Below are 57,671 nucleotides of genomic sequence, written 5' to 3'. Positions count from 1 at the left end.
GTGCCCTTTGATCGATTTCAAGACGTCGTCGTCGTCGTAGACGAATTCGTTGGCCTTGATCTCCGCAAACAGTTCGTGCGCCTTGCCGAGTTTCGCGAGGATGATTTCCTTCACTGAGCCGGATACGATGTAGAGGGAGGTCCCTTGCCTGTGCAGTTCCGTAAGCGCGTCGTGGAGGCCGTCGATTGGCTCGATGTTGTCAATGATCTCCTTCATGTGCTGCCGAGAAAACTGGCGATCGCGCAATTTCTGAGCTGTGATGTCGCACCAGTCCTGATGTTGGAGCTTCTTTGCGAGAAATTGCCGATGGTAGTCGCCGGCTTCGATCGTGCTGTAGCCGACTGAAGTCCACATCTTCTCCCACGTGCTCAGTATCGATGAAGTCTTCGTTAGCGTGCCTCCGAAATCGAAGACGACGGCCTTTGTGTCCGGAGCGAAGTCCAAGGTCTTCGTCGAATTCCTGCTGTTAGGATTAGCGCGATAGTTCACGTCGTAGAACATCATGTAGGCCGCGATGAAGTCGTTCTTGCCGTACTCCAAGTCGCCAATGCAGCCCAAGCTGTGCTCGATCTTCGCGAGGTGTTCGCGCGGGGCCTTCTGGAAACAGCCGGGGCCGGTCGCGTCGCGGGTCCGGACCCTTTCGAGCTTCTTCAGCGCTGACTGCGGGATACCGGTTTTCGCGCTGAGCTTGCTGATCGTCTCCTGCTTCATCGTCCGGTGAAAGAACAGCTTGTAGCCGTTTACGACGGAAAGCTCGTGGCGATCGTCCGCCTTGTCTCCCGCCGGATCTCTGGAGCGTTTCCTTTTGATACGGATCTTCACAGGTTTCGTTTGTTCTTTCAATTGTTGGAACGCCGCCGCCCAATCGCCGTCCGCCTCGATCGGAATGACGTCAATCTGATTGCGCTTATCGAATAGGCGCACCTGCTCTGGAGTCGGCCGCCACATCCAGGCGAAATGGCGCTTGCCCCGCCCTTTGGTCACCTTCTCGATCCACGGGAGAAGTCCCATCTTGAGATGCGGATCGGAAAAGGAATATCCGGCGAACAAGACGGTTTTGTTGAGCAATACCTGCTCCAGGAATTGGTAGGCCCTAGGATTTTTCTCGTCCCAGTCGTTGTAGTCGAGACCGGACAAGGTGTGCAGGTTCGTCAAGGTGCCATGGATGTTGACGAGCTTCGGAATCCTATCTGCTTCGCGAGATAACCATTCGTACTTCTGTTCGCTATCGATGGGGTGATCTTCGTGCAGCGCTCGTGCGAGAAGATTGTCGTAGTTCGTAGTCGCGACCATGTGCCAAGGGAGTACGGCGAGTTCGTAGTGGGCCCTCGAAGGCTGGAAGTCCGATTCCGGTATCGCCTTACGAACAGCCTCTTCCAAGGCGGGTCGACCTTGGTTCGTCTGGATTGCGTCGAATAGATCCAGAATCAGGTCGTTGTAGTTCTTCAGGTCCTCTCCACAGGTTTGCGCGACCGCCTTGGCGAGGTCATACCAAAGGGGCATTCGATCGTCGCCGCCGTCGTTTGGCGCTGCCTGTCTTGAGATCCCGGCGCCGATGAACAAAACCAATTGTCCATTAGCGAGCAGATTGGCTAGTTGCTCCACATGCTGTGGAGGAAGGGGCAAACTCATATATTAAAACCCATACGCAAACCCGCCGAGGGACGCCGGCTTAGTAGCTTCGCTATCGCAATCTTATCGAGTGTAGGCGAAAGACTGCAATTTTTGCTACCGTTTTCTTGTGCGTCGTCGCGGGAAAAGGTGGGGTACGTGCATCCGCGACCTGGCGGATGACATTGTCCGTATCACCGGACGGCCCGTGGAGCGGCGGTCTACTTCCTCGTGACTTTGATCGGCTGCGTGGCAAATGCCCGGCGCAGTGCCGCGCGGGAGCGAAACGTCGGTGGGCTCGCGAGTTCGAGCCTGTCGACGCGTCGCGCCAGCGCTCGCAGGATCGCTTCCGCTTCGAGACGCACGACCATCATCCCGGCGCCGACGTGGATTCCGCTTCCGAAGCCCATGTGGCCGACGGCGACGCGTCGGATGTCGTAGCGGTCGGGATCCGTCCATTGATCCGGATCCCGGTTCGCGGAGCCGGTGAGCACGAAGACCTTCTCGTGCTTCGGGATGGTGGCACCGGCGAATCCGACGTCCTCGGCCGCCGTGCGGAAGACCCGATCGACGGATGGTCCAAACGCATCGGCTTCGAGGAGCAGGCTCGGGACCCGGCGAGGCGGCCCCTTGATGTTATTGTGCAGACCGGTTCCGCCGGCGCTGATGAACGAGGCATGGCTTTCAATGACGGCTTTTACGTCGGCGTAGCGCGGTATCGCCCATACGTTGGATTTCTCGAGGTAGACGACGCGGCCGAGCTTTCTCAGCGCCGCGACGTGCGGGTGGGGATCGCCGTGACGGCTCCTTCCGTCGATGCGGTCACCGATCGCCGTGCTCGCTTCGCAGTCATCCAGAGTGGGCGATCCGAAGCCGCCTAACCCTGAGGGCGGTCTCCGGCCGGAAAGCCCACGACAACCCCCTCCGGACGCGGTTTGCCGGCCGCGATGAAGTCGGGGTCCTCAAGGAGCGTAGCACCGCTACCCAACTCGTCCGACCGTCGTCGCTTGAATTTGAAGACGTGATCGTGCGCGTAGATCTGGTTTTCGGCATTGCTGATGATGAGGCTGTTCACCTCCGCGACCAACGACGCGTCGGCATCGATCACGTTCTCTTCGCCCTCGAACGTTCCCCTGAGCGCGATGTTCGTCGAAATCGGAAAGATCACCTCGGTACCGAGAACCGCGAACCCGGGCGACATGCCGCCATGGGGTAGGCCGTCGCTCCAGCGGAGACAGACCGGATCGTCGATCGTCACGAACCCTCCGCTGTCGTCGGACGCGACGAGCATCTGCCATTTCCGATGCCAGAGCTTTTCCGCGAGCGGATCGTGTTGGTCGATTTCCACCATCATGATCTCTTCCTTGGTCGCCGCGAAATCTTCGTCCTTCGCCTCGTCGATCATGCGGCCCAGCGATGCGGCGGTCTCGTCTCGCTCGAGTCCTGAAGCCTTCGCGAAGTCGGCGATGACTTCTTCTCTCTCCTTGCCCTGTAGTCCCTTTACGAAATTACGCTTCTGAAAGCTGATGATCTTGCCCAGATCTTCCCGTCTGCGCGGATTGCGGAGCGCTAGGGCGGCCATGAAATTCACGAGCAGAGACCTGTCGGCTTCGACCGAAAGCGATTTCGCCGCCTTGATGCGTTCGAGGGCGGGAGCGACTTCGCCCTCGAATTCGGAAAACGCCTTCTCGATCGCGTTGGGATCCATCTCCGGCACGTCGATGCGGTTGAAATTCTTCTTCTTGGCGACGTTGTCGGGCGATGTGCGGAACCATTTGTTCTGCGGTCGGTCGATTGCCAGCAGTTGTCCCTTTGCGCCGGTAAAGCCCCGCAAATACATCGTCGGAACGTATTGGTGACCCTTGGGTCCGGAAGACCTCGCGACATCGGACATGGGTACCCCTGTGCCATTGCCGCCTGGTCATCGCAGCAAGCGTCAATCGTACAATTGCTAACTCTTCGAGCCGACCCGATGCAGGCGAAAAAGCTTCTCGAAGAAGTCGGTGATTTTCTCTTCCGCCCCGATGCCCAGCAATTCGTTCGCGCCGAAGCGGTAGACCTCGTAGCCCGCCAAACGCAGTTCGCGGTCGGCGGACACCATATCGGCATACACCCTCAAGGACGGGGTGTCGTCGTGCGAGAAGTGGTGCTTGCCATCGACCTCCAGGACGATGCGCTGACGCTTCGGGAGTAGCAGGAGAAAGTCCATGCGTTGGCGCGGAAGCAGCAATCGATGGCGCAGGCTTTTCGACGTGGCTGGATCGTAGTGCAAATAGACTTGCGGCAGGAGGGCCGGAAGATTGTCCCCCAATGCGTTCCGATAGGTTCTGAAGTAGGTCTTGAACAGCGCCTCCTCGGCCTTCGAAGCGAGAGATTCCTGAAGGCGGGCTCCGAGCTCGGCCGCAGTACTTCCGGGCACGAGATCGGACCACCAGGCGACGAGTTCGGACCAGAGCAGGCCGGTCGTTCCGATCGGGCGGTCGTATACGAGGCAGTTTTCTTCGCCGGAAAGGATGACGATTTCATTGTTGATGGCGTCCGCGAATCCGATCTCGGGCTTCGGCCCTCGCGAAGCGAAAATGAGATTCTTCGGACGACCAGCGACTCCCCGGACAACCTGCTGGAATCCGAAGATCGGATGGCCGGATTCCTCTCGTTCCTGCACAAGATGATATCCGTCTTGCGTCAGGACCTTGTTGAGCTCGGCCACGATTTTCTGCTGATCTTCGCCGGACCGTGCCGGTGGGTGCACGGCATCGACGATGAGAGCGGAAAATCGGGCGCGCGAGCAATCGAACGCGCCGATCTGCTCGAACAGGTACTCGACCGACCAGTCGCCGGGATTGCGGACCATGTGTCGCTCGATCTGGTCGCGAAGGCTTCGACCCGAGCTCGGAATGAACATTTCCAAGGGGGAGGACAGAACGAAGTATTTGCCCACGAGACCGAGAAGATCCAGCTCGCCCGCAAGATCGTCCCCGAAAACGCGCGCGACGTCCCTTCGGGTTATGCGTGTGAGGGGGGGATCGCTGGCTTCCAGTACCCTGCGTGCGGCCTCGTCGAGCTCGACGTCCTCGTTCTGCGACGCGAGCTTTAAGGCCAATTCGGCGAGCCGTGTTTCGTCCAGACCTTCTAGCGCGAGGTCCACCCGCTGGCGCTTGGAGAGACCTTCGCCGCCGGGCACAACGAACCCATCCAACCATGACGCAACGCCGTCCAACTGCATATGCGTCATGGATTGCAGTCTGCCGGCGAACAAACCACTAAGATTGATCGGCATGCGACTTGGAAGAGCTCCGCACGAATCCGGCGATGTCGTTCATCCCGAGTACTTTAGCCGTTTTTTGCATCTGCGCGAGATGATACCGGTAGTCGCCTTCAGCCAATTTTCTTTGTGCTTCGTCGGCATTGGCGACGAGCCAACTCTCCCGGACGACCGGGCCACCGAATTCGACTCTCTTGCGTCCCTTGGGGGCTTCTCCCCAATGTAGAACCTCGCGTTCGACCAAGGCGTAAGCCGTGAGTTCACCCGCGTCGGCCGTCGTATAGTATAACACTTTCTCGAAGTCGTAGGGGTGGTCCGGAAAAGGTTCGAACTCCAGCGACATCTCGCTCGGACATGTGAACTGGTGCATCCGATAAAGCTGAGGGACCGCACGACCGATGTCTGCCACGCTGACCGTCAATGTCGAATCGGAATTCGGCTGAAGGCCGCGAAGCGTTGCGACGACCTCCCGGACCTTGTCCCAATCCGCGCCTCTGCGGACATCGTCGGCTTCCAGCACGCCGCCCAGGAAGCGGCGGTTTCGTACCCATACCTGGACGTCGATGGCGCCCGTACCGAGCCAGGCCATCATGGTCGAGAAATTGAGAACGTCATCGAGGGGGACGCGGGTTTCGGAATCGAGCCTCGCCGTGAATTTGCTTTGTCCTTCGATCGACCAGACTATTTCGAACCCCGGGGCTGACACGCGGACCCGCTGCTGTTCCTTCGGAAGCCAACGCATACACAAGCCGAATACCTTGCCCGATACGCTTATCGGCCGGGTCGACTTCGGACCGCGGATTCTGAGTTCGCACTCGCCTGCCGCATGCGGAGTTATCAGCACGGTGCCTGCACTGAGATCGACCAGGGGCGCCTTATCGGAGATGCCGAAGCGCGATGGCGTGAACGTAAACTTGTTTACCGGAAGGCCGGTGCCGAGCCCGAGCAATTCGTCGAACAACTGCTCGGCATCGTCGGCGCTGAACGACATTTCTCCGCCACCGTAACCGTCTTCGTAGCCGACCGTCTCGTAGATCGCCTTTTTGGCGAGCGCATAATCCGGTGCGGCTGCGGCGATCGTCTTTTGCATCCATTCGACGAGGTCGCCGGAATGAAGGTCGGCTTCGCTGAACCGAAGGGTAACGCGGCGCCTGTGAACGGGGACATCATCGACCGAGGCTTGACGTCCGGCTCTGAGCCACTCGTCCATCTGCCTGGCCCATATATGGATGGCATAGGTCTTGGGCCTTGGAGCGCCGTCGACCATCAGAATCACGAACCAGGGATCCGGAGACCTCGCGGCCTTCAAGGCGTTGGAAAGCTTGATCGAACATGACAGTCGGGGATTTCGGGTCGATTTTACCTGGACGAACGCCTGTTTCCCCGGCGGGGCCGTGTCGGCGGGTCCGGAACGCTCGACTTCCGGCAACTCGACGAGATAGTCCCAACCGTTTTCGTCCTCCTGCGACTCGTGGCACAATGCGCCCCCGAGAGCGCATAGGCTCGCGAAGCTTGTTTCCGCGTAGCGCGCGAGGCGCTTTACTTTTCGCTTCGTTTTCAAGTGGCCCAGCCGTGCCTCTGCCGCGATGGCGACTTCGGCGATTTCGGGACGAGCGCTCAAAATACGTGATTCGGGACCCGGATAGGGAGAGGCACGGGAGTAGTCGGGAATGGATATCGATCGTCGAATCCGCGTGCTCGACGACGGGGAACGGGACGATGGAAGCGTCACGCACGTCAGCGATCTGCGCGACCGCCCGTTCGTGGTTCTGCTGGGAGAACCGGGCATGGGAAAATCCACCGTGCTGGCGGCGGAAGCGACGCGCGAGAACCTCGCTGTAGTGACGGTGCGCGAACTGATGACCGGCGCGGAGATCCAGCAGGGTACGCCGCTGTATCTCGATGCCTTGGACGAATACCGCACGGACGGCGGCGCGGAAGACAAGGCACATGCGTTCGCACACGCGATCCTGAAGCATCGCCCGCCGCGTTGGCGTCTTACCTGCCGTTCCGAGGACTGGAGGAAATCGGCCGATGTCGCTCCGATCCGCAAGACGACTTCTGGACAGCCGATCACGGTGGCTCAATTGCTGCCGCTCGACACCGGCGAGGCCGTCGCGATACTTCGGTCGTGGGGCGAGACGGACCCGGAAGAGTTCGTGAGAAGCGCCGAATCCTTCGGCGCCACGGCTTTTCTGGAGAACCCGCTCGGATTGAAGCTGTTGCGCAAGGCCGTGGCGGACGGGGGCGCATGGCCGGCGAACAGGTTCGAGCTGTTCGCTTCCGCCGTCCGCAAGTTGTCGTACGAGCATAGCGACGTCCGCGTCGTCACCGAAAGGCACGACCCGGATACCATCCTGGAGGCTGCGGCCGAAACATGCCTCGTGCTGCTCGTTGCCGGCGCCCGCGCGGTATGGCGGTCCAATCGCGAACCCCCCGCGCTGGGTGATGCCCGGGCCTTCTTGACTTGGCACGAACTCGGTATGGACAGAGGTCTCGTCGACGATGTCCTGGATACGGCGCTTTTCCGCGGCGAGGGCGAATCGTTCGAACCCATGCACAAAACGGTCGCCGAGTTTCTGGCCGCGAAGGCGTTGTCCGCAGCCGTTCGCGGTACGCGTACGCGTGCGGCTCGACCGCTCTCGCGCGCCCTCGCGTTGATCACCGCCGAAGACGGCACTGCACCCACCGAGCTGCGGGGGGTGTACGCGTGGTTCGCCGCCCATCTGGCTCGCGACGGCGTGCACGCCGACGCCGTCCGGTTGATACGGAAGGACGCGGTATCGGTCTTGAACTACGGCGATGCCGCTATTTTCGACACGGCGGGCCGACGCGCCATCCTGGAGAAGCTCGGCACGTCGGATCCCTATTTCCGCGGTTCCGACATCGGGGTGACCGCGGTGGGCGGACTAGCCGGAGAAGACTTGGCGGCAGACTTCGCTGCGGTCCTGAAGGACGCATCGGACGATACGCACCGACGCTATAGGGTCTTCGAAGCTTTGACGGTCGGGCCGCCCGTACGCTCGCTCGCGCCGCTCCTGCGATCCATCGTTCTCGATCCGGAAAGCCAGGAGACGTACCGGCTCAGAGCTCTGGAGGCTCTGTCGAACGGATGCGAAGATCCAGGCAGACTCTGCCGAGAGCTTTTCGACGCGCTCGCGGATGAACCGGCATCGTCCGCCCGGGAGGCCGTACGGTCTCAGCTCGCGGGTGGATTCGCGAAGGGCGGATTGACCGTTGTGGACGTGCGCTCGGTGCTGGCCGACTACTGCACCTGCCCACCGGACAACATGCTTGGGCGCTTGCGGGCCCTGCAGGATCGGATCGAGACCGATCCGATGCCCGAGCTTTTCGAGATCCCGCTGGCGGAGTGGATGCCGGAACGGCCGGACCACGACAATCAACGCGATCACCGCACCGAGGTAGGCCATACGTTGGACTATGCACTTGCGGCAGCGATCGGAACGGTTCCGGCGCCGACTTCATCATCCGTATGGCGGTGGATTGCGAACACGCGAAGGGGTGGGTTGTCGCGTCTCAAGACGCAGGCGGCGAAGGCATTCAAAAGATGGCTGGAGGAATGCGCTGCGCGCGAGGTGGAGATTTTCAACGAAATCCTCGCTCGCGCGGAGGAGTCCGACGGACCCTGGGTTCCTACCAACAAGTTCAGGACGGTCGCGGATCGGATGCCGTCGTGCGCGGTCGTCGATGATCTGCTGCGACGGATCGACGAGACCACGACCGCCGAAAAGGCCCCGCTTCTTGCCGTCGTCGTGGAGATCGTCAACAACGGGGCGTATCCGGACGCTTACTGGCAGGCCTACGATCGGGTCATGCGTTCCGAAGACGAGCCGCTCCTTGAAAGACTTACCTGCCGCAAGATCGAAACGTGGCAACTGGAAGATGCCGCTAGAGCGGCGCGCGGGCGGCAGGAGGAGGAGCGTCGAAGACTGGATGACGTCGCCTATCTGGCGCCTTTGATCGCCGATTTGGAGGTCGGCCGGGAAACGGCTGCGCTCGGATGGGGCGCGGAGCACTACTTCGTCCGCGAAGCGCCTGCGGATGTCGGGCACGTGGCCGCGAAATCCGATGCCGCGATAGCCGATGCTATCGTACGAGGTTGGGATGCCGTCGCGCTGAACGGACTCGGAGATATCGACGCCAAGCGGCTCGGCGACTTGGAAGCACGGAGCAAGACGAATCGTATCGAAAATGCTGCGGTCGCCGGCATCTATCGGCGTCTGATCGACGCCGATTCATCTTCTGCGCCGCGGGACTTTCCGCTCGATGTCGCCTTGGCCGTTCTGAAGTCGAGTTGGACGGCAAACGACAACCGTAGAAGCGACATGCTCGACCGCTGGGCTATCGAAAGGCTAGACGCCGATCCGAAAGTGGGAGCGGAGCGGCTTCTCCTTTACTGGAACGCCGCCTTGGATGCGGGATCCACGACGCTGCCTTCGCTGTGGAAATTCGATTCCGAGCGTAGGTCGCCCGCCTTCGAACTTGCCTTGTACGAAATCCTGCGAATAAGACCCGACATGAACGTCGAAGCTCTCCGGTCGGCCCTCAAAGTGACCCCGAGGGCCCTCGACAAGAGGAGATTGGCCGATCTTGCGAGCGTCGCGTTGAACGACCCGAAAGTCGATGGGGCCTGTCGCGAACTCTGGCTACTCGTTGTTTACGTGCTCGATCCCGCCACGCACTCGGCGGGCGCGGCTGCGGACACGATCGACGTGTCTTCGATCGTCGCCGATCAGGCGAAGAACGATTTCATCGGATCGATCGCCGCCTTGCCTGGCGTCGATCGCCTGCCTACGCGTGCCCTTATGGTAAGCCTTCTCGGGCGCCGCGCTCGTCCGGAGCGCGATCGGGTCCGGAGGCGAGTGATGGATGTCCGTCGGAAGAGCGAAACCGTCAGGAACTCCATCAAGCTCATCGCCGCCGATCCTCGCTCCGAGGCCGCCGCCGCGTTGGCGCGTCTCCTGGCCGACCCCGCCCTCGAAGCCTGGGAGAGCGAATTGAGACACGCACAGGTGCAGCAGCTCAGGATCATGAGGGATGGCAATTTCAAGCATCCGTCTGCGTCCGCTGTGCGCGCGGCCATCGACGGTGGCCCTCCGGTGAACGCAAGCGACCTCCGCGCGATCGTCGCGTCCGAACTTCATCGGTTGCGTTCCGAGCTGCGAAGCACGGATACGACGCCTTGGAAACGTTACTGGAACAGTGCGAACGGCAAGGTTACGACGCCGTTGATCGAGAACGAATGTCGCGACAACCTTCTCGACCGCCTTCGGGACAGGTTGGACAAGTACCGGATCGCCGGCGTCGCCCCGGAAGCCCGCCGGGGCGAGGGGACCCGGACCGACGTGCTCGTTTTTTCCGGAGCCGGCCGCAATCTCCCGATCGAGGTGAAGCGCCATTTCCATCCGGACGTTTGGACTGCCCCCGAAACCCAGTTGCAGGGTTACGCATCCGATCCCGGGGCTGACGGCTTGGGGATCTATCTCGTGTTCTGGTTCGGTAACGACGTCGAACCGACGCCTGCTCGACCGAATGGTCAACGTAAGCCGGGTTCTGCCGCGGAGATGGAAGCCATGCTGACCGCGGGCCTAACTTCCGACCTAGCCGCCCGCACCAATGTCATCGTATTCGACGTATCGGATCCGAATGCCAAGAAGACGACGAAGAGACGCAAGCGAAGCGACCGTTAGGCGATCATCCTGGTGCGTGCCGACGGCAAAGCTGGTAAATCTGAGTTCACCAGCGTTATCGATGCTGAGATTTCGCGCGAACGCGCCTGCTACGGAGCAGTTTCGGCATTGAGGATCATGGAAATTTCACCCAATGCTCCGGCAAAAGCTTCACGAGATCACGGAAAACGGCGACCCATCCAGCCACCGAAAGCTGATCGGCGACCTCCGCGAACATCATTCCCACAACATAACGGCTTTGGATCTGGATGCGACATACGGCTTCAACTGCGTCATGCACGCCCTCGACATCATCGATCACCCTGAATATGTGCGTTTGGCGTTCGCGTGTCCGGACGATGTCTACGCCGGCGCGGAGTTCGTGAACTTCTTGCTCGACCGCTATTACCTGTCCGAGAAGGCCACGCGGGCCCCAGGCCTGCTCGCGTTCTATTTCGACGGCGGCAAGTTCAAGCACGTCGGCCTGCTGCTGTCGGAAACCCGCCTTGAATCGAAGTGGGGTATCGGGCATCTGTACCAGCATGAGCTGTTCGAAGTGCCGATCAGCTACGGCAACGACGTTCGATATTTCTCGCCGTTGTCGTCGGAGGAAACCGTCACGGCCTTTAACGACTTCGCGGAATCAAAGGGCGTGGAGCTTTAAGTGTCACTGCCGGAAATCATCACCAACGGCGGGAATGCGGAGTTCGTGCAACGGCTCGACGCCAAAAGCGTTGCATTCCTGATCGTAGGAGGGGCGGCGGTCGCGGCGCACGGCTGCCGGGACATAAGTGCGGTCGATGATCTGGATATCGTGATCGACCCCACAACGGACAACGTGAAGAAATTCATCGCCGTACTTGCGGCCAGCCATATCGACTTAGCGCGTTTTCGTCCGTTCGATCGTCGACATGCCATTTCTCCCCACGGGACAAATCCTTGTCGCCGGGTTGCGTTCCAAGCCTCCGTCGCAGACTAGGGATTCCGTCATGAGACCTTCCCGGGTATCAAGAACTGAACGACGCGGCTGCGATCTTGTGGCAGACTGACGCCCAAGCAGATCATCCAGAGCGCAGCATGCCGCGGAAGCATCCTCAGAACGGCCCCTCTCTCAGCAAAGCTCCTCGCAAGAAGCAGAAGCCGCTGGATGACGAAGCGCTCGCCGCCCTGCAGGGCGTCAGAAAGCGGCGGAAGAAGGGGCACGACTAAAGGCTGCGAGTGGCAGGCGCTTCGGAACAGCCGTGAGGGAGAACGGCGGCACCATACCTATAAGGGGCGACAACGCGGAAGCGTTCTGGTCGAAGATCCGTCGCGACGACGAAGAGGCCGCTTCCGCCGCGGGAAAGAAAGGCGTCGCGCCGCGTGCGGAAACCGCAATCCCCCGCGAAGATGGCGAAACGGACGACGAATACCATGCTCGATCATCGGCTCTTAGGCGACTCTTGTCGGAGAAGCGCCCAGCGGGACGTAGGGGCTGAAGCGTCCGGCGTCGGAGCGCTCGACATCCTGAACGGAGCTTTATATCGGCAGGTCGAGTTGCGAGACTTCATGTTCCGCCCCGTCGAGCGACGAGAGCGAGACGCCGAGTAGCCGGACCGGCTTCCGCATCGGGATCTCGTTCTGCAACAGCGCGACCGCTAGGCGCTCGAGATCTTCGCGGGTCGAAACCGCCGTCGGGATCGACCTGCTTCGGGTGATGATCTCGAAGTCGTTGAACTTCACCTTCAGCGTGACGGTCCGCCCGCGCGAGCCCTTCTCCGCGCAATGCCGCCAGACCTTGTCGATGAGCGGCTCCAGTTCGGCGACCATCGCATCGAAATCCGTGAGGTCCGCGGAGAACGTGTTCTCGGCGCCGACGGATTTTCGGATGCGGTTCGCACGGACCTCGCGGTTGTCGACGCCACGCGAGATCCAATAGTAGTAGGCGCCGGCCTTACCGAAGTTGGCCTGCATGAATTCGAGCGTCTGCTTGCGCATATCGAGACCGGTGTGGAGACCGAGCGCGTTCATCTTGGCGCTCGTCGCCGGGCCGATGCCGTGGAATTTTTCGACCGGCAGCGCCTCCACGAATCCAGGTCCCATCTCAGGCGTGATGACGTAATGTCCGTTCGGCTTGCGGTGGTCCGAGGCGAGTTTCGCCAGAAACTTGTTGTAGGAGATGCCGGCCGACGCGTTGAGGCCCGTGACCTCCTTGATCTTTGCCCGGATCGCGAGCGCCACGTCGCGCGCCAGCGGGATGTTCTGCAGGTTTTCGGTCACGTCGAGGTAGGCTTCGTCGAGCGACAGCGGCTCTATGATCGCCGTGTGCCCTTCGAAGATTTCGCGGATCTGCTGCGAGACCGCTTTGTAGACCTCGAACCGCGGCTTCACGAAGATGAGGTCCGGGCACTGGCGCCTGGCGGTGACGGACGGCATCGCCGAACGGACGCCGAATTTGCGGGCCTCGTAGCTCGCGGCCGCGACGACCCCACGCTCTCGGGATCCGCCGACGGCGACCGGCTTGCCGCGAAGCTCGGCATTATCTCGCTGCTCGACCGACGCGTAGAACGCGTCCATGTCGACGTGGATGATCTTCCGCTGGGGCGGCGTATGTTCTGGCTGCAACGTGTCGTTTGCCGATATCATTTCTTGCCGGAGCCGTCGCGACGCTTCTCAGGTCTCGGCTGGGACTGACGCTTGTCCGTTTCGGCAGAGTCTGCTGCTCGAGGTATCAGGAGCGGAATCCAGAATTGGGGCGGGACCGGCAGCCGATAGTGTCGGCAGGCCGTTAGAACCAACGGGAAGAATCCGAATTTGACGGCTGAGAGATCGCCGAAGCCAGGCGAATGTTCGCCTATTTCGGCGAGAACCTTGATCATATTCATACCCGACCGGGTCGTGGGTAGGTCGCTCAATCCGGCGCCGTGGCCATCGTCATTGAGATATAGATGTTTTTCGCTTTTTTTGTCGGCCGTCCACAGTTGCAGAGTGCAATGAGCGAGAGGGCCCGCGATCAGCTCTTCTATGGTCGTCACGGTGCGTGCGTCGCCGTAGCCGGCGGCGAATGCAAACAGCAACGGTATCAGTACACTTCCGGCAGTGACTTGCCGCTGATATTCGTCGGTGCGCGCCTTCGGATGAGCAAGTATGTCCGGATAATCGGTCAGGGCGGCGGGGTACCTTCCGTGACCCTCGACGGTCGTCTTCAGGCGGCGCACCATCTCGGCCAGCCATCCTCTTATGTCGGCGTCCATATGGCCCATCTGGCCGGCAAGCGTCAGGAATAAGGCCAGGTCGATCGCCTGCTGATCGATCAGCGGCAACAACAACGACGGATTGTTGATGATCAACTTGAACCCGTCGGCGACGTGCTTTCGCAGTCCGTCGATCTGTTGCGCGTTCAGCTCCTTCAGTTCCCCCGGTACCGTACCGCGCAAGCCAGATCATCCAATGACCGGCCAAGGCCAACCTGCCCAACACGTCGAACATCTTCAGGTTGACGTCTCGTTGGAATCGACGGAGAACGAAAGCGCGTGCTGCCGACCGACGTAGGGCAGTATCTTATTTTCCAAGAACAGGCTTGCGACGATGAGGTGCAATCTGATGACCTGATGGACGGCGGCCGTCATGGCCTTTGCTTGAGCTCCACTCTTTCCGAGGAACGGTTTGACGAGTTCCCAGACGTGGAGCAGCGCGAGTTGCCATACCGATAGCGGTTGAGAAGCGATGGGTCACGAGGTCCGGATTAGGTCTTGTGTCACGAGCATCGCCGGTCAACACGGCGAGTCGTAACTGTACTGGAGATGAAGGAGGGCCCTTGTTCGGCGATCAGGTCGCTGATCCCAACCGCGAGCGGCTGTGGTCAAAAGCCACGGTCGTTAGCGTCGCGGAAACGTCGGGGCGATGATCCCGGCAGCCAGGATCGAGAGAGGCGAGCGCAAGCGAACTGCTTCTGAAGCGTCGAAATCGGATTAGGCGATGTCAAAACCGCGGGGTGACCCTTCCTGCGGGACAAGCTCGGAGGATGACCGAGCGGCATCCGGCGTATAGGCAGCGCGAAGCTCGATCAGGCTCCGGTACGGAACGTGAGAACCTTGCCGACGATCCCAAGGGAAAAGGTGCAAGCGGCTCCCGCCGCGAGGCCGAAAGTACCGATGCGTCGGAGAGGGGCGGACTGCCTCGTAGTAGCGACGAAGGTCCTGTAATGGGGCTGGAACGAAGGAGGTGGGTCATCGCCGCTCAAACGGGCGTTGACCTGGGCGAGTGCGTCCCGCTTGGCGTCGAGGTCCCGATGCGAAGTATTGTCCCGGGGGCCCGTATGTCGGCCGATGTATGGCTGGACGGCCCGAAGCTTACTTTCGGCGGGCGCAATGAGCGGGAGCGCGACGTTCTTATCGACGCAATCCAAACCGGCCCTGCCCGGTCCGTTTACATCCCGATCATCGAGGCAATCGACCAGCGCCTGATGTCTCGCTTCCTAGCGAAGGTCGCTCTTGAGGTTCTTGTCGAGCGCATTATCCGCGTCGAAGGTTGGAACGAAGAAATTGTGGACAAGGAAGCTCTCGATCCGATCCGGCATCTCGCGCGGATCGGCGATCGCCCGGAGAAATGGCCGTTCTCGCTCCGCCGGATTTATGGCGAGGAGGATGTGCACGGGGACGGCGACGGTTACCAGGTTCTCCATGAATTCACGATCTTGTGCGAGCCGCTGCCTGAGCCCGGCCACCTCGACCTCTACGCGGTCGTGTGCATCGTTGGAGAGGAGTTCGCCATCAATCTGGGAGAGCCTGAAATCGCCAGCTATGAACGATGGCTGAAGGCCCACGACGGAACGAGCCCGCTTTACACTTCCGACAAGCTGCCTGTTCCGCCTGTGTTTGGATGACGCGTGAGCCGGTAGAGTTACGCAAGGTTCGAACAAGGGGCATTCGGAATGGACAACGGCGATCAAGGCGACTTCCTGTCCGGTATCGACGATGTTTCCCTCATGAGGTTCCTGCTCGAGGATCTTCATGACGACCTCTTGGGGAAAGTTCAGCGCTTCCGTTACTTGCATGATCTCGGTGAGCAGAATGGCCGCCGGACGATGTTGTTCGGCGGTCACGTCACGCATAACGCCTGGATCGAGGCGCGCTCATCTTTCGTCCACGGAAACTATGTGGCGACCGTTTTGCTGTGCCAGAGTCTCATTGAAAATCTTCTGGCCGCGTTCCTGCACGGTGGATTGTTGGATGAGTTGCCTTCGCGCATTCAGTTTGATGAAACGCTGAGGCGTTGCAGGGCCGCGGGTATTTTGAACGATGAGGATGTGACCGAGTTGAAGAACCTCGTCGCGCTTCGGAATCCACTGACGCATTTCAGGAATGTGGATGACGAGGAAGCCTTCAGCGGCGCTCGATGGCAACCGGGCGGTACACCAGCGACATATTAAGCAAGGTTGCTTGGTTCGCCATTTCGCTCGCATCGCGCATGATGGGAAAACCTCAGTTCCGGCTCGATGATAGCCGGACTCATTGCGACGGGGAAATTCTAGCTAACTTCAAATTCAATGATCTATAAATAGATCACAAAGGGTTAAATGATCTATTTATAGATCAATCTCTTGACATCAGTTCTCCTTGACCTATAAATAGATCATAAAGTCGCTTATGACCTATTTATGGATCAGACGTGTCCAAGACCAACCGCCCTGTCTCGCCCTATGCTGCGGATGCCGCGACCCGGCTGGGGCAGCTCATTCGCCGGGGACGCATTGACCGCCATATGACGGTCGCTGCCTTGGCGGAACGGGCAGGGGTCTCGCGCGGCCTCATGCAACGCATCGAGGCGGGCGATACCGGCTGCACCATTGGTGCCGTGTTCGAGGCCGCCGCGATTGTCGGCGTGCGCCTGTTCGATGCGGGCCAGGTAACGATGTCGCGCGACGTCGAATCCACCCGCGAAGTGATGGCCTTACTTCCCAAAGCAATCCGCAGCCACCGAACCGAGCCCGACGATGACTTCTGAGCAAAAACATACCCAAGCCTATGTATGGGTCTGGCTGCCGGAAAGCACGCAGCCTGTCGTCGCGGGTCTCCTGTCCGCAAGTGGCAAGCAACTCGTCTACAATTATGGGCAGAGCTATCTCCGCCGCAACAATGCCATCCCGCTTTATGAGCCGGAATTGCCGCTCAAGAGCGGCGTCCTTCCGCTCCTAAATGGGCTCAACATGCCGAACTGCATTCGCGACGCGGCACCCGACGCGTGGGGCCGCCGCATCATCATCAACCGCAAATTCGGCTCAGGCGGCAAAGATGTCGATCCCGGCAACCTTGACGAACTGACCTATCTCCTGGAGTCCGGATCGGACCGTATCGGCGCGCTCGATTTTCAGGCGTCGGCCTCGAACTATGTACCGCGCGAGAGCGCGGAAGTGTCGCTCGATGAACTCCTGAACGCCGCCACGCTGGTTGAAAAAGGCGTGCCGCTGACGGCCGAACTCGACCGTGCCCTTCTCCACGGGAGCTCCATCGGCGGCGCGCGGCCAAAAGCCATAATCACGTCCGGTAACAAGAAATTCGTGGCGAAGTTCTCGTCCCAGAACGACCTCTTCGGCGTGGTGAAAGCCGAATTCGTCGCCATGCGCCTCGCGTCCCTCGTCGGTCTCACCGCCGCACCCGTTGCCCTCAAGCGTGCTGCCGGAAAGGACGTGCTGCTCATCGAGCGCTTCGACCGTGAAAAAGCCCCGGAAGGTTGGCGCCGCAAAGCCATGGTGTCGGCGCTCACGCTGCTGGAGCTCGACGAAATGATGGCCCGCTACGCAAGCTACGAGCAGCTTGCCACCGCGATCCGTCATCGTTTCACGTCACCGAAGGAGACGTTGAAGGAGCTTTTCGGCAGGCTCGTGTTCAATATCCTATCCGGCAACACCGATGATCACGCGCGAAACCATGCTGCGTTCTGGAACGGGGTGGAGCTTACGCTCACGCCTGCCTATGACATCTGTCCGCAGAACCGTACGGGCGGGGAGGCGTCGCAGGCCATGCTCATCATGGGGCAGGAGCGCGCCAGCCAGATCGCACCTTGCCTGAAAGCCGCGCCCTTGTTCCTGCTCCACGAAGGAGAGGCGACCCTCATCGTCACCGCGCAAATCAAGACTATCAAGGAACGCTGGGCGCAAGTGTGCGACGAGGCCGGGCTCAGTGAAGTTGATCGGAATTTCCTGTGGCGACGCCAGTTCTTCAATCCCTATGCGTTCATCGACGCGCCGGAAGCTATTACGCGCCTCGTCGGTTAGCGGGGCGGCCCGCGCATCGTTGCGACTTGAAAGTTCCCGGTCGATCCGAGCCATGCCTTACCGCAATCGTTTAATCGTAGGCCATGCGATAGTCCCGGAGGACGGGATTTGCCCCAACGCGCGAAAGACCCTGTTCAGGGATCGGTAGCTCAAGGGCGGTCAAGAGATAGCAAAGGGATTCCATCGCCCGCGTCGATTTCGAGAAGGCGCGGAATTGCGCGTCGCTCTCCGGATTGAAGTGACCATGCGCACTCTTGCCGCGGAAATTGATCGCGCGCTTGAGATGCTCGACGGCTTCCTTCGGCATGACGCCTTTGCCGAAGCGGGCTTCGACGGTGCCGACAAGACGCTTGAATTGCTGCTCGGCGGTTTCCGCCCTGATCCACCGGATCGCGCCCGCGACGCGCTCGCCGATTGCAGGGTCGTGACCGAGCTTCTGGGCCTTCGCCGCAGCAACGGCGGCGATCGCATCGACATCCGAAGCTGAGAGCACCGGCTGCGCCTTCCCAATCGGGATATCTTCAAACCATCGGCACGCGTTCAACAGCCGCTCCGAGGAAACCACGTTCTTCAAGCCGAAAGCGGTCGACATCAGCGCGTTGGGCCGCCGCCACGCCGATGCCCGGTTCATCCACGCCACAAGGCACGCGCGGAAGGCGCCAAGTTCCTGATCGTCCCAACAGCGTACCGGCGATCCCCCGACCCACAGATCGCGATTGTCGACCTCGGCTTCCGGCCAGATGTAATGGACCTTGTGGTCGCCGGGATAGTCGTGCTTTTCGATGGCTTCCATCATCTCTGCGAAGGAAAGCCGGTCGAACCGGATCGACGACGGCGTGAGCGGCACGCCGAAGCAGAACGATAGGAAGTTCACGTAGTCCGACACATAGTCGATATAATCCCGGATGTTCTGCGGCTTGTCGAATTCAATCCCGAACGTCGGCCAGATTTCCTTCGGCCCCTCCAGCTCCATGCCGTAGGTCGCGCCGTACCACGCCCGCACCGTCATGCCTTCTGCGGTATCGTTGAAGATCGTCAGCTCATCTTCCTCCGGAAACCGCGTGCGGCCGATCGTCTTGACCTTGCCGTCATGCAGCATCAACTGGTTCGTGTGCTTTACGTTGAAGGAGACTTGCTTGACGCCGTCTTCGGCCGCCCAGGCATCGTGGCCTACGACCGCGACGTTCGAGAGGATCTCCTGATGGCGCGTCGTACGCTGCGGGGGCAAATTGCGCGACGAGGTTCCGGTGATCGTCGTGACGTTCGAATGCAACGAGACGATTTCGTTTGTCGCGGTTTGCAGGAAGACCGGCTCTTCGCCTTCGATATGGAAGTGATCGTCGTAGCTATAGATATCGGCGCGGAGCTCATTCTCCGAGATCAGAACCGTGCCGGTGAGGTTCTTCCCCGTGACGAGTTCGACGCAGTGCAACGGTCTTGTGCTTTCGCTCTTGGGCATGCAGCACCTTCGGGTGTTTTACCTGTTTGGTCCTTGGCTATGGCTAGAAACGCCATGCCGCCAGAGCCGCAAAAAGATCAAGACAGCGGCGCAAACCGCCAGCCGCGCCGACCGCACTAATCCTGAAACCCCACAGACTGATTTCGAGCCTTGGCTCTCGCATGACGCAATTCTCCATTAAGAATTCCGAGAATTGCCTTGCGGGGGGATTTCTTTTTGTCGCCGTTTTTCAGACGGCCGTCAACCACGCGCGGAATTCTTGTCATGGATGTCTTTGAAAGGCTTTTGAAACGCCCTTCAAGGCGGCTTTAATATAAAGAGGTCGAGGACCTGCACAAGCCGCTGAGATGGCAATGCGTCCGGCTAAGTGATTCGCTCATGCCACAAGCAGCCATGACCAAAGATGGTCTTTCGCGCATGCGGCGTTGCCGCACCGGTGCTCTCGTAAACCGAGCCGCATAGGGCGTCTCGGCCATCCGGCTTCGATCACGCTTGCGCAGAGACAAGGAGAGCGGCCCAGCCGCTCGCTTCCTTTATTTGAGGCGCTAAGGGCTACCGGCCCTCGCGCGCGCAAGGCATCCAAACGCTTCGCGCCGCCTCCGCACGTCTCCCGCAAGGGCGGGGCCCTCGTGCGGACCCTCGGCGCTACGCGTTCGGACCCTCCTTGCACTTGCTACCCCCGGGTTTCGCCAAGGGCAGGGGTGCAGCAGCAGCTGCACCCAGAAAGCAAGGACGCGAAGATGAATTTACTGACCGATGAAATCCGAGAGACGCTGCTCGCGAACGGACGCGTCAATGCGGGCCGCGAAAAAACGACTGACTTCAAGCCTGCCGCCAAACTGTTCTGTCCATGGGGCGGCGCAACGTGGCTCCTCACCGAGCTTGATCCGGAGGACCCAGATATCGCCTTCGGCCTCTGCGATCTAGGCATGGAATGCCCCGAACTTGGTAACGTCCGCATCAGCGAGCTTGAAGAGATATGCGGCCCCGGCGGCTTGACCATCGAGCGCGATCTTTACTTCTCCGCCGACAAAACGCCTTCGGAATATGCCGACGAGGCCCAGCGCCTCGGACGCATCAAGCTACGCCGCCGTCTCCGACATGCGGCGCGTCTATCCCGGCACGCCTGAAATCCCGGAAGGGGTTCAGTCTAAGATTGATGCTCTGCAATTAAGGCGGCGCGTTCTAACAATCTTAGTCAACATCGACAGATGGCCGCGGCTTTTTGCCTTTCAGCGAGAAAGCGCCTGACCTTGATCCCAAGGTGCGAAATCGCCCGATTCCAAGTCTTCTGGGGCGCTCTCGTCGGAGGGAAGCACGAGAAAACTTGGCCACTTGCCCACTGCCATTCATTGCGTGCGTCATGAGTTGTCCGATCGCGGTGCAAGGCATCTGCCGTCCCACGCCAGTTTTTCCTTCGTATACCTCCGAGAGAATTCCGTCTCTCTTCCCGAACAGATCAATGAGAGTAGAGTTGAACACCTTCTCACGTGCGAGAGCCTGGATGTTCTCTCTTCGTAAAGCCTCTGCACAGTATCACCGTGGTTGGTGAGGTATTCGGATCGATCGTCTCGCAGGCTGCATTTCTTGCCAGAGAACTCTTTGCTCTAGCGGTCGAATTCTTCTACTCGCTGCTTGAATTCGGTTGCCCGCAACGCGCCGGGCTACTTGGCCCTTGAAGCTGTATCCGCTCCGGACGAATGCCTCGACGCGGCTCATAAGTCCGGCTGTCGATTTTGGCCACGGCTATGCCCATTCGTCGCCCATTACCTTGGTCCATTACTTCGACAAGTTTTGCTTTTCAAACCAGAAATACGGTCTTGCCAATCCCGGGACGGTCACCACCTATTCTGGCGCTGTGCATCAAGAAGAGGTTGCTGGTCGCAGTATCTTCAGCAAAAAATCGGACACTTGAGCGCCAGTGTTTACGGTCGGTATTTTGGTTTCGGCCGTTATGATTGCGCATGGTTGTCAGGCTGATACACACCTAGTGCATTCCAATAGCGGGGATTGGAGCGCCATGCGAGGCGCCACCAAACGCAACCCAAAGGCGGTCAACTCCAGCCGAAAACGAAGGGCAAATCAAAATTGCCGCCAGGGAAGCCAATAGCGTGAAGTCCATGCGGCCTGAGAACTACCCCCAGATTTCTCTCCAGACTGCCTGAGCAGCCTTTCTCTGCTTTGTGTCTTCAAGCACGACCAGCATGTCCGTCGTCTCCACGATGATCAGCGATTCCTCAGCCGCCTTTACGTCGAATGCGCCCGCGGACCATTCCTACTCAATAGTATCGGCCTCCCTTCCTGGAGTGGAGGGCACCCCAACAACAAGACGGAGCAGAGTCCACGTATCCAGCTCTGGGATGGGCGGCACCCACTCCCTGGACTCCACCAGAGCACCCCACAGGTCGCGATCTGATGGATTTCGAGCAGAGGTCCCGGCGACGCAAAGGGAGCCGATCAGAAACGATTAAACCGCGCAAGGCAAGAACGAGGGTGGCACTGCGAGCCGCGCAGCAGCTGGATATCGGTACGCCCTTGGAGGAGCGATGGCTCGGCGGCAGCAGTATACGAATAGGTGATTTAGTGCATCGGCTACGCACATACTGAAACGAGAGCAGTGAACTTGGCCCGAACCCGCTATTCGGATGCGGAAGACGCTAAAACCAGAACCCAGGCATTCGCCTGTCCAGGCCAAAATAGGTACGTGCGGCCAGGTGTTGCCTTGATCGTCTTATTTTCCTTTCCGTCGTGGTACGAGACTGAAACCGTCTCACCGCATTTTGCACACGAAAAGTCTATCGACTGCTTAGGCTCAATCGATAGGGTTTGCCATGCAGACTGCCCGTTCCAGTAAGAAAAGACTAGCGTGTAAGGACCGGGATTCCTGATGCGAATATCACCAGGCTTAGGTGGCGAGTTCAAAATAAGAGATGGAGGAGCTATCTGAGCTATTCCTCCTTCCCGAGGACCGATCGGCGCCCTCGGCGTTGCAGAATCCCCAGCGGCGGCATGCGTCACTAGTCCTATTGCGGCCAGAAAGTAGACCGGAATCCTCGCGCCGATCTTCATGCTGCGCTCCTAACTTCTTCGGTATTCGGACGCTTTCCCGACGATTGGGAAGCACTGCTTTGTTGAGAATCACTTGGGGCAGTAGCAGCCGCAGATTGGGCAAAACGGCCAAGCATGTACCCGATGATCGTTCCGAATAGTCCAAAAGCGGGTGCAATCTGTTCGTTGCTGTAGCCGACTGTCACCAAGATGAGAGTCCCGGTAATAACCGTAAGAATAATTACCGGGCGGGCAATATCGTCAGGCCGAGCATTGGTAACTTTCCGTAGTGTAAAGATAAGTGCGCAGATAATCGCTAGGCCTAGAATACCGATCAAGCAAGTCAGCCAAAACTCGTAAGGCGTCTTCGATGAAAAGAATCCCGCGAGAGTAGCCCCTGAACTCGGCGGATTCTGGAGTATAGGTGGAGGAGGTATAGATTCCTCGCAGGCACCTGGCGAGATCAGGCAACTCCACATTCCCATGGCTAAAAGGAGCTGGGCTGAATTCTTTCTATAGTCCTCGGACATAGGATGCTCCCTCTCGCGCTGAAGCCTCGAACGTTTGCCCACCTAATGACAACGTATATCCCTTATCCAATGCCGCACATCGCTGCCCCGGAGATCCATGATCATCCGGCGACGCGTTCTCGTAAGCGCCTAAGGCAATGAATGCCCTCAGTACATCGCGCATAGCGCCGGGATCGGATCCCATTTTTTTAGCCAAATAGTATCCGGCGAGGACGTCTGCATGAAGCTCGCGCAAACGCTCCGTTGGACCGCTCAAACGTTCATAATATTGATCAGCCGAGAAGAACTGGAAGATGTGACCGCACTCGTGTGCTAACACACAGGCAACCGTAATTCCTCCTTGGCTCGGCTTGAGAAGCTCATTGACCAACCTGAGTCCGATCAAAACAGTCCCCTTTGTTCCGTCGACGATAGTCTCAGGCGTAGCTCCTGCGTTCTTGGCGTTGACAAACTTGAATCCAGGGTCGACCGGAATCACTGTGATGATGCGCTTCAATTCTGCTATCAGCGCTCTATCAAAGGCCGGATCACCCGATTTGGATTTGGTGTCATTGTAATCGGACGGAGGACTTCGAGAAATGCAAGCAACGCGAGTGCTGTCGATCGCATAGGAAGCGATTTGGCTTGACATCAGAATCGAAATCGACCCGACGATCAAGGCGCGTCGCGAGCATGCAACACACATGACGGCATCCCTTAATGCTGAGACCCAATATTACTTAAACGCAGCAACCGGAGCGGGGGTCATAGCGGCCGGACAGTCTCCAAGTCCCTTATAGCAATCCAGAACGCTGACCGCGGATTTGCTCGTCTGAATTACAACAGGAGGCGGATTCACAACGGTAGGTGGGGCGCTGCCAACCGTTTCATTCGATGAAGCGTCATTTTTTCGGTCAGTGTTGGATCGAAAGCTAGAGAGCATCGCTGGAGGAATTGCTTGGTACTCGGCAGGCCGATCCTTGCTCATCCAAACTGAAAATCCGCGTATCTCTGATGGCTGGTTCGGTGGCGTTACGACATCGGCGCGGACATAGACAGCGGCTTTCCCCTCAAATGCAGCAATCACGAACCAAGTGTTTTCAACAAAGCGCTGATATGCGACTTTCCTGTCATTGATTTTGAGGAGTCTGTCGAAAAGGTCTTTAAGCGACACTTCAGTCCCGAACCGCAGGGTCTCAACAAGGAGTCCATTTTTCTTGCTGTACCAGTGGTTGCCCCATTTCGTCTCTGTTGGTCCCTGCACCAAGCCCAAGGGAATACCGACTGATACCCCTGCTTCGTTGTCTGTAAGCTGCCTAAACCCCGCTTGAGTACGACGAGCCCGCCCCTCCTGCAGAAGTTGGCCTTCTTCCAGTGAAGTCAATTGGCCTGTTGCAGGATGTCCGATGCGAGCTTGGAATTTCTTGATAGCCGCAAGCGTGCCTTCACCAATCTTTCCGTCAACAAGACCCTCGTAGTCGGTCGTCCAAATCAGGGCTTCTTGTTGCTTTCGGATTTGGGAGGCTGTTTGGGATTGCGCAAATGCCGGTCCGGTGCAAAGCGACGCAACCGTTGCGACTATTAGTATGATGTGGGTTGCATTCTGGATGCTGGATATAGTCCGTCCGCACGTACTCATATCTTCCCTCCGGAAGAAGCGCGTCCGACTTAATACTAGCAAAGCTAGTGCTCGCTAGAGAGCGAGAATATGAACTAGCTCACATTCGGAGGAAAGAGTGCGCAAAAATTACGTACCAATGCCGCTCAGGAATTGGTGGTTCCGGCGGCGACGCACGCGGAAAGAATGCGAACGAGTTTGTGAGCACGTGGTTTTGTATCGGCAACTGATCCAAGGCTTTCCAGAGCTCTAGGGCCCAAGGACGGCTATCGTTTATTGCCCATGGTCGGGAAGTTGGGCATCCGCACCACGGTGAAGACGGTACGGAACAAGGTCAATGATGAGATGGTGAAGGACGAGAACGTTGATCCAAGCCATGGCTGGGGCCATCGCTTCAAGACAATCGGCATTGATTAGGGTGTTGAGATGCGCGTGCTGGACGCCATTCAGTGACAGGCGCCTCGCAACGTCTCTCGCAGGCTACGCGGACGTGACCATCAAGCCAAAAGGCGAAAGGCATAACTCGCTTTCCGGCAGGATGCGGCATAAGGGCCTGCAAGGATCGCCATGGGCGATAACCGGCCATGGGCCTAGAGACTGCATCAATTCGGAAGGACCATCAAAACTGCACGATGGTTCGCTCTTCATTTTGTCGAGAATTCAGAGCTTTTTGGGCATCCCGGTAACCCAATTCTATCAATCTCCGGCAGGATTTTTGCGAAAAGAAAATTGTACTCAAGGGCCAGCAGCCGAGCTTTTTCTTTGGGCAGATGTGAACGATGGTAGTAGCGGACCAACGTTCGCGCCATTCTTGGTCAAACAAGAATTCATAATCTTTCTTTCCCACGTTATGACGCAGCATACTTATACGTCGAAACCAATCACTCGTTTGCTCCGTGTCACGTAAGTCCAACCCAGAAAACGCCAACCAAAGGTGTCTTACCATGGCGTAAGGGTTGAGGTGCACCACATAGATCTTATCGCAATTGAGGTCTGCCAAGGCAAAGATGGGTGTGTTATCAGCGAGCCCCCCATCGGCATACGCCGCGTTTCCGATGAGGACCCTTGGATAAATCATTGGCAACGCCATTGTACCTACGATGAATCTGAATGCGTCGGACTTTGAGAGAGAATTCAGCTTCAGATATTCTGGGGCCCAGCCGAGCCCCCGCGGAACCTTCTTAGCCAAAGTAATGAAAATTTCGACTTGGCAATTTTCCAGACGATCCCAGGGGATCGCGTGTTGAACGAGGCGACCAAGAGTGGCTATTCTGAACAGCCCCGGGGCCTGTAGGCGATTGACCAGCGAGGCTACTATGTCGAGAGCCGTGAAGAGCGCAAACGCTCCAATCGTCACCGCGACCAGTAGGGATGAACTAGGTGGCGTGTTCTCAGGCAGGAAACCACAACCGATAGCGAGAAGAAGGCCAAGTGTCATGAAGAGAATAATCATGACAAAACGAGCTCGGTCGGACGCGCGAAAAAGGAGAGCCCACAATTTGGCTAAACGGACCGCAATCGCGAGTGCGGTAACCCAGCTCACCTTCACAAAATGTTTTGTGGCCAGGCGCTGCCAGATGATTTCGCGTTGTGGTGTATCTACCAGCGTAAGCACCCCATTAAAGGCCCCTATTGAGGTGCCGGCTATGACGTCCGGTTTCACGCCACCTTCATCCAGCGCCCGCAATACGCCAGCCTGATAAGCGCCTTTTGCTCCACCACCAGCCAATACAAGACCAATCTTTGATCTCCCGCAATAGGCGTTTGCTATGTCACGACGTCGAGCCCCTCAACACCGCACGGCAGGCTATCTCGGGCCGTTGTCCGCCACACCTCCAGAACGCTGAGAATTTGCGCTGTCCAATGTCTTCTCCACGCCGCGACATCATATCAGCGGACGTGACAACTCGACTAGAGTATGCCGACATTGCTGCCGGACCACGGCCCAAGTCTCAGGTGGATCACCTGCGGATTCGCCACATTGAGCAGGGAACGTCCCGTTTGTGCCCGCAACCCGAAATCGGATCGGCTCCTAGCGGGTGTTCGCATACTCGGTAGTTGCCGCTTTGCAGGCCGCGACCTGGAACGGACTTATGTCAGTCAGGTCGAGCGTGGCACTCGCAATTGCACCATATCGTCCTGGCTCGCTTGGCTCGTGCCTTGAAGACGACTCCTGACCGACTGCTCGTCCCCTAAAAGAAAACACGTGGTTAGCGTCGAATCTCGTCCGGTGTCTAGCGGGTGATTTTGAGCGAGCGTCGCTGGGCAGCGGCTCCCGCGGCACATGGCGGACATGAGAACGTCTCTGCCCTCGGTTCTCGAAGCGTGGATCGAGTTCACCCAATCAGGACAACCTAAACTAGCTGCGACATTCTGGACGCTGGACGAGCAGCACCTTCCATTTGCAACCAGCCTGCCATTCTGCTAAAATACTCGGCTAGGCCCTAGCCACTTTCGCGTACCGGCATCGCTTTTTTATTGGGAGGCATGCTATGATGAGAGTGATTTTACGGCCAGTGATGGCCATGTCCATTTGCGGTTTAGGTTCTACGGCGTTCGCTCAAAATCCAGCTTTCGATATCTGCAGTACGCTCGCAACGAGCGGATTGATCAATAAGAGCGAGCGCAGATTCGCTGAGGAAACTGCCAATCAGCAATGGCATGAAATATGCCGAGAGCGTAGCACAAGGGTCGTTAAAGCGAATTCGGCATCTGCTTCCTTGAAGATTAAAATCTATCAGCGTGGAAGTGGAAGAGGCTCCTATAGCAGCACAAATCAATTCGACCAGACTGACATCGACAACTTCTGCGACAAGGGAGCAGAAGATTTCGTAAAGTCGGTTGCCGAACAGGAAAGCTCCTCGATCGGACAATACCTAGCTGACAGCGTCAACACTTGCCTGCGACTTGCGACCCAGTACGGACTCGAGTGGACGGGTGGATATGTCGAGTTGGACCCTGGTGCCGACGATCGATTTATAGTCGACGTGAAACACATTCCTGGAAGAACATCTGAAAAATATAAGCTGGAGCAACTTGGCGGCTCGGCAGGAGTCGGATGCTTCCTGGATGGTGATCTCCAAAGGACAGCGATAGGAGCAGAGCTGGGCGCGGAGAACTCATACACCTGTAAGAGGGAGACTGGTCAACCGGTGGCAGCTCGATTGATTTTCGTTGGGACCGGCAACAGAGCGAACACCATCAATATCCCTATAAGGGCGACAAGCTCCGGTGCGATAGAGCGCCTGAAGGCGGAGTTGCTAAGAGAACTCCTGCCGGCGAATGCTGTAATTCCTTTTATCTCCGAAAGTTGTCCGTCTGGTTGGAAAGAACTCAGCGTTCCCGGGCGCTTCCTCGTGGGCGCCTCGCCTACGCAGCGTGGCGGTGAACAGGGAGGTCAAAGTTCGGTAAGGTTGGCTGAAGGCAATCTCCCGCCGCACCGACATTCAGTCTATCAGCATGCGGGTTACCATCTTGGGGGCCCACCCCCGGCAAACAGGCCGGACCAACAAGGAGCCGGGGCGGGCGATACGACCACGGGAGTGCATGGTGGCACTACGAGCGATGGCGGCTTCCCCAATCTGCCATTCGAGATAATCCCCCCTTGGATCGCTGTACGATACTGCCAGAGGAGCGTGGCAGCAGTCGCATCGGGCGAGCGTTGAGCAGCGAAGAGTCCGAGCCTAGTTCAGACGCTGCTTGAATTGTGATACTAAGAGGGCACTTAGCGGATTCGGCTCGTCTTGTGGCCGATGCGGGCCTCTCGCCAACTGCATAGCCAGCCGGCTCGGGGAGCTGGATGGAATCCTTAAAGCGCCTTCATCAAAGGCCTCGATAGCAGACATGTAGATGTTCCTGTTGGTCGGCAGTGATTGATCACCCTACCTTGAAGGCAACCCTCAAGGAGACAACAGGGGGCCTCTTTACGGCTCTAAGTTACCCCCTCCGCTGCTCCTCCATTAGCGGAGGCGTAGGAAGTTAAGTCATTGTGATTATTACCAAAATGTCACCGAAACGATCGCGCACGGAGAGCTGCCCCCCGCTCGAAAGGGGCCTGCATTGCTCTTGCTGCAACCTCGGCCTTCGACTGCGCGACCAGCACCGCGTCGTGGAGCGGCAACCCGGTGACCCCGGCTTGCGCCAAATATGTGATGACCTCGATGAGCATGTCGCTCTCTATGCGCATCAGTTGAAATGTCGCCTTCAGGCTGCGCTTCTCTCGCCCAGACGTAGGCAAGACGCGGAAAGAGTTGGCGGTAGTCAACGTTGGCGATGCACTCGCTGTCAATCCGGATGCGGCGTCGCTCGGCCCGCTCCATCGACATCCAATAGCTCCCCGCTAGGCGACCGCCGTGCTGCCATGTGCCATTATTGAAGATGCGGCGGAGAGAGCGGCGATAAGGGCCATGATATGCCCATCTTTGCCTAAGGACAGGCCGGCGTCCTGGCCCGTTACCTCAATGTCCGCCTCGCGATCCGTCGCCGTGGGTCCATCTTTTCAAACCCCTGTTGTCGAGCGCCGCGATCCGATCGCTATCACAACTCTAGGGCGATCACATCGTGGAAGGCTGAAAAACACAGCCCGGCACTTGGCCGGGCTTTTGTCGTCAGCAGGGCCTTTTTCTCACCGTCGCCCCTGCAATCGGTCGCATTCCTTCCGGGCCGCCTCGCGGCGATCGTCGATCCAGCGGGCGAGGTCGGCAAGATGAACGCTGCGCGTGCCTTTGGCCCTGCCCTCGATCCGGACAACCGGGATGTCGAGGCTCCCGTTCGTAGCCTTCCGCGCGAACTCGTTTGTCGTCAGGTGTTGGAAGTAGTCCAGACACACCAATTCGAGCGGGATGACACAAAGGCCGTTGTATTTGAGCCATCAGCAGAAAGGCGGTGTTCATCAGGCCGCGATCTCCATGGGCTGCAATAGGCAGTGAAGGCCATCACCGTCGAGCCAAGCCGAGACGCGCTCCTTCAACTGTGCGCTCAAGCCGCTGAGAGCATAACAGCTCAATCCGATGTCGAAGCGCTCCGCAAGCCGTTGGACGGGCGCAATCGCCCACTGGATTGCCTCGTGCTCCTCGACAGGTCCAGCCGTCTCCGGAATGGCGTCGATCTCAGTCAGTGCAAAGCGAGCAGCCTTCTGGAGCACACCAAATTTGGAGATGAGATATTTGTCATTGCGGCTGAGCGCGAGAAGATGGTGTTAAGAGAGTTTGTCAAATTATTTGGATGGTCTGATGCCCCCTAAGTTGGAAAAACAAACCAAGCGCCTAAACATGGTTGCCCCGGCCAGTTGGGTGAAAAAAATTGACGACTGGCGACGTCAACAGCCCGATCTTCCGAACATCTCGGAAGCAATTAGGCGGCTGGTATGGGATTGGAGACCTCAAAGAGGTCGAGCAAGCCGGACCACTGACTTTTATGAACGGTCGGCGGGCCGCTGACTGTAGGCGAGATCGCAACGCGCGTTGCGGGTATCGAAACTGTTACGAATTGAGATTTTCGGCCTGGCATCTCCGGCCTACATCCCCGCAAACTCCGTAGGATCAACCTCCCACCTTTCACCGCGATGAGTATTACCCACTGAGTCTTTCGCGAATGGCACTAAGCGGGTCCGTTTGCCGGCAAAACCTTCCATAAGTGCTGCCGCAATATCAGCGTAGGCATAATGCAGTCGCGCGGTCTGCCCGTCTGTCAATGTGATTGGCAGCTCGGTGTTGTCCAATCCGGGGTAGTGCCGGCCGGGATTTAGCCACTTCCCTCCCGGGACCTCTAACCCGATCGTCACGATGGTAACAGGACGCTGTCCGGCGTTTGTCACTTCAAGGTGTGCGAAACATCTGCCGTCGTAAGCTAAGCCCGTATTAACAGGCATCTTGGAGCCCATGCTGATCCGGATCGCGCGTCGCTCCTTTCGGAGAGCGCTGTATAAATTCCAAGTGGAAAGCGTTGCGCCGTAGATCGCGAGCCCGAACAGAACAGTTTCCTTGTCGATCGTCATGGCGGAAAAGTATCCTGATTCGCGCGAGTGGGCATGTCCCGCAGACCTCGTCGGGCGGCCGCCACAGCATCGGTCGTCCGATCGTAGAACTTCGCCGCCATGTTGGAATACCACGCGCCTTACATCGACCCCGCGCCATCGCCGCTGCCGCCAGCCGCTGCCGCCCCCACGTATGCCATCAACATCGCGTCCGCGAACGATAGTTCACCGGCAAGAGCGTCGGTAAGCCGCCGCTGCAACGCCTGCTCCTCGACCGGCCCGGCCAGCCCTGCCGCCGCGATCTCCCGCGCCCTGGTTCGCAGTTTTTGAGCGAATGACATTACTTGCCGTTTCCGAATTTGCCGAATGCATATTCGAGCGGCGAAACCTGCTCTCCGTTGTTCTGCCGGGCCAGAGCGTCGATAACCGGGTTGGTCAGCACGGACGGGAAGCCGGTCGTAGCTCAAAGCGCGTTCGAAAGCGCCTTCGCAGCGCTGCGGCTGAACTCGCTATCGACCGCGCCAACAGCCTTGCCGATAGTCCAAACCGGCTTTGCCAAATCCCCGGTGATCGAACCGTAAGCGCCGCCAGCGCCGTACCCCTGGACCACCGACGCCATGTCCCGCACGAACGGCAGCGTGCCGATGACCGAGAGCGCGGTCTTCTTGGCGAGCCATAGCGCAGAATTCTCGTCATCGTCGCCAGCATCACCACTGCCGAAGATTGTGCCGGCAGCGGCCCTGGCAGCAGCACCAACCAGAGCCTCGACGCTGAACAGCAGCACCAGTCAGCCACCAGAGACGCTGCTTCCAGTCCCGACACCTTGGACGCGCCGTTCTCAGCAAACACCTGCTGGGCCTTCTTGCCGCGCTCGTATGCGACGTTAGTCTTGGCAAACATGTAGCTGCCCAGCGTCGAGAAGAGCTTCACGAACTCATTCTGCCGGGTCATCGTGCCGAGTGAGCCGCGCTCAATGGCCGACCGATCCGTGAACAGGCCTGAGACCTGAGCGCGCTTGACCAAACCGTTAGCATGCGCGGCCGCCCGGCTCTCGTTGCCGCCGAACTTCCGTAAGTCCTGTTCATAGCCGGCGATCCAGGTCGGGACGTCGGCAAAGTGCCATTGCACCTTCTGCATCAGCCAGAAAGCCGCAGGTCCCCAATAGTCCTTCTTGAACTCCTTCCACCTCGAGGGCGTTGCACCCGACGCGCTGCTCTCCAGGAACGCGTCCATGTCTTTGTTGAACGTCGTCTGCCGCGTCGCCATGAAGGGAGCCGCGCCGGCCGCAGCGGCCGGATCGCGCACGGTCTTGGCAATGCCAACCGCCATGTCCTTCTTGCCCGCGACGACGAAGGACTGCGCCACACCGCTCATCTGCTGGAGCGCGTTCGTCAAGTTCAGGCCAAGCTTCGCGGCAGTGAAGTTCGACCTGAGGGCCATTATGCGGAACCGACCGCCGTTGTCGCACCAAGCGCGCCCTCAGCGGCGTCTTTCAACTACGCTTGCAGCGCGTCGAAATCGGCCGTGCGGCCGGCATTCTCCAGTGCGCCACGCACACGGCTGTCCTGGATCAGCCGCCACGCATTGGCTACCGGCTCGCTCATCTCCAGGTCATAGATCACCTGATTGACGTGCTTGTGGAGCACGGCCATGTCGAGCGACACCGGCCCGACGCCGGCACCGCACGCTCTTTGGTGTGGCCGTTCTTGGTCTGAGCCTTGCCGAATTTACCGGCGATGAGCGCGCTGGCAACGGCGTTTGGTTCTTCAATCCGTTGGCTTGGCAGCTTCTGATCGTGCTAGGCGGATGGTACGCCATCGATGAGGAGAAGTGCCGACCGTGGCTGACGTCGCGGGCGGCCCTTGTTGTTGCCGTTCTTTATCTAGTTTTCAGCCTGATGCTCTCACTGAGGGAGATCAAGCCGCTGGTTTTCTTTGACCGAATCGGTATTTCCACTAGATAAATCGAATCTGAGTCCGTTGCGGCTGCTCCATTTTCTGGCTCTTGCAATGGTGGTGTTATGGCTCTTTCCTCGGAGTTGGAAAGGACTATCGAGCCCGGTGCTACACTGTGCAAAGTTGTGTGGGGAGAACTCGCTTCCGATCTATTGTCTTGGCGTTCTCCTGGCGCTCGCCAGCCGTTCTTACTCCGCTCCTCATCTCAGATCTGGCGGTTATGCAGATTGCGTTCAGTCTTGCCGGAATCGTAGTAATGGTGATCGTAGCGAGGCTTTTAAACGCGACTAATAATAAGCGCGCTCGTCAGCCTCGGCGGACGCAATGGACAGGGGGGAATGCACCGGCATTCTGGGAGAGTCGCGAGGGAGCGCGGAGCGAACCCTTGGCCCATAGCCCTAGCCTATAGCACCGCAGCAGGGATGTTGCCTCCTGGCCCTCAGCCGAACCGCGATTCAGCTCTCAGCCTGCAGCCGACGGAGCTATCCTCGATAGACCCGGCGCTTACCCTCAATCGCTGCCTTTGACCGAAAACGATCATCCTGCTCAAAGGTGTTCGCAAAACCCACGAATGCCCGGCTTTTAGCGGCATCGTCCGCGGATTGGGAGGAGTGCGAGATTACTACTCCCGCATGGTCGATCCGGCGCGTACGCCTGATGGCGTCTCACCGAACCGCAGGCGGAACATGCGATTGAAATGGGAAGCATCACCAAAGCCGACTTCGAACGCAATATGGAGGATCGGACATGCAAGCGGTGCGGATCCGTCAGGCGAGGGCGCGCTCCAATCGGCATCCTGTAAGGTGCTCGGTGAACGACTTTCCGGTCCCCTCAAGCATTTTTTCACGAATCGCCGCGACATTCCGAGTGTCCTGGCGACATTGTCCAGATCGAAATTGAGCCGCTGAAGCGTTGCGCGACCTCCGCCAGTATCGCCTGCATCTTGCTGCCTCCACACCACGTTCGGTAATAATGTTCGCAGCTTCCCAGGTCGGCCGGAGAATTGCGGCACAAGATCGAGGAGATGTACGCTGACGCTGGACGCCAGTTCTGATTAAGCAGTTTTTTGGAGGATGGGAGCGCAGGTAGCGGTCGAGAAGTCTAAGCGCCGGGCCAGGGCTCACTGGCCGACCTGATAGATCTTCCGGTTGCGCAACCTGAGACTTAAGGGCAGCAGCCTGCACGGTCGCGAATCTGACGCTGCCGCCACGCCGGTGCCAATACACGCAGCGGCCTTCCTTGGCCTACCAAACAAGCGGAGCCGACATCGTAGACTTGGCAGCGAGTCGGATACCCGGCAACAGCATGTGAATGGCCGAGCCTACCGATCTCGGTAGGTGCGGTCCCGTCGACTTACCTGATAGCAATTACGTCGGATAAAGGTCAGGTGTGCCGTCAGTGTCCACGCTGCACGCGGTACGTTGTGCAATTATTCACCGTTCTACTCCAGTTCCTAGGCGGGTAAACCAGGAATGCCGATGAACGACAATCCAACAGAAGAGGGCGACAGAGCTGCACACTCGACGGGTCTGCTATCTTCATGCATGCAATATCGACGCATCCGAGCCTCGATTTCCGTACCCGACGACTTTCTCACTCGTGGTGCTCGGGCCCAATGGTAACACAGCGTTCTATCGAAGAGACCACCCCGCTCGACCTGGATAGCGTTCACATCAGGTCCGAAGATAATGTAGACCCGCCGCTTAGCTGGCAACTGCAGGTCTTTGGCTTGGTACAGGGCGTGGGGTTTCGTCCTTTCGTCGTTCGCCAAGCACGGAGTCTGGGTCTGCGGGGCTTTGTCCGAAACTGCGGCGCTTCAGTCGACATTCTGCTGCATGGTTGTTCCTATGCGCTTGTTGCTAAATTCGTTGCTGATTTGCAGGACAAAGCGCCGAATCTCGCCAGAATTGATCGCGTTTCGGTGCTGGCGTCTAGCCCGGATCCGAGTTGCCAGAGTTTCGAGGTGGCCCATAGCGAGCAGATGGACGAGCGCCGCCTCACGATCTCGCCTGATGCCGCGCCATGCAAAGAGTGTCTCTCAGAGATGCGCACTCCTGGAGATCGGCGTTACGGATACCCCTTCATTAATTGCGTGAATTGCGGGCCGCGCTTTTCAATCATTCGTGACCTGCCGTACGACCGGCGCGTCACTACCATGTCCGAGTTTGAACAGTGTCCGCAGTGCCGCGCGGAATATGAGCTCGTAGCAGATCGTCGCTACCACGCGCAGCCGAACGCATGTGCGAAATGCGGTCCACGGCTCACCTTGTACGATCGAGGAGGTCAGGTCGTCGCTGGTGATCCATTGTTCGCCGTTGTAGATGCCCTCCACGCCGGAAGGATCGTAGCGGTCAAAGGGGCAGGAGGATTCCATCTGGTCGTGGACGCAGGGAACGCGACGGCTGTGGCCGAACTTCGACGCCGCAAGCGACGCGATTCAAAGCCGCTTGCACTAATGGCGGCCGATCTCGAAACTGCAAGGCGCCACGCTATCATCACGCCTGACGAGGCCAGGCTGTTAGGCCACTGGGCCAGTCCGATTGTACTGATGCCCAGGCATCCAAATTCCCGACTTCCTGATAACATTGCCCCGAATAATCCAACGCTTGGCGTTATGCTGCCTTCCACGCCGCTGCATCATCTTATGTTCGATCGTGGTGCGCCGCCAATAGTCGTGGCTACGAGCGGGAATATCTCCGGTCGCCCAATTGTTATTGACAACGCGACCGCTCTGGCAGAGTTGCCGGTCGTCGCCGACCTAATCCTCATGCACAATCGTGATATCGAAGTTCGGGTGGACGACTCGGTTTTGCGCAGGCTTCCAGCCGATAACGGCGATCCGAGCGAGCTATTATTCCTCCGGCGCGGGCGCGGTTACGCCCCCTATGCATTCGACCTTCAAGGTTTGACCGACGCCGCGCCGACAATATTAGCCCTGGGGGCGGAGCTCAAGACCGCGATTGCGATATATGCGCGCGGCCAAATCGTCGTCAGCCAGCACATCGGCGATCTGAAAAACGACGAAACCCTCGGAAGCCACTATACACTTCAAAAACATCTAACTCGATTGCTAAAGTCGCTCCCACAAATAGTCGCGTGCGATCTACATCCAAATTTTCGTTCGACGCAAATGGCGTTGCAAGAAGCCGGGCGCGCCCTGGTTCAAGTTCAACATCATCACGCGCATATGGCGTCCTGCATGACTGAAAACCAGCTCGAGGGGCCTGCGCTCGGCGTGATCTTCGACGGCGCAGGTTTCGGCGATGACGGTAGCATCTGGGGCGCAGAATTTTTGGTGGGAGATCTGTGCGCAGCTAGACAAGTGGGATCAATTCGGTCCCTCCGCCTACTCGGAGGCGACCGAGCGGTACGAGAGCCGCGGCGCACCGCGCTTGCACTATTGCTCGATGCGTACGAAGGCGATCTGTCTGCCTGCGCCACGTTGCCAGTTATCGCTGAGTTCACGCCAGATGAACTCCGAGTGTTGACAGCGATGTACTGCAAAGATGTCCGTTCTCCATTGTGTACGAGCATGGGGCGTCTGTTCGACGGTGTCGCCGCACTCAGCGGTATGGCATATCGCGCGGAGTATGAAGCGCAGGGGCCGATCGAGCTCGAGGGACTCCTGCGCCGCAATTTCGAGATGACAGAGCCATATCCTGTGGTGTTCGAGGATGCCGCAGGGGTCACCCGATTTGACTACCGCGCGATGATACGCGCCATCGCACATGAGCTGTTGGGGGGGCAGCCGGCTGCCGATATCTCCAGGCGATTCCATTCCACGCTGGTAGAAATGGTGACCCAGATGTGCCAATTGCTAAGGCAACTGCATGCGTTCAACGCAATCGTCCTTAGTGGTGGCGTTTTCTGCAATGAATTCCTGACAGTGAATGTACTCCACGCCTTGCGTGACGCTGGATTTGCTGTCTATCGGCACAGTGCATTTCCACCGAACGATGGAGGGATTGCGGTAGGGCAGGTGGCTGTCGCGTTGCGACGTCAATTGATGCTCGAGCTGTCGGCTAAGGCTGCCGTCAATGTGAAGTGAGCATCTCCAGGAGTCTTCCATATGACGACCGAGTTCCAAGGCTATACCTAGGACAAGCGCAAAGGATCCGTGAGAAGCTCACGCGAGCAATTGCGTCTCTCTCCTATGTATTGCGCTCGATAATAATCATCACGGAGTGGCCGATGGAATTGTCACCGGTGCGATATCGGTTTGCAGAGCCATCGTGGTGTGCGGAAAGGACGAGCAATGCTCAATGATGAGAGCATAGATATCAACGTGTACCGGGATCGCCCGGAATGGAATGATTGGACTTGGCAAATGCAGCGCTGCATTAAGTCAGTGAGCCAGCTTGAGTCCTGGATCAAGGTAACACCCCATGAGAGAAAGGCCATCGACAACATAAATGGCAAATACCAATGGCGCATCACACCGTATTACGCATCTCTGATGGATCCAGTGGATCCGAGGTGCCCCATTCGCTTACAGGCCGTTCCGGCTGGCGTTGAGATGGCCCCATTCCCGGATGCTGAAGTTGATCCAGTCGGCGACACCTATTACCGAAAAACAAATCGGATCATTCACAAGTATCCTGATAGAGCACTATTTCTCATCACCTCAATTTGCCCGGTATATTGTCGGCACTGCACCCGGAAGTACCACACTAGCGATCTCGAAGGATCGTATTTTGGGGAAGCGGAGGGTGCGTCATTCGAAAAGGACTACGCCTACATCGAATCGCATGCTGAAATTCGTGATATCATTCTTTCTGGCGGCGATCCGTTAACTTATGGAGATCGCCGGCTTGAAAAGATCCTCAAACGGCTAAGGTCCATACGTCACGTCGAAATCATTCGCGTCGGAAGTCGGTGCCCGGTGTTTCTGCCAATGCGTATCACTAAAGAGTTTTGTGAAATGCTCTCACGTTATCACCCCATATGGTTCCAGACCCATTTCAATCACCCGAAGGAAATCACTGAGGATGCTGCAGCTGCATGTGATCGACTTTTATCGCACGGTATTCCAGTTCAGAATCAAGCCGTCTTGCTAAAGGGCGTCAACGACAACATCGATGCGATGCGCGCGCTGATGACTGGGCTTCAAAGAATTCGTGTGCTGCCGTACTACTTATACCACTGTGACAATGTAGTGGGGGTCTCGCATTTCATGACGACGATAGCGAAAGGTCGCGAAATCATGCGTGGCCTGCTTGGGTACTCTACAGGATTTTCCTCACCTAAGTACGTTCTGACGACGCGTCTCGGAAAGATTCCGTTGACCGAAGAGTACGTGAGTTCCAACGATAGCGGCTATCGAGTGACCAACTATCTCGGCCAGACAATGGATATCCGACACGTCTAACGGAGCAGTCAAATGCAAAACGTCGCTGTGCTCACAAACGACCTCCAGTATGATCTCGTTCGTAAACATGAAGCGCGGGAGCGTGCCGTGCATGAGTTCTTGCCGCGTATGGTACAGTTCTTGCGCAGCGTCAGGTCGTATGGCGTTCACGTCTTTCACCTTCAGCTTATCTGCGATCCTGCCGATCCAAACGTCGAATGGTTTGGAGAATGTCTTCCCGCGCGAAAAGGCACTCCTGGCGCTGATATTCTAGCAGACGTACTCGATCCTAAAGATATTGTGGTCCCAAAGCCCCGCGACAGCGGGTTTTTCGAAACAGATCTTGACGATCAGCTGCGGCGGCATGGTGTCGGCACGTTGATCCTCACTGGTATGCAGGCGCAAATTTGCGTGCAAACGACGGCTGCTGACGCGTTTTTTCGCGGTTACAACGTAATCGTCCCTCCAGATGGAGTTGTTTCGACGCGTCAGGAAGATGTTGAACGGGCGATTGCTTGGCTCGGCTCCTACTGCGCAACCATTCAGCCAATGAAGGATATCATTGATCAATTGAATAGGGGGGAGTCGTTCACACGTAAGGTCATCAAGGTTGCATGAAAAACTAGCTCATGTCCCACGCGCTCCCACCTTCCGGCAATGTAGTGCCAAAATATGCAGGGTTGCCCACGTTCATGAAGCTTGAACAGGCCAGCGCAACTGCTCCGCCTGATGTTGTGATTATTGGTGTGCCGTTCGACAACGGATCGACGGTTCGGCCGGGCAGCCGCTTTGGCCCGCGCGCTATACGCGACGCCTCGACGATGCTGCGGCCATTTCACCCAGCGTATGGCATATCCCCATTTTCGCAGATCTTCGTCGCCGATGGCGGCGACGTTGCTGTGAATCCTCTTGATTTCACCGCCTCGATGAACGCCATTGAAGATGAGGTGAGCCGCTGGAGGCGCCGCGGCTCACGCGTGCTCGCCATTGGCGGAGACCACCTAGTGTCTCTCGCAGTGCTACGTGGAAAATCTGATGCGGTCCCATATGCCGTAGTGCATCTAGATGCTCATTCCGACACGGAAGACGAATTCTTTGGTTCGCGCTACAACCATGGCACGGTATTCAGGCGCGCCATTGAGGAGCGACTCGTCTCACCCACAGCGTTCTTCCAGATAGGCCTTCGAGGTACAACCTATGGCGTTCAGGAATACGATTTTGCTCGTGAGCAGGGGATCACTCTGTTCTTCTCCGAGGAAGCGGAAGCGCTCGGTGCGGAAGCTGTGGCAAGGCACATCCGGAAAGTCGTCGGCGATTTGCCGGTATATGTGTCATTCGATATCGATGGCATCGATGCCACATACTGTCCTGGCACCGGCACTCCGGAAATCGGAGGATTGGACGTGAAGTTTTGCCTTCGTCTGCTGCGCGAGTTGCGTGGACTGATGATCGTGGGAGCTGACGTAGTCGAAGTGAGCCCGCCGTTTGATGTTGGCCAACAGACTAGCTTGGTCGCGGCACATTTGCTTTTTGAGCTACTCTGTCTGCTGGCACTTGCCCCGGCACGAAAGGATGCGTCTTGATTCCGAATCCAGATGATGTCGTGGTTCTTGATCACGGTACGGGCGCGAAGCTGAGTCGATTGTTGATCGGGGATATCATCGGCACGCTCGAGGAAACATATGCCGGCGAACTCGAGGATAGCGCACTCTTGACGGTCGATGGTCGAGAACTCGCAATGACGACAGATTCGTTTGTGGTCGATCCCGTTATCTTTGGAAATGGTGATATCGGCAGAATTGCCGTGTGCGGTACGGTCAACGACCTTGCCGTTGTCGGAGCCATCCCACTAGCTCTCACGTTGGCGACGATTATTGAAGAAGGATTCCCGCGTGCCAAGCTGAAGAAGATATTCGCATCGGTACGCGATGCGGCGAGGGAGGCAGGCGTGCGCATCGTTGCCGGTGATACGAAGGTGGTCCGGCGCGGAGAGGCCGATGGCGTGTTCCTTAATACAACGGGCTTGGGTGTGTTCCGACGCGCACCGCTGCGTATGGCCTCAGTGCGCGCAGGTGACCGAATTATCGTGACTGGCCAACTCGGGAATCACGCTGTGCATCTGTTATCCTTGCGGGAGGGGTTGGGCTTCGAGAACCGCGTTCTGAGCGACTGTGCGCCGCTAAGTGGGATGGTATCAGAGTTGTTGGAGGCGTTCCCGGCTGGAACGGTGCGCTCAATCCGAGATGCAACCCGGGGAGGGCTCGCAGCCGTGATGCACGAGTATGCGTTTCACGGTGGTTTCGAGGTTCGCCTAAACGAAGCTGACCTACCCCTTCAGCATGAGACCGTGATGGCTACTGACATGCTCGGCGTTAACCCGCTACATCTCGCAAATGAAGGTTGCCTTGCCATTTTCGTCGAGCCAGCTAGAGCCGGCGAAGTTTGTCAGCATCTGAGGAGAAACAAATACGGCCGACACGCGGCAATCGTGGGAGAAATATTCAGTAGTTCTCGAGGAGCTCAAGTAAGGTTGGCAGATGCGATGGGCGCCATCAAGGTTCTAGATGAATTAGAGGGTGCCGAGCTCCCTCGCTTGTGTTGATCTGGAGAAACGTGGTGCCAAGGCGACCGGGATGGAAAAAGTACCCGAGTTAGAGCGTACAATCGGCCGCGCCCAGGGGACTATCTTAGCAGTCAGCGCGGTAGTCGGGATCAGTGTACTCGCCCTCCCGGCCGTAACCGCTCAAGAGGCGGGCCCAGCAGCCCTAGTCTCCTGGGCGCTGGTCGCCATGCTTTCGTTTCCGCTCGTGTGGACGCTGAGCGAATTCGCAATACGAAATCCAACGGCCGGGGGCGTTATCGACTATGTCTCAAGTGCGTTTGGGACCCGCTGCGGTACGGCTCTAGGTTGGACCTTTCTGGGGGCTGTTCCAATCGGCATTCCGATAGTTGCGGTGATAGCCACACAGTACGCTGCCCACCTCGGAGGCTGGAGCGGCCAGTCTGCCCAGTGGCTAGCTGTCGGCGCAACCACCTTTTCGGTGCTTTTGAACGGTCTCGGTCTTGCCGCGGCGAGTCGTTTGCAAATGGCCATCGTTGGAGTTGTCGTTGCGCTGATGGTTTCGACAGTGATCGCCGCCTGGCCATTACTACACCACGATTCGCTAACACCGTTTGCGCCGCGTGGTTGGGAAGCGGTGGGAGAGGCGATGGTGCCCATTTTCTTTTCCTTCGTGGGCTGGGAAATGGTCGCGCCTCTGGTTGAAGAATTTAAGAATCCACGCCGCGACGTGCGCGTGAGCATGTTCGTCGCCGCAGTCGTTGTGTCAATCATATACGGCGCGTTCGCGTACGTGACTATCGGTACAGGCGCATATCAGCAAAGTGACGGCGTGATGGCATTTCCACTGCTTATTGAACGGACGATTGGAAAGCCGGGCCTAGCAGTGATAACCACACTGGCGTGTCTTGTCGCTTTTGCCGCTCTCCACATCAATATCGCCGGGTACTCGCGCATGCTCTACGCACAGGCGCGAAATGGCTCGCTGCCAAAATCTGTAGGGAAACTGAGCGCTAGAAGCAAGACGCCACTCAATGCGCTCTTATTAGTTCAGGTGCTATTCGGTGCGACCTATTTATTCATCGGAATCAGCGGAGTCGAAATTGGTGAGTTGATCAAATGGCCAAGCACAGTGTTTGTTTTCGCTTATGCGCTGACTATGGCCTCAGCCGTTAAGTGCTTTCGGAAGGGGGGCGGTGTATGGTGGGCGGCGCTCATCTCTCTGCTCTTGTGCCTCGTCGTACTCTGGTTTAGCCGCTGGCGTGTCGTGCTTCCGTTGACATCATTTCTCCTCGGATTGCAGTTTGGTCGACGGTCCGCTGCGCAATCGTCACATGCCGGCTGAAAACTGATCTACCCGGGCAGGTTGCAGGTCTATTGCATTCGCCGGACGCTGCGGAAGGCCTTGTGTTCTCGCGTGCCCTGTTAAGTGTAATTGGCCGTAAACAAGCCTCTAAGTGAGTTAGCGTCTGCTTCTGGTATTTGAAGGCGTTCAAGATAGGTCGGATTTATGGCTTGAGCGTCCAAACCTTGCAAATTCGTTTTGTGGAGTTCCGGGGAGGTCCCTGCGTAACCCGGTTCGTCTGCACCTCCAAATTCTCAGCCAACTGGGCCAGCGTCATCTCGGGCTTGATCGCGGAACGCCACCTAGGCTGTCACTCTCCTGATGAAAGAGGTTGCGGCACGTAGTCGCGACATGGAAAGTCTTTCGCTAAAGTTTGATAGTTCCTTCCATCACGTCGACGCAGCGGCCGCCGAGCCGCACGATAGGATCGTCGCTCGTTTGCATGTCCACCACGACCTCGAGCAAGCACGGTCGCCTCATATCGACGCCTTGCGCGACACGTACCGGGCCGTTGCAGGGAAACTTTGCGCCTGCCAGGCCGGCCAGAACGACCGCAGCCGCGGTAGCGCTACCAGTTGCCGGGTCTTCTGGCAGACCGTCCCCTGGTGCGAACATGCGTGCGGATAGATTGACGCCTTGCCCATCCTTCGGCGCGACATCACGGGTATAGATGTAAATCGCGTCAGCACGGTCACTCGGAACGCACCGAGCAAATGCGACCGCGTTGGGAGTGGCGTTAGCCAATGCAGCGCGTGACCGAACCTCCGCGATCACAAAGGGTAGCCCGACAGATGCGATGACTGGACTATGGCACTCGACGCAAATATCTGTCGGATCAAGCCCGAGGCAATCTGCGATTGTGTTAGCCTCGAACTTCAATGAGACGGAGAGGGGTTGCGGAGCTGTAAGCTCTGTGCGGACAACGCCTTGCTGGTCACGAATTATGCGAGTCGCAACAAGTCCGGCGCGCTCTTCGAAGTGAAGTACGTCCCTGTCCGCGTATTCAGGAAATGACGCCAATACGAAGGCTGTGCCGATATTTGGGTGACCGGCGAACGGCACTTCAATGGTTGGCGTAAATATCCGCACCTCGGCGGTGTTATGTAGATCCTGCGGCGGACACACGAACGCGGTCTCAGAGTAGTTAAATTCGCGTGCAATGGACTGCATCTGAGCGGCGGACAGCGATCCGGCATCCAGCACCACAGCAAGGGGATTGCCCTGGAAGCGAGTTCCCGTGAAGACGTCCACGGTTTTGAAAGGCAGTCTCATGATTGGGCTCCGGCCGCATATGTTCGAAGATCGACAGTATCGCTGCGGATTGAATGGCAGCAAGTGGCCTGTTGATGACCTACGCTCAGAGCGCGGCGGCATCTGCCTCCGGGAGGTGAGCCGACAAGGTAGTGCAGGCTGCTGAGGGCAGCGTTTGACCCTAGCTGTGTGAAAAGTCGCGACTCGGCTAGGATTCTTCCGTTTCCTACGGGGATATGGAGGGACGCTTCATTGAAGGCGCGGACAGATCCCAGCTGACGCTCTTGCCGGAAATACGACAACGCGGTCCATGTGATCGACGTGTTGGTCGAGGCGCTCGACCTGGGTGGACTGGGGTTTGAGCGTGTGATCGCCAAGGAGACGGCCCGCCGGCCTATCATCCGGCAGTCCTTCTGAAGCTTTACATCTACGGCTATCTGAATCGGGTCAGGCGTGGCTCAATATCGAGGTGATGTGACGGATCGGCCTCCTGGCTCCCGATCATGAGACGATCGCCGATTTCCGGAAGAACAATGGTGCGGCGCTTCGGAAGGTTTGTGCGAAGTTCGTTGCGCTATGCCGGCAAATGGGCCTGTTGCAGACCCCAAGCGTCGCAATCGACGGCAGCAAGTTCAAGGCGGTGAACAACCGCGACCGCAACTTCAGGCATGCCAAGATGGCGAGACGGATGGCGCAGATCGAGGAAAGCGTCGGGCGATATCTGCGTCGACTCGATAGCGCCGATCGGCAGGAGCCATCGGAAGCGATCAGCATCAAGACGACGAGGATCAAGGAAAAGATCGCTCGGCTGAAGCAGGAGATGAGCCGCCTGGACGTGCTTGATGCGCAGATGCGCAACACGCCGGATCAACAGATATCGCTCACCGATCCGGATGTTCGATGGCCACCAGCGGACGCGGATCGGGTGTCGTCGGCTACAATGTCCAGGTCGCGGTGGACACCGAACACCATCTGATTGTTACGCATGAGGTCATAAACGTCGGCAACGACCGTGGGCAGCTTGCTCGGATGTCGAAGCAAGCAAAGAAGTGCTCGAAGTGGACAAACTCGAGGCGATCGCCGACCGTGGCTACTTCGACGGAGAGGAGATACTGGCCTGCGAAGAGGCTGGCACCTTGCCCAAGCCCATGACGTCGAACGCCAAGGCGGAGGGCCGGTTGGGCAAACAGGACTTCGCCTACCTCCCTGATGAGGACGTCTACCGCTGCCCATCCGGCCAACTGCTGCCCTATCGCTAAACCAACATCGAGCATGGAATGACGCTGCGCCGTTACTGGTCGACGGCGGCGTGCCAAGGCTGCGCGATCAAGGGCCAATGTACGCGGTCCAAGGAGCGCCGCCTCACGCGCCGGGAGCATGAGCATGTGGTCGAGGAGGTCCAGAGACGGCTCGATTCCGATCCCGACGATCATGCACCGTATGTGGGTGGCTGGTAGGGATTTCCGTTTCGGCCTGCCGTCAGCCGAGGCGTTAGTCTCAAGTGCGTCGCCACAAGCCGTTGAGCCCTTGAACCAGGGTTGTCAATCGTAGCCTTGAAAGACAGGCTTACGATCGGGCCCTATGCCCGAGATTGTCATCAAACGCCTGCAGACCTCATCTTTACGCGCAAATTGGGAAAGCTGACGGTCAGGTAAGCCTTCTGCGCTCGCATAGCGTTACCCAAGTTGAGTAAGGGGGCGATTGTTAATCGCAACTCCGGTGCGTCAGGGAGCGCGCTCCTCGCCGGGGGCACTTGGGAAAGGGGCTAGCCGTCGTGAAGGATGGCCGTGTCGCTCTCACTGCCCAGTTCCGGGTGCGGCTATCGAACCGGTATCGTCGCTGCACTCGGACCCGCGTGGCCTTCGGGTTGCTATGCTCACGCTCCCGCGGGTGCCCACGAAACCCAGATAGATGGGGCTTCTCAGCCATGCAGTTCATTCGTTCCGCGCCCTGCGGCATTCCCAACAGAAATCAGTTATCCCGCGGCACGAATTGAAACAGGCATTCTTATTTTCTCTCCCTGGTTGACGCTGTCGGACTACTCAACAATGTTGGAGTGCCATGACGCGTTCATGGCTACCGAAAATTGAGAAGAGTGCGATGACGTTTTTGAACCTCCGGGGCACCTCCACACGAACCGCATGTGCCGCGTGATGACGTCAGCGTTTGAACGTGAGCTTCACCTTGGTCTGAACCTGCATGGCGCTGGGGGGCATGCAGCCGCGTGGCGGTGGCCCGGAAATCCTCCTGGGGCATTCTACGATATTGAGCACTACGTCCGAGCCGCAAAGCTCGGCGAGCGTGAAAAGCTTGACGCGGTTTTCCTCGCCGACACGCCAGCGCTTAATCCAGCAATTGACAAGCACCCGCCGCTCAACGGCATCGAGCCGACGATTACGCTTGCCAGCATTGCACGAGAAACAAAATTTATCGGCCTGATCGGCTCGGCATCCACCACCTACAACGAACCATATAACCTTGCGCGCCGATTTCAGTCGCTTGATGTTGTCAGTGGCGGCCGTGCGGCGTGGAATGCAGTTACGACATCCAATGTCTACACGGCCAAGAGCTTTGGCGGCAATGAGCAATCACGTGATGACCGTTATCGCCGTGCCGAAGAATTCGTGGAGGCCGTGCGAGTCCTTTGGAATAGCTGGGGAGAAGGCGCTCTTATCCTGGATCAGGCCTCGGGGCGGTTCGGTGATCCCAGCAGGCTGCGGACGCCGAGGCATGCCGGCCAGTTCTTCGACATTAGCGGGCCGCTGACACATCCGGGCTCGAGACAGGGACATCCGGTTATTTTCCAGGCCGGCGGATCGGATCAGGGGCTTCAGTTCGCGGCCCGAAGCGCGGATGCCGTGTTCTCATCGACCGGCAATTTGGAAATCGCTCTGCGCGAGGCCGATCGCCTCAGGTCCTTTGCTTCTCAACATGGACGACGGGCGCCCCTTATTTTGCCGGGTGTTGTCACGTTCGTCGGCGGAACGGAAGAGGAAGCAATCAAGCGCAAGGCAGAGCTCGACGAACTCATCAACTTCGACGTTGCCCTTCATGCGCTCTCCAATCGTTTCGGTATTCCTGCCGAAAGGCTGAAGCTCGACGAACCAATCGAGCCCAACCTGCTGCCGCGACATGCGGACGCGGCTTTTTCCATCGGTCAGTATCGCACTGTGGAAGTTCTCGTGCGCTCCGGCAAAACAGTCCGCCAGATCATCGTAGAGGCGCCCGCCTACGGTCACCGGGTGCTGGTTGGATCGCCAGAACAGATTGCCGCTTCCTTCGAAGAGTGGTTTCGGGCTGGCGCTGTGGAGGGGTTCAACGTCATACCGGATGTCCTGTCCGACGGCACTCCTGCGTTCGTCGATCATGTTGTGCCCGTCCTCCGGCGGCGCGGCTTGTTCCGCTCGGATTATCGAGGCGAAACGCTGCGCGAGCACCTGGGCATTCCACTGCAGGGCGAGCGCACCGATCAGGTCTCCGCCGCCTGAGTGATTCCCCTTTCCCACATTCGGAGCTCATCATGTCCAAGTCGGCTGTCGTTCGTTCGGCGTTTCTACTCAAAAGTCTGAACCGTCGTCTGAAGTCTCACGCCGCAATCTTCGCCATCGCTATGTCTGGCATATCGATAGCGGATGCAGCGCAGGCGGAAGACGCTTCGGCTGGCAAGCCGCGATCGGGCGGTATTATCCGGTACGGACACTTCCAGGAGCCGCCATGCCTTTATGGTGGTTGGGTGCAGCAGTGGTACCTTCAGCGTCAATTCAGCGACAATCTGGTCGCCAGGGCTGAAGACGGAAGGATCCTGCCTTGGCTTGCGACCGCGTGGACCATTTCGGATGACCGCAAAACTTACACCTTCCAGATCAAGCCCGACGTCAAATTCACGGACGGGACGGTTCTCGACGCCCAGGCGGTCGTCGATAATATCAACGGATGGCTGGGCGACAATGCGGAGCTGGAGAACCCCACAGCCGGTCCTTATCTCAGGGGCGTCTTCGAGTCCGCGGCGGTGGCTGGCCCGCTGACGCTCGAGATCGCCTTGAAGACGCCGTTCGAGCCGCTGCTGAATGTCTTTGCGCAGTCCTCGCAAGGCATCTTGTCGCCAACGGCGCTTAAGCGAGGCAAGGCCGTGAACTGCGAAAGCCCAGTTGGTTCGGGGCCGTTCATCGTAGAGAAATGGAATCGCGGCAAGAACGTCATGCTCCGTCGAAACCCAAACTATAATTCGGCGCCGGCCACTGCCAAGCATCAAGGCCCAGCCTACGTCGAAGGGATCGAGTGGCGTTTTCTCACTGACCCCACGATACGCTACGGTTCACTCCTCACCGGCGAATCCGACGTTGTCTATCATATCCCGGCTGTCAACTGGCAGAACGCCAATTCCCGGTTCAAGATCGTGCGTCACCTCACGGGTGGAACGCCGCTTCGGCTTGCGTTGTTCTCCGAGAGACCGCCGTTCGACGACCTGCGTGTTCGACAAGCTTTTGCTTATGCCTCCGACCGACGTGCTGCGGTGCAAGCAGCGTTTCTCGGCTCGTTGCCTTATGAGGGCAATTTCGCTTTGAGCCAAAGTTCTCCGGAATATGTCGGCGAGCTCTCAAAATCCTATTCCTATGACGTTGAGAGGGCGAACAAACTACTCGATGCAGCTGGGTGGACGGAGCGCGATGCAAACGGCATCCGCAGTAAGAACGGTAATGCCCTCATCATACGCATCACCTACACCAACGCCTTTTCGCCTCCCGACGGCGATCAGGTTCTGCAGATCATTCAGCAGCAAGCGAAGGCTGCAGGGTTCGACGTGCGGCTCCAGCCGACCAACCAGGCCGACTTTTGGGCGGGCAAGAATCTTGGTCCCAATGACTATGAAGCACTTCCATTGTATTGGGTTGCGCCAGGCGCCGAGATCTATCGCATTTCGTACAAGCCCGACCTGAATGGCGTCCGCAATCCCTTCAATCCATCCCGCTATCAGGATCTGCCCCTGTGGGACATCATCCAGAAGGCCGAACAAGCCTCTGACAAGACGCAACGCACCGCACTTTATCAGCAGGCGGAACGCCGGATCGTCGAGAACGCGCCGTCCCTGAGTTACACGATTTTGGATGTCACCCTCGCTTTAGCCGATAATTTGAAGGACATCTGGCTCGACAGTGGGTCGGTGGGCGAGCCCGTATTCTCGGACGCACATTTCACCGACAAGAAGTGAATGCGGGTGAAGACGATAGTTCATCGAAGCTTTTGGCTGGCGCGCCGGCTGTTGTCCGGCGTGATCGTGGTCTGGGCCGCGGCGACATTCACCTTCTTTGTGCAGTTTCTGATGCCTGGGGAGCGCGCCCAGATCATCTTCAATGCAAATAGCGGAAATGTGGGAGAGATTCCTCGGGACCAGCTGCTCGCCATCAACGCCAAATATGGCTTCGATCAGCCCGTCATCGTGCAATACGGAAAGTATATATGGGATGTGATGCACGGTGACCTTGGGCAGTCTTACGTTCAATATCAACCTGTCACGGATCTGATTGCGCGCCAGATCGGACCGACGATCGCGCTCGCCTTTGCCGCCATGCTGACAGCCTGGATCATCACCATCACAACCACGGTTCTGTTCGCCGGGCGTGACAACATATGGTCCAAGGCGCTGGGCGGGCTTCAGGTCTTGCTGGCAACCCTTCCGCCCTATTGGCTGGCGACAATCCTGCTGGTCGTTTTTGCAATCCAGCTTCGTTTGTTTCCTGTGGTGGGTGGCAACACCCTCATGGGTCTCGTTCTGCCGACGATCGCCCTGGCTTTGGAAATCTACGGCTTCCTTGGTCAAGCGGTCCTGAGTGAATTCACGCGGGTTCTCGATCAGCCTTTCATCATCTCATCGAGAATGCGCGGCACAGGAGATCTCAGTGTCCGTTTATGTCATGCTCTGCGCCATGCGTCCTTGCCCGGGATCACCCTTTCCGGCTGGATCATAGGCAAGCTGCTGTCCGGCGCGGTTTTGATAGAAGCGGTCTTTGGCCGTCAGGGACTGGGCGGCGTTCTTGTCGCAGCAACCTCCACACGCGATGTCCCGGTCGTGTCAGGAGTGATTTTGGTTTCAGCTGCGCTGTTTGTCGCTACCAGCTTGATCGTGGATCTCACGGTGCAGCTCATTGATCCCAGGATGAAAGAGGCATGAGTTTCGCCACGAGCTCCGCCGGACCTGCAAAAGCGTTCATAACTGCAAGAGTACTGACAGGTGCCCGTAGGTTTCCGATTGCGGTCTATGTCGCGGCTTTCTTCATCGCGTTCTTCCTCATCGCAGCGATTGCGCCGAAACTGCTTCAGACGCATGATCCTTTGGCGCTGAGCTTGATGTCACCCCTCAAGGGCCCTTCATTGACGCATTGGCTGGGAACGGACCAGTCCGGGCGGGATCTCTATTCCCGCATCGTGGCTGGGACAGGTCAGTCTCTCTCCATTGGGCTGGGTGCGACTGCGCTGAGCCTCGCCATCGCGCTTTTACTCGGCGTGACGGCGGGCCTGTCTGGGGGCTGGATCGACAATGTGCTTAGCCGGTTGTTCGACGCCCTGTTCGCTCTCCCCACACTGTTCCTTGCGCTTCTCTTCGTTTCGTTGTTGGGCACCTCGGTCTCGACGCTGATTATCGCCGTCGGCCTCGGAACATCGCCAGGATATGCACGCATGGTGCGGGTGCAGGTTCTGAGGGTCAAAGCGACCGGTTATGTTGAGGCCGCAAAGGCGTTGGGCCACTCGCCTAAGGACATCCTGTTTAAGCATATCCTTCCCAACGCAATCAGCCCACTTGCGACAACGTTCACGCTCGGTATCGGGCAAGCCATCATTTGGGCATCCGGCCTTTCGTTTCTCGGCTTGGGAGTTGCGCCCCCGTCATCGGAATGGGGCGCACTGCTCAATGCCGGGCGCAACTACGTGATCTATGCATGGTGGCTCGAGGTCATGCCCGGGATCGCCATCGCTACCTTCGCGCTCTCAGTGACTGTCATCGGCCAGTACGTGCAGCAACGCCTGGAAGGAAGGATCGAGCTTCCATGAACGTGACCTATCCCGCAGCCTCCTTCCGGCAAAATGCTACAACTCCCCTGGCTAGCGCCCCGTTGCTCACCGTACAAAACCTCAACGTTTCCTTCGGGCTGGCGCATTCGCGGCGAGCTGTGGTCAAGGGGGTCTCTTTCACGGTTGAGGAAGGCCGGTGCGTCGCGATCGTCGGTGAATCGGGATCAGGCAAAAGCGTTACGGCCCGGACGCTGGTTGGTCTGACCGGGGCGCGTTCTAATGTCCAAGCTGACCGCCTGACCTTTCAGGGAAAGAATATCGATCGACTCGGTGACAGGGAATGGAGAGCCTTGCGGGGTAAGCGCATCGGTTTCGTGTTACAGGACGCGCTGGTGTCGCTCGATCCGCTGAGACCGGTTGGCAAAGAGATCGGTGAAGCGCTGCGTGTTCACCCTGCAATCAGGACACGTGCAGACTTGACGGAACGGGTGGTTGAGCTTCTCAAGCTCGTGGGCGTGCCCGAGCCGGCGGTTAAGGCGCGGCAGCTTCCACATGAGCTTTCAGGCGGGCAACGGCAAAGAGCCTTGATTGCGACCGCGATCGCACTCGATCCAGCTCTCTTGATCGCAGATGAGCCCACGACGGCGCTGGACGTTACGATCCAGGCGCAAATCCTGGATCTGCTCAGCGAAACCCGCGAACGCGGGAAGGCCATGATCCTGATCAGCCACAATCTTGCTGTGGTATCTCAAATGGCACACGAAGTTATCGTGATGCGCCATGGCGAAATCGTCGAGCATGGCTCGACAGAACAGATTTTTGGCGATCCGAGACATGATTACACGCGGGGCCTCCTCAGGGCGATCCCATGCGTCCGGTCACGCGGAAGCCGTCTTTCGCCCTCGACGGCGCCGCTCTTCATCTCGGCTGGGCGTGAAGTGAGCAGAGCGCAGACCCAATCGGATATCACACCGCGTAGTAGGCCGCTGCTTGAGGCGGAACGGCTCGTCAGGCGCTTTCGCGGGCCGGATGGCAAGCTGCGTACCGTCGTCAATGATGTCTCGTTTAGCCTCGGCCATGGAGAGACGCTTGGTATCGTCGGCGAGTCAGGGTCTGGGAAGACGACCCTGGCGCGCATAGCGCTCGCACTCGAAATGCCGGACGAAGGGGAGGTGACGCTCGAAGGAGCGCCGTGGACTGCAGCGACAGAAAAAGAGCGTCGCCACCGGCGATCGGATATCTCGGTCATTTACCAGGACCCACTAAGTTCATTCGATCCGCGCTGGACCATCGAGCGCGTCATTGATGACGCCTTGGCAACACGCAGCGCAGACTCTTCTCTCGACAGGCCCAGTCGACAATCGGAGGTCAGCGAGCTGCTTGATCTTGTGGGGCTGTCACCAAGCTTCAGGACCAGGCGCCCACACGAACTGTCGGGCGGTCAACGCCAACGGGTTGCGATCGCGCGCGCAATTGCTCCGCGCCCCAAGATCATCGTGTGTGACGAGGCGGTCGCGGCACTTGATGTATCCATCCAGGCGCAAATTCTCGATCTGCTTGGCGATCTCAAGTCTCACTTACGCGTCAGCTATCTATTCATTTCGCATGATCTCGGAGTCGTGCATCACCTCAGCGACCGTGTCCTTGTCATGAATCATGGAGTGGCCGTCGAAGCCGGCGGAGCAGACGACGTATTTTTACGGCCTCGGCAACCCTATACGAGGAAGCTGGTTGCGGCCGTTCCACAACTGCACTTCCAGGCGGCGTAAAGTCCTCAAGGCCAGCCTCGGGCTAAGCGTGAGGCTGAGCGTGGGGGGCAGGAACTGTGGAGGGCGGCTACGCCGGGCCGTGTCAATGCAGCACCCGCGCTAGCTGAAACCCGACCGCCTGAAAGGACGATGCGAATGCCGGTCCTTGAAGGGCTCTACTAGCGACGCGTCAATCACAAGACGCGATGATCCATCAGCGCGCCTGGCGCAGGCCTGATAGGGCCTGGGGCCCTAAAGCACTTGAAGGCCAATCGAGGGAAGGCAGAGCGCGTCGCAGGCATTCTGTCATTTGTGTGTGTGCGGCGTTCTCGCTAGCCGAGCTGCGCCGCGGCTTGGTCAGGCGCGGTCGGTTCCCCCCCCCGGAGAAGCTGAGAGTAAGAGTGCAGGCCGGGCTTTGCCGTGACGGGTCACGCGCTTCGAGACAGGCTCGCGCTGCCGGTCGCGGAGATTAAGGTGGCATTTAAGCACGAGCAACGCGGATGAGCGCCTATCAGTCTCCCCAGCGCGAGCCCGACGCCTCGGTCGACATCCTTTGCGCGCTCAAGGGGCGCATCTCGCTTGAGGTAAGTGTTCGGCCTGGAGGAGATGACTGGGCGGCAAAATCTGCGATGAAGCCACATTTGAATGATCGGCGCGACTGCGTATCGCTTAAAATTTGTTGCGAAGCGCGATGGCTCGCAAAAAAATTGGACTAACGGGATCATAATTGTCGCTCCCCAAAATAGAGGGATCATGGGCTGTTGGGGGATTGGGATGCTTGCCAGATCGAAATTTCGCATTCGCGGCCAACTTGTCGCCGGCTTCTTTGTCGTTTGTACGACCTTTGTACTCTCAGTCGCAGTCACACTCGTTTCCGTGACTAGCGTCTCGACCATCATCAACCAGATGGTGAACTCGCGCACACCGGCGGCGATCGCCAGTGGCGAATTGGTCAGCAATATTCATGCGACGCTCTCAGCCCTGCGCGGCTATCTCTTGAACGGCAATTCGCAGGCCAAGCTCGACCGGCTGGCCATGTGGAAAATGGCTGCGATGGGTCGCATTTGACGAACTGTCGAAAGAGTTTGTCGGCTCCGAGAGTCGAGGCACGTGGCCGCAAGCCAAGGCTTTGATTTCGGAGTTTCATGTAGCCCAGGAGAAGGCGGAGGCGGTTGCGTTCACCGCGAACGCGTATCCGGCGACAAAGCTCATGATGACGGACGCGGACCCCCGCGCCGAGAGCATTTTCTGGGAAACCACTCGAATGATTGACGAGGAGGGGGGCTTGAGGCGACACCCGAGCGAAAGCAAACGTTGAGAGCGCTAGCCAATACGCGCGGCAACTTCGCGGCGGCAATATCGCCGCTGCTGACATATCTGCTGACGGGAAGGCAAGATAAGCTGAAGTGCTTCAAGCCTTGGGGACTGTTTGAGAAAGGTCTCGCCGACGTGACGGCCAAAGCCTCGCTTGTTACACCCTCGCGAAAGGATCGTTCGAGAAGGTCACCAAGGCTGCGCAGGAGTTCTCATCGCTTTTTGAAGGGTCTCTTCGCGTTGCGGGACTCTCCTGGTTGGAATGTGCCGGATGACATTCTCGCCAGCGAAGCGGCGCCACGCGTTCTCAAGATCCTGGACTTGCTCGACGGCCCCAGCGCCGGGGAGGGAACGCGAAGTGGCGGAAACAACACCGCTCAGATGGCGCATCTTGCCGACGGCGCGCATCAGGTGGAAGCGCGTCTAAGTCTGCTGAGAGTGACGCTATGGGGACTTCTTGTTGCTGGAGTGGCGCTCGGGATTATCATTGCGTCCCGCGCCCGCCATAGCAACTCCCATTCAGGCAATGACAGCCGCGATGGGCAGGCTAGCGGCTGATGATACATCCACACTCGTGCCTGGGGTTGGTCGGCCTGACCGAGATCGGCGAAATGGCAGATGCGGTCGAAGTCTTCAAGAGGGGAATGATCGAGGCTGATCATTTGGGAGCCGAGCAGATGGAGGCCGAGGCTCATGCGCTTCATCAGCGCCGCACGGAGCTGCTGCAACTCGCGAGCCGCTTCGAGAATGCGGTTGGAGAGATTGTACATACCTTATCGTCGTCCTCGACCGAGTTGGAGGCTACCGCCAATACCCTCAGCAATACGGCCGAGACGACGCAAAGGCTTTCTGCTCAGGTCTCTGCCGCCTCCGGCGAGGCATCCAGCAAATCGGTCGCCTGCGCGACCGAGGAAATGAGTTCCTCGGTGACTGAAATCAATCGGCAAGTTCAGGAAGCCGCTCTGATCGCGAGCGGCGCGGTGCGACAAGCCCATCAAACCAATGATCGCGTGAACGCGCTCTCGGTGGCGGCAACACGCATCGAGGATGTCGTTGCGCTTATCAACAGTATTGCCAGGCACACTAATCTGCTGGCTTTGAATGCCACGATCGAAGCGGCGCGCCCGGGCGAGGCGCGCCGCGGGTTTGCTATCGTAGCGAGCGAAGTCAAGGCGTTGGAAGAGCAAACGGAAAGGGCGACAGGCGAGATCGCCAACCAAATCGATGACGTTCAATCGGCAACGCAGCAGTCTGTTTCGGCGATCAAGGATACTGGCCTCACGATCGGCAGGCTCTCTGAATATCGTCGGCAATTGCCTCTGCGGTTGAAGAGCAGGGCGCCGCCATGCAGGAAATCTCGCGCAACATCCAGCATGCAGCGCAAGGCACAGAGCAGGTTGCCTCAAGCATCGTGGACGTGCAACGCGGGGCCAATGAGACGGCGCAGCTTCAGGTCAGCTCCTTACTTCAGCGCAAGTCCTATCCAGCGACAGCTCGCGGCTCAGGGCAGAAGTGGACAAGTTTCTGCAGACGGTTCGCGCCGCGTGAGCCCTGACTGATGACGATGTCCGTCGCGCGCCACGATGGCTGCCTATGCATGCGTTCTCAATTCTGCGCATCCGGAGGATCAACCTGATCTGGTCCGAGCTCGCCACTTGGTGGAGCGACGTCAGCCCAGGGACTGTACGATCTGGCCGAGCGCTTGAGATATGATGTGGCACGGCGGAACTCCGGCGTCAGCAGGCCTATCGTCGAGTGAGCCGATTTCCGATGGAAGAGCATTCTTGACGTGCTCGCGGCCTCTCATCAACTTGATGAATGCCAATAGCACGAGCCTGCCGCCGTGTCGCTCAGAAGGAAACCCTGTGACAAGCCAGCGTGAGGGCGACTAGCAGGACCACGTCAGGTTTTTGTAAGGCAGGCTGCCTATCAGCGCCGTAGGGCCCAGCAAGCCTGAACTAGATGCGGAAAAGAATGCCGGACGGGAGCACCAATCGCCATGTATAATCCGATCAATGGCTCGTCCTACCTCGAATCATCTCCCTTTGCCGAAACCAGTGAGCAAACAGACGAAGATAGCTTCGCAGATGCGTTCGCCAATATGCGGTTAGCCGCATCACGGCCGTATTCGCTCGTTTCGAGTCCTCCTGTGGTAGAGATCAAGAAGAACGAATTCAGAGAGGCAGCGAAAGACTATTACGGCCCCGAAATCAAGTACATCGCCAAGAACCCAAAAGAGTATTCGGATTTCGTCTCTGGAAAAGCTGAGCGAACTGCAGAACTCGCTGAGCAGTATGGAAACACTAAAGATTCTGCTAATGCCCGATACTTCAGCTACCAGCTAACAAAAGTGTCGGACTTCTACGAATGGAAGGCGGCGACAGCATGACGACGTTCGACGTCGAAAAGTGGCGGGAGCTGTTTCCTGGGCGAACTGGGACTACCTCTACAGTAGATCTTCAGGTCGTTCATCCACTCGTCGAGAACGCCGGCGATATTCTGCTCGAGCATCAACTTCAAACTGGCGGCGAACGGCCGCTGCTCAATTTGCGTCCAGCTAATCCAGAAGCAAGAGCCCGTGCCGCAAAGATGGGGTTCGTCGAGATCGACGCCGACAACATGGTCCTCGATCCAGAGACGTCAGACAAGTGGGTACGGAATAGCCTCGGCAAATGGCAGCGAGAAGGCACTGCTGCGCGGTATCTTTCGAAAGTGGACGACAGCAAGCCTAGTAATACCGAGATCCCCGCGACCTCCTCAACGTACGACTATGAGGATGATTTTATGTGACCATGGGATAGGGGACTGATGGAGTAGATCTATCTAGCCTCCTCCGGGCTCCCCGCGTTTATCGCCGTAGGCATCTTCCTGCAGAGACTTTTGCCCCAAGCACGTTCAGGCGTGCACACTGCAATTGCAGACCATGCTCGCTGCCAGACCTGCATCCGCCCGCCCGGCCGCGGGGGCCGGGCGTGTTCGGTACGCTGAGAGTGCCTCTGAGGCGGCTCAGAACACTGTCCCCAGAGTGCACCTTGGCTGAGCGGTTGCTGATTGTTCGTGCCCTGGAAGTAGGCAGCAGGAAGGTCGTGGGCGCCTAAAGTGGGTCGGTGGGCAAGGGAAACGCACAGAAAGCGGCGGCCCACACGACAAGACCGGCCCGCATGCGTCACGGACATAACGACACCGCGAGCACGAGCATCGTGCCGAGCTCATTCACCAGAAAAACTCAACAGGAGATGTGAGGCGGTTGTCTGCGCATTCCGACGAAGTCGGCGTAGGATTCCGGGCGAAGCGGATCAACGTGGCTATAAGGCCGACGAGCTCGTGCTTGGTGGGCCGCGCGGGCTCGACTGGTTGCTTTTCCAGAGGCTCGCTGCCGGTGGGTGGATCGACAGGCATCAGAACCTGCTCATCGTCGATACGAGCGGCGTCGGAAAGAGCTGGATTGCTTTCGCGGTCAGCCAAAAGGCCTGCCGGGACAACCGCTCTGTCCTCTAACAGCGCCCGCCGCTGTTCGAAGCGTTCGCCCTCGTGCGGTGCAACGGCCGCCATGCTCGCTTCCTCGCCGGCTGCTTCGGTCTTCCCTAGTGTGACGGCGTAGACGAACCGCACCGCGCAGGCAACCTGATTGATGTGGGACTACGAACGGCGGCGAGATGCAGTTGGTAGGCGCGGACCTGCTCAAAACTCACACCGGTCGGGGGGCGTAGCCGAAAGCGGCTAAACTTTGCGATCGCATAGATACAGGATTGTTGAGACGACGGCGGCAGATTGCTGACCCTGATGTGCTCGATCAACGCTGCCGAAGAGGGCTCATCGTAGTCATCTGGGTCTCCTCTCTCGAGAGGGGAGTGCGAAGATCAACATCCTCTCAGATGGGACACCTCAGTTCAGCAGGCATGCCCCACTCTCGCGTAGGGGGGGCGTTCAATCAGTGTCCGGCTTCTTGCGATCCGCAGATTGTCCGGGGCGAAGCCGGTTTGTTCATCGTCTCTGTCGGCTGAGCATAGCCAATCTCTGTCCCGAAGAGGTTGATCGGCGGCAAGATCGTCGTCGCATGGAGCGTTTAGATGAACAGCGCTGCGCGTTGAATGCATATCAGGTGCCGGCTCGGCTACTATACGCCTTCAGTGCGGTGTCGAGGTGCTCGATTAACGCTTTTGCGCCAAAGGGTTTGGCGAGGAAGCCGATCGCTCCGGCGCCTAGGGCTGACGCCCGCATGCGGTCGTTGGGGAAAGCAGTAATGAAAATGAACGGCACGTCGTAACCACGCGTCCTCATCTCTGCCAACAGCTCCAGGCCGTTCATGGTCGACATTTGGACATCGGTAATGACACAGGATGAGTCGTTCAAATGCGGCGACCGCAAGAGTTCTTCGGCAGACGCAAATATTTGGACGATGTAGCCACGCGATTTCAGAAGGTTCTCTGTCGCAGCGCGGACTGAGGCGTCGTCGTCAACGACGGAAATCAAAGGCGTGGACAAGAAGGGCCCTCCTGACGCGGGTATAGTGGCTGCCAAAGCATTAGCCACCTTCGGCGAAAAGTTGGGCTTGAGTGACGAAATTGTAAAATCATACATGTGTTTGTTCAGGACGATTGGCGCGAATTCCCAACGTCTCAGTCATTCTGATCAATTCGGCCAGCGACCGTGCACGCATCTTTTTCATGACGTGTCCCCGGTAGATCTTGACCGTAATCTCGGCGAGTCCAAG

The 57,671-nt window shown here is 58.2% G+C and carries 54 protein-coding genes and 2 pseudogenes (1 of these 56 running past the window's edge); 35 read left to right on the top strand and 21 right to left on the bottom strand.

Going from position 1 to position 57,671, the window contains the following annotated elements; all coding sequences use genetic code 11:
• The 5 genes from XI03_RS08175 to XI03_RS08155 all read right to left on the bottom strand — a co-directional run.
• Positions 1–1,632, bottom strand: partial view of an SIR2 family protein gene (locus tag XI03_RS08175; RefSeq protein ID WP_271591838.1) — the 5' portion only. The gene continues 261 nt to the left of window position 1, outside the view; 1,632 of the gene's 1,893 nt are visible here — the first part of the coding sequence; its start codon is at positions 1,630–1,632; its stop codon lies off the left edge, out of view.
• A gap of 200 nt (positions 1,633–1,832) precedes the next feature.
• A complete protein-coding gene (locus tag XI03_RS40480) occupies positions 1,833–2,129 on the bottom strand; it encodes a cytochrome P450 (protein ID WP_442869701.1) in 297 nt (98 codons plus the stop codon).
• 359 nt (positions 2,130–2,488) lie between these two features.
• Positions 2,489–3,505, bottom strand: a complete 1,017-nt coding sequence (locus tag XI03_RS08165; protein WP_271591836.1) for a DUF4238 domain-containing protein — start codon at positions 3,503–3,505, stop codon at positions 2,489–2,491.
• Positions 3,506–3,562: 57 nt separating this feature from the next.
• The gene (locus XI03_RS08160; RefSeq protein ID WP_271591835.1) at positions 3,563–4,891 is read right to left on the bottom strand and encodes a hypothetical protein; all 1,329 of its coding nucleotides are present in this window, start codon (positions 4,889–4,891) and stop codon (positions 3,563–3,565) included.
• Positions 4,875–6,497 carry a hypothetical protein gene (locus tag XI03_RS08155; protein ID WP_271591834.1) on the bottom strand — a complete coding sequence of 541 codons (1,623 nt, stop codon included), beginning with the start codon at positions 6,495–6,497 and terminating at the stop codon, positions 4,875–4,877. Before XI03_RS08155 ends, XI03_RS08160 begins: the two co-directional genes overlap by 17 nt.
• A 49-nt stretch (positions 6,498–6,546) precedes the next feature.
• On the opposite strand from XI03_RS08155, the gene XI03_RS08150 reads away from it, so the two are divergent.
• The 3 genes from XI03_RS08150 (at position 6,547) to XI03_RS08140 (ending at position 11,545) form a co-directional block, all read left to right on the top strand.
• Positions 6,547–10,587 (top strand): NACHT domain-containing protein, encoded by a 4,041-nt coding sequence (locus XI03_RS08150; protein ID WP_271591833.1) that lies wholly within the window; start codon positions 6,547–6,549, stop codon positions 10,585–10,587.
• A 133-nt stretch (positions 10,588–10,720) separates the two neighbouring features.
• Complete coding sequence (locus tag XI03_RS08145; RefSeq protein WP_271591832.1) at positions 10,721–11,230, top strand: hypothetical protein; 510 nt, start codon at positions 10,721–10,723, stop codon at positions 11,228–11,230.
• Positions 11,231–11,545 (top strand): hypothetical protein, encoded by a 315-nt coding sequence (locus tag XI03_RS08140; protein ID WP_271591831.1) that lies wholly within the window; start codon positions 11,231–11,233, stop codon positions 11,543–11,545. It begins immediately after the preceding gene.
• A gap of 539 nt (positions 11,546–12,084) precedes the next feature.
• Here the strand turns inward: XI03_RS08140 and dinB are convergent.
• Both dinB and XI03_RS08130 read right to left on the bottom strand, forming a co-directional pair.
• Entirely contained in the window at positions 12,085–13,191 is a 1,107-nt protein-coding gene (dinB, locus tag XI03_RS08135) for a DNA polymerase IV (protein WP_271591830.1), read from the bottom strand.
• On the bottom strand, positions 13,188–13,982 hold the full coding sequence (locus XI03_RS08130) for a hypothetical protein (protein WP_271591829.1): 795 nt from the start codon (positions 13,980–13,982) through the stop codon (positions 13,188–13,190). Before XI03_RS08130 ends, dinB begins: the two co-directional genes overlap by 4 nt.
• Before the next feature lie 96 nt (positions 13,983–14,078).
• Between XI03_RS08130 and XI03_RS08125 the strand changes: the two genes are divergently transcribed.
• From XI03_RS08125 to XI03_RS08105, 5 genes are all read left to right on the top strand, one after another.
• Positions 14,079–14,258: a hypothetical protein gene (locus tag XI03_RS08125; protein WP_271591828.1), complete on the top strand. Its 180-nt coding sequence runs from the start codon at positions 14,079–14,081 to the stop codon at positions 14,256–14,258.
• A 311-nt stretch (positions 14,259–14,569) separates the two neighbouring features.
• The gene (locus tag XI03_RS08120) at positions 14,570–15,430 is read left to right on the top strand and encodes a hypothetical protein (protein WP_271591827.1); all 861 of its coding nucleotides are present in this window, start codon (positions 14,570–14,572) and stop codon (positions 15,428–15,430) included.
• 48 nt (positions 15,431–15,478) lie between these two features.
• Positions 15,479–15,976, top strand: a complete 498-nt coding sequence (locus tag XI03_RS08115; protein WP_271591826.1) for a hypothetical protein — start codon at positions 15,479–15,481, stop codon at positions 15,974–15,976.
• Between the two features lie 239 nt (positions 15,977–16,215).
• Positions 16,216–16,551 carry a helix-turn-helix transcriptional regulator gene (locus tag XI03_RS08110; RefSeq protein ID WP_271591825.1) on the top strand — a complete coding sequence of 112 codons (336 nt, stop codon included), beginning with the start codon at positions 16,216–16,218 and terminating at the stop codon, positions 16,549–16,551.
• Positions 16,541–17,821 carry a type II toxin-antitoxin system HipA family toxin gene (locus XI03_RS08105; protein ID WP_271591824.1) on the top strand — a complete coding sequence of 427 codons (1,281 nt, stop codon included), beginning with the start codon at positions 16,541–16,543 and terminating at the stop codon, positions 17,819–17,821. Before XI03_RS08110 ends, XI03_RS08105 begins: the two co-directional genes overlap by 11 nt.
• Before the next feature lie 70 nt (positions 17,822–17,891).
• On the opposite strand, the gene XI03_RS08100 is transcribed toward XI03_RS08105, so the two are convergent.
• Positions 17,892–19,280, bottom strand: a complete 1,389-nt coding sequence (locus XI03_RS08100; protein ID WP_271591823.1) for a hypothetical protein — start codon at positions 19,278–19,280, stop codon at positions 17,892–17,894.
• Positions 19,281–20,020: 740 nt separating this feature from the next.
• Here XI03_RS08100 and XI03_RS08095 point away from each other — a divergent pair.
• Both XI03_RS08095 and XI03_RS08090 read left to right on the top strand, forming a co-directional pair.
• Positions 20,021–20,410: a DUF2958 domain-containing protein gene (locus tag XI03_RS08095; protein ID WP_271591822.1), complete on the top strand. Its 390-nt coding sequence runs from the start codon at positions 20,021–20,023 to the stop codon at positions 20,408–20,410.
• Between the two features lie 545 nt (positions 20,411–20,955).
• Positions 20,956–21,195, top strand: coding sequence for a hypothetical protein (locus tag XI03_RS08090; protein WP_271591821.1), 240 nt, complete (start codon positions 20,956–20,958; stop codon positions 21,193–21,195).
• 1,646 nt (positions 21,196–22,841) lie between these two features.
• On the opposite strand, the gene XI03_RS08085 is transcribed toward XI03_RS08090, so the two are convergent.
• Positions 22,842–23,489 carry a hypothetical protein gene (locus tag XI03_RS08085; RefSeq protein ID WP_271591820.1) on the bottom strand — a complete coding sequence of 216 codons (648 nt, stop codon included), beginning with the start codon at positions 23,487–23,489 and terminating at the stop codon, positions 22,842–22,844.
• 84 nt (positions 23,490–23,573) lie between these two features.
• Positions 23,574–24,476: a peptidoglycan-binding domain-containing protein gene (locus XI03_RS08080; RefSeq protein ID WP_271591819.1), complete on the bottom strand. Its 903-nt coding sequence runs from the start codon at positions 24,474–24,476 to the stop codon at positions 23,574–23,576.
• A 261-nt stretch (positions 24,477–24,737) separates the two neighbouring features.
• On the opposite strand from XI03_RS08080, the gene XI03_RS40255 reads away from it, so the two are divergent.
• On the top strand, positions 24,738–24,872 hold the full coding sequence (locus XI03_RS40255) for a hypothetical protein (protein WP_333935604.1): 135 nt from the start codon (positions 24,738–24,740) through the stop codon (positions 24,870–24,872).
• Positions 24,873–25,074: 202 nt separating this feature from the next.
• Here XI03_RS40255 and XI03_RS08070 read toward each other — a convergent pair whose 3' ends face one another.
• On the bottom strand, positions 25,075–26,184 hold the full coding sequence (locus XI03_RS08070; RefSeq protein WP_271591818.1) for a patatin-like phospholipase family protein: 1,110 nt from the start codon (positions 26,182–26,184) through the stop codon (positions 25,075–25,077).
• Positions 26,185–26,947: 763 nt separating this feature from the next.
• Between XI03_RS08070 and XI03_RS08065 the strand changes: the two genes are divergently transcribed.
• On the top strand, positions 26,948–28,120 hold the full coding sequence (locus XI03_RS08065; protein WP_271591817.1) for a hypothetical protein: 1,173 nt from the start codon (positions 26,948–26,950) through the stop codon (positions 28,118–28,120).
• 959 nt (positions 28,121–29,079) lie between these two features.
• Here the strand turns inward: XI03_RS08065 and XI03_RS08060 are convergent.
• From XI03_RS08060 to XI03_RS08035, 6 genes are all read right to left on the bottom strand, one after another.
• On the bottom strand, positions 29,080–29,283 hold the full coding sequence (locus tag XI03_RS08060) for a pyocin activator PrtN family protein (RefSeq protein WP_271591816.1): 204 nt from the start codon (positions 29,281–29,283) through the stop codon (positions 29,080–29,082).
• A 63-nt stretch (positions 29,284–29,346) separates the two neighbouring features.
• The gene (locus tag XI03_RS08055) at positions 29,347–29,598 is read right to left on the bottom strand and encodes a hypothetical protein (protein ID WP_271591815.1); all 252 of its coding nucleotides are present in this window, start codon (positions 29,596–29,598) and stop codon (positions 29,347–29,349) included.
• Between the two features lie 372 nt (positions 29,599–29,970).
• Positions 29,971–30,450 carry a hypothetical protein gene (locus tag XI03_RS08050; RefSeq protein ID WP_271591814.1) on the bottom strand — a complete coding sequence of 160 codons (480 nt, stop codon included), beginning with the start codon at positions 30,448–30,450 and terminating at the stop codon, positions 29,971–29,973.
• A gap of 119 nt (positions 30,451–30,569) precedes the next feature.
• Positions 30,570–30,770 carry a hypothetical protein gene (locus XI03_RS08045; protein ID WP_271591813.1) on the bottom strand — a complete coding sequence of 67 codons (201 nt, stop codon included), beginning with the start codon at positions 30,768–30,770 and terminating at the stop codon, positions 30,570–30,572.
• Between the two features lie 94 nt (positions 30,771–30,864).
• The gene (locus XI03_RS08040) at positions 30,865–31,869 is read right to left on the bottom strand and encodes a hypothetical protein (protein WP_271591812.1); all 1,005 of its coding nucleotides are present in this window, start codon (positions 31,867–31,869) and stop codon (positions 30,865–30,867) included.
• Between the two features lie 56 nt (positions 31,870–31,925).
• Positions 31,926–32,093, bottom strand: a complete 168-nt coding sequence (locus XI03_RS08035) for a hypothetical protein (protein ID WP_271591811.1) — start codon at positions 32,091–32,093, stop codon at positions 31,926–31,928.
• 32 nt (positions 32,094–32,125) lie between these two features.
• Here XI03_RS08035 and opgC (XI03_RS08030) point away from each other — a divergent pair, with 32 nt between their 5' ends.
• Both opgC (XI03_RS08030) and opgC (XI03_RS08025) read left to right on the top strand, forming a co-directional pair.
• Positions 32,126–32,392 (top strand): OpgC domain-containing protein, encoded by a 267-nt coding sequence (gene opgC, locus XI03_RS08030; protein ID WP_271591810.1) that lies wholly within the window; start codon positions 32,126–32,128, stop codon positions 32,390–32,392.
• Positions 32,364–32,675, top strand: coding sequence for an OpgC domain-containing protein (gene opgC / locus XI03_RS08025; RefSeq protein WP_333935601.1), 312 nt, complete (start codon positions 32,364–32,366; stop codon positions 32,673–32,675). Before opgC (XI03_RS08030) ends, opgC (XI03_RS08025) begins: the two co-directional genes overlap by 29 nt.
• Before the next feature lie 331 nt (positions 32,676–33,006).
• Here opgC (XI03_RS08025) and XI03_RS08020 read toward each other — a convergent pair whose 3' ends face one another.
• Positions 33,007–33,246, bottom strand: coding sequence for a helix-turn-helix domain-containing protein (locus XI03_RS08020; RefSeq protein ID WP_271591808.1), 240 nt, complete (start codon positions 33,244–33,246; stop codon positions 33,007–33,009).
• Positions 33,247–33,999: 753 nt separating this feature from the next.
• Between XI03_RS08020 and hypF the strand changes: the two genes are divergently transcribed.
• From hypF to XI03_RS07990, 6 genes are all read left to right on the top strand, one after another.
• On the top strand, positions 34,000–36,432 hold the full coding sequence (hypF, locus tag XI03_RS08015) for a carbamoyltransferase HypF (RefSeq protein WP_271591807.1): 2,433 nt from the start codon (positions 34,000–34,002) through the stop codon (positions 36,430–36,432).
• Between the two features lie 207 nt (positions 36,433–36,639).
• Complete coding sequence (locus XI03_RS08010) at positions 36,640–37,752, top strand: KamA family radical SAM protein (RefSeq protein ID WP_271591806.1); 1,113 nt, start codon at positions 36,640–36,642, stop codon at positions 37,750–37,752.
• 12 nt (positions 37,753–37,764) lie between these two features.
• Entirely contained in the window at positions 37,765–38,349 is a 585-nt protein-coding gene (locus XI03_RS08005) for an isochorismatase family cysteine hydrolase (protein ID WP_271591805.1), read from the top strand.
• Positions 38,350–38,423: 74 nt separating this feature from the next.
• Entirely contained in the window at positions 38,424–39,314 is an 891-nt protein-coding gene (gene speB, locus XI03_RS08000; RefSeq protein WP_271591804.1) for an agmatinase, read from the top strand.
• Positions 39,311–40,333, top strand: a complete 1,023-nt coding sequence (gene hypE, locus XI03_RS07995; protein ID WP_271591803.1) for a hydrogenase expression/formation protein HypE — start codon at positions 39,311–39,313, stop codon at positions 40,331–40,333. The genes speB and hypE overlap by 4 nt, the downstream gene beginning before the upstream one ends.
• 31 nt (positions 40,334–40,364) lie before the next feature.
• A complete protein-coding gene (locus XI03_RS07990; RefSeq protein WP_271591802.1) occupies positions 40,365–41,636 on the top strand; it encodes an APC family permease in 1,272 nt (423 codons plus the stop codon).
• 366 nt (positions 41,637–42,002) lie between these two features.
• Here the strand turns inward: XI03_RS07990 and XI03_RS07985 are convergent, their stop codons facing one another.
• On the bottom strand, positions 42,003–42,908 hold the full coding sequence (locus XI03_RS07985) for a PhzF family phenazine biosynthesis protein (RefSeq protein ID WP_271591801.1): 906 nt from the start codon (positions 42,906–42,908) through the stop codon (positions 42,003–42,005).
• Positions 42,909–43,473: 565 nt separating this feature from the next.
• Here XI03_RS07985 and XI03_RS07980 point away from each other — a divergent pair.
• The 15 genes and pseudogenes from XI03_RS07980 to XI03_RS07910 form a co-directional block, all read left to right on the top strand.
• Entirely contained in the window at positions 43,474–43,863 is a 390-nt protein-coding gene (locus XI03_RS07980) for a hypothetical protein (RefSeq protein ID WP_271591800.1), read from the top strand.
• An 82-nt stretch (positions 43,864–43,945) separates the two neighbouring features.
• Positions 43,946–44,146: a hypothetical protein gene (locus XI03_RS07975; protein ID WP_271591799.1), complete on the top strand. Its 201-nt coding sequence runs from the start codon at positions 43,946–43,948 to the stop codon at positions 44,144–44,146.
• An 18-nt stretch (positions 44,147–44,164) separates the two neighbouring features.
• Complete coding sequence (locus XI03_RS07970; RefSeq protein ID WP_271591798.1) at positions 44,165–44,344, top strand: transposase; 180 nt, start codon at positions 44,165–44,167, stop codon at positions 44,342–44,344.
• Positions 44,345–45,040: 696 nt separating this feature from the next.
• Entirely contained in the window at positions 45,041–46,375 is a 1,335-nt protein-coding gene (locus tag XI03_RS07965) for an NtaA/DmoA family FMN-dependent monooxygenase (RefSeq protein WP_271591797.1), read from the top strand.
• A gap of 32 nt (positions 46,376–46,407) precedes the next feature.
• Complete coding sequence (locus XI03_RS07960) at positions 46,408–48,096, top strand: ABC transporter substrate-binding protein (RefSeq protein WP_271591796.1); 1,689 nt, start codon at positions 46,408–46,410, stop codon at positions 48,094–48,096.
• Positions 48,097–49,056, top strand: coding sequence for an ABC transporter permease (locus XI03_RS07955; RefSeq protein ID WP_271591795.1), 960 nt, complete (start codon positions 48,097–48,099; stop codon positions 49,054–49,056). It begins immediately after the preceding gene.
• Positions 49,053–49,934, top strand: coding sequence for an ABC transporter permease (locus tag XI03_RS07950; RefSeq protein ID WP_271591794.1), 882 nt, complete (start codon positions 49,053–49,055; stop codon positions 49,932–49,934). Before XI03_RS07955 ends, XI03_RS07950 begins: the two co-directional genes overlap by 4 nt.
• Positions 49,931–51,664: a dipeptide ABC transporter ATP-binding protein gene (locus XI03_RS07945; protein ID WP_271591793.1), complete on the top strand. Its 1,734-nt coding sequence runs from the start codon at positions 49,931–49,933 to the stop codon at positions 51,662–51,664. Before XI03_RS07950 ends, XI03_RS07945 begins: the two co-directional genes overlap by 4 nt.
• A gap of 479 nt (positions 51,665–52,143) precedes the next feature.
• Positions 52,144–52,359, top strand: a complete 216-nt coding sequence (locus XI03_RS07940; RefSeq protein ID WP_271591792.1) for a hypothetical protein — start codon at positions 52,144–52,146, stop codon at positions 52,357–52,359.
• Positions 52,360–52,417: 58 nt separating this feature from the next.
• Positions 52,418–52,711, top strand: a complete 294-nt coding sequence (locus XI03_RS07935) for a hypothetical protein (protein ID WP_271591791.1) — start codon at positions 52,418–52,420, stop codon at positions 52,709–52,711.
• A 246-nt stretch (positions 52,712–52,957) separates the two neighbouring features.
• On the top strand, positions 52,958–53,515 hold the full coding sequence (locus XI03_RS07930; RefSeq protein WP_271591790.1) for a hypothetical protein: 558 nt from the start codon (positions 52,958–52,960) through the stop codon (positions 53,513–53,515).
• A pseudogene (locus XI03_RS07925) lies at positions 53,463–54,505 on the top strand (methyl-accepting chemotaxis protein); the annotation flags it as partial. The gene XI03_RS07930 and the pseudogene XI03_RS07925, both read left to right, overlap by 53 nt.
• A gap of 451 nt (positions 54,506–54,956) precedes the next feature.
• Complete coding sequence (locus XI03_RS07920; RefSeq protein ID WP_271591789.1) at positions 54,957–55,346, top strand: hypothetical protein; 390 nt, start codon at positions 54,957–54,959, stop codon at positions 55,344–55,346.
• Positions 55,343–55,747 (top strand): hypothetical protein, encoded by a 405-nt coding sequence (locus XI03_RS07915; protein WP_271591788.1) that lies wholly within the window; start codon positions 55,343–55,345, stop codon positions 55,745–55,747. Before XI03_RS07920 ends, XI03_RS07915 begins: the two co-directional genes overlap by 4 nt.
• 549 nt (positions 55,748–56,296) lie before the next feature.
• Positions 56,297–56,515 (top strand): annotated as a pseudogene (locus XI03_RS07910) (ATP-binding protein); the annotation flags it as partial.
• 540 nt (positions 56,516–57,055) lie between these two features.
• On the opposite strand, the gene XI03_RS07905 reads toward XI03_RS07910, so the two are convergent.
• On the bottom strand, positions 57,056–57,442 hold the full coding sequence (locus tag XI03_RS07905; RefSeq protein ID WP_271591786.1) for a response regulator transcription factor: 387 nt from the start codon (positions 57,440–57,442) through the stop codon (positions 57,056–57,058).
• Positions 57,443–57,530: 88 nt separating this feature from the next.
• On the bottom strand, positions 57,531–57,671 hold a 141-nt coding region (locus XI03_RS07900; RefSeq protein WP_271591845.1), incomplete at its 5' end, for a LuxR C-terminal-related transcriptional regulator.

It is taken from the genome of Bradyrhizobium sp. CCBAU 65884, from assembly GCF_028128835.1.
Lineage (GTDB): Bacteria > Pseudomonadota > Alphaproteobacteria > Rhizobiales > Xanthobacteraceae > Bradyrhizobium > Bradyrhizobium ottawaense.
This window is presented reverse-complemented; position numbering and strand designations above follow the sequence as displayed.

Bases quoted from the DNA above. Each gene is read 5' to 3' on its own strand.
- XI03_RS08050 (WP_271591814.1), bottom strand. From the start codon at position 30,450: ATGACGATCGACAAGGAAACTGTTCTGTTCGGGCTCGCGATCTACGGC.
- XI03_RS08045 (WP_271591813.1), bottom strand. From the start codon at position 30,770: ATGTCATTCGCTCAAAAACTGCGAACCAGGGCGCGGGAGATCGCGGCG.
- XI03_RS08020 (WP_271591808.1), bottom strand. From the start codon at position 33,246: ATGTCGCGGCGATTCGTGAAAAAATGCTTGAGGGGACCGGAAAGTCGT.
- XI03_RS08105 (WP_271591824.1), top strand. From the start codon at position 16,541: ATGACTTCTGAGCAAAAACATACCCAAGCCTATGTATGGGTCTGGCTG.
- XI03_RS08150 (WP_271591833.1), top strand. From the start codon at position 6,547: ATGGATATCGATCGTCGAATCCGCGTGCTCGACGACGGGGAACGGGAC.
- XI03_RS08085 (WP_271591820.1), bottom strand. From the start codon at position 23,489: ATGTCAAGCCAAATCGCTTCCTATGCGATCGACAGCACTCGCGTTGCT.
- XI03_RS08165 (WP_271591836.1), bottom strand. From the start codon at position 3,505: ATGTCCGATGTCGCGAGGTCTTCCGGACCCAAGGGTCACCAATACGTT.
- XI03_RS07970 (WP_271591798.1), top strand. From the start codon at position 44,165: ATGACGCTGCGCCGTTACTGGTCGACGGCGGCGTGCCAAGGCTGCGCG.
- XI03_RS08115 (WP_271591826.1), top strand. From the start codon at position 15,479: ATGGACAACGGCGATCAAGGCGACTTCCTGTCCGGTATCGACGATGTT.
- hypF (WP_271591807.1), top strand. From the start codon at position 34,000: ATGGTAACACAGCGTTCTATCGAAGAGACCACCCCGCTCGACCTGGAT.
- XI03_RS08040 (WP_271591812.1), bottom strand. From the start codon at position 31,869: ATGGCCCTCAGGTCGAACTTCACTGCCGCGAAGCTTGGCCTGAACTTG.
- XI03_RS08080 (WP_271591819.1), bottom strand. From the start codon at position 24,476: ATGAGTACGTGCGGACGGACTATATCCAGCATCCAGAATGCAACCCAC.
- XI03_RS08145 (WP_271591832.1), top strand. From the start codon at position 10,721: ATGCTCCGGCAAAAGCTTCACGAGATCACGGAAAACGGCGACCCATCC.
- XI03_RS07960 (WP_271591796.1), top strand. From the start codon at position 46,408: ATGTCCAAGTCGGCTGTCGTTCGTTCGGCGTTTCTACTCAAAAGTCTG.
- XI03_RS07940 (WP_271591792.1), top strand. From the start codon at position 52,144: ATGAGCGCCTATCAGTCTCCCCAGCGCGAGCCCGACGCCTCGGTCGAC.
- XI03_RS07920 (WP_271591789.1), top strand. From the start codon at position 54,957: ATGTATAATCCGATCAATGGCTCGTCCTACCTCGAATCATCTCCCTTT.
- XI03_RS07980 (WP_271591800.1), top strand. From the start codon at position 43,474: ATGGGCCTGTTGCAGACCCCAAGCGTCGCAATCGACGGCAGCAAGTTC.
- XI03_RS07990 (WP_271591802.1), top strand. From the start codon at position 40,365: ATGGAAAAAGTACCCGAGTTAGAGCGTACAATCGGCCGCGCCCAGGGG.
- XI03_RS08010 (WP_271591806.1), top strand. From the start codon at position 36,640: ATGCTCAATGATGAGAGCATAGATATCAACGTGTACCGGGATCGCCCG.
- XI03_RS08120 (WP_271591827.1), top strand. From the start codon at position 14,570: ATGACCGAGCGGCATCCGGCGTATAGGCAGCGCGAAGCTCGATCAGGC.
- XI03_RS07915 (WP_271591788.1), top strand. From the start codon at position 55,343: ATGACGACGTTCGACGTCGAAAAGTGGCGGGAGCTGTTTCCTGGGCGA.
- XI03_RS40255 (WP_333935604.1), top strand. From the start codon at position 24,738: ATGGTCGGGAAGTTGGGCATCCGCACCACGGTGAAGACGGTACGGAAC.
- XI03_RS08065 (WP_271591817.1), top strand. From the start codon at position 26,948: ATGATGAGAGTGATTTTACGGCCAGTGATGGCCATGTCCATTTGCGGT.
- XI03_RS07965 (WP_271591797.1), top strand. From the start codon at position 45,041: ATGACGTCAGCGTTTGAACGTGAGCTTCACCTTGGTCTGAACCTGCAT.
- speB (WP_271591804.1), top strand. From the start codon at position 38,424: ATGAAGCTTGAACAGGCCAGCGCAACTGCTCCGCCTGATGTTGTGATT.
- XI03_RS08100 (WP_271591823.1), bottom strand. From the start codon at position 19,280: ATGCCCAAGAGCGAAAGCACAAGACCGTTGCACTGCGTCGAACTCGTC.
- XI03_RS08095 (WP_271591822.1), top strand. From the start codon at position 20,021: ATGAATTTACTGACCGATGAAATCCGAGAGACGCTGCTCGCGAACGGA.
- XI03_RS07945 (WP_271591793.1), top strand. From the start codon at position 49,931: ATGAACGTGACCTATCCCGCAGCCTCCTTCCGGCAAAATGCTACAACT.
- XI03_RS07950 (WP_271591794.1), top strand. From the start codon at position 49,053: ATGAGTTTCGCCACGAGCTCCGCCGGACCTGCAAAAGCGTTCATAACT.
- XI03_RS08005 (WP_271591805.1), top strand. From the start codon at position 37,765: ATGCAAAACGTCGCTGTGCTCACAAACGACCTCCAGTATGATCTCGTT.
- XI03_RS07985 (WP_271591801.1), bottom strand. From the start codon at position 42,908: ATGAGACTGCCTTTCAAAACCGTGGACGTCTTCACGGGAACTCGCTTC.
- XI03_RS07935 (WP_271591791.1), top strand. From the start codon at position 52,418: ATGCTTGCCAGATCGAAATTTCGCATTCGCGGCCAACTTGTCGCCGGC.
- XI03_RS07955 (WP_271591795.1), top strand. From the start codon at position 48,097: ATGCGGGTGAAGACGATAGTTCATCGAAGCTTTTGGCTGGCGCGCCGG.
- dinB (WP_271591830.1), bottom strand. From the start codon at position 13,191: ATGATATCGGCAAACGACACGTTGCAGCCAGAACATACGCCGCCCCAG.
- XI03_RS08160 (WP_271591835.1), bottom strand. From the start codon at position 4,891: ATGCCGATCAATCTTAGTGGTTTGTTCGCCGGCAGACTGCAATCCATG.